The organism is Blastococcus colisei (assembly GCF_006717095.1).
GTDB lineage: Bacteria > Actinomycetota > Actinomycetes > Mycobacteriales > Geodermatophilaceae > Blastococcus_B > Blastococcus_B colisei.
In genome coordinates, this window is the sequence record NZ_VFQE01000001.1 from 1427307 (window position 1) to 1483195 (window position 55889).

Genomic DNA, 55889 nt, shown 5'->3' on the forward strand with positions numbered 1-55889 from the left:
TCGAGCGTCCGGTGGCGTGACCACCCTCCCGCAGCTGAGCGACGAGGCGGCGGCGGACTGGCTCGAGAGGCACCGGTCCGGGGTCGCTCCGGAGGAGGCCCTGGCCTTCTTCGACGGGCTGCCTCCGGTGCCGGCGGCGGACATGCTCGGCCGATGGCGGGGGAGCGGCCTGCCGACCGGCTCGCGACTGGACGGGCTGCTCGAGGCCTACGGCTGGTACGGCAAGGAGGTCCTGGGCGCGGAGGCGGTCCATCCGTTGCTCCTCCGGGGCCCAGGGGGACGGCCGCGGGCGGTCGACCCGGTCTGGATCCCGCTGCCGTTGCTGCGTGACCACGCCGGCCTGGCGCGGTCGTGGCCGGTCCGGACGGCGTTCGGCCGGATCCGCCCGTTGCTCCACACCCACCGGCACAGGGCGCGGCTGCGGACGATCGAGCACCGGGGCGTGAGCACAGCGGCGATGGTCTACGACGCGCTGCCGATCATCGACGTGTTCCGCAGGGTCGGCCCCGACGTCGTCATCGGCGCGATGGACATGCGCGGTCTGCCGGAGCCGTTCTTCTTCCTCCTGGAACGGGACACTGCAGCGGACGTGTAACCGTCAGCGGACCGGGACCTGTAGTTCGCTGAGCAGGCCACGGATGCGGCGCTCGATCTCGTCGCGGATGGGCCGCACCGCCTCGACGCCCTGGCCGGCGGGGTCCTCGAGGTCCCAGTCGAGGTAGCGCTTGCCCGGGAAGATCGGGCAGGCGTCCCCGCAGCCCATGGTGATGACGACGTCGGAGGCCTCCACCGCGTCGGTGGTGAGCACCGTGGGCCGCTGGCCGGAGATGTCGATGCCGACCTCGGCCATCGCGTCGACCGCGGCCGGGTTGACCTGGTCGCCGGGCGCGGAGCCGGCCGAGCGGACCTCGACGCTGTCGCCGGCGAGGTGCCGGAGCCAGCCGGCGGCCATCTGGGAGCGGCCGGCATTGTGGACGCAGACGAACAGCACGCTGGGCGTGCTCACGGGATGCTCCTGACGGTCGCGGGGACGGTGGGATCGCCGGGGAACCAGCGGCGGGCGGCCCACAGGGACACGTAGACCAGGCCGACCAGGACGGGGACCTCGATCAAGGGCCCGACGACGCCGGCGAGCGCCTGCCCGCTGGTGACGCCGAAGGTGCCGATGGCGACGGCGATGGCCAGCTCGAAGTTGTTGCCGGCGGCCGTGAACGCGAGCGTCGCGGTCTTGGCGTACCCCAGGTGAAGCCGCATGCCGAGCAGGAACGAGCCGCCGAACATGAGGACGAAGTAGGCCAGCAGCGGCAGGGCGATACGGGCGACGTCCCAGGGCTGGGAGGTGATCGCCTCGCCCTGCAGCGCGAAGAGCATGACGATCGTGAACAGCAGCCCGTAGAGCGCGACCGGGCCGATCCGCGGCAGCAAGCTCTCCTCGTACCAGGCGCGGCCCTTGCGGCGCTCGCCCAGCGTGCGGGTCAGGAAGCCGGCGACCAGGGGGATGCCGAGGAAGACGAGGACGCTCACCACGATGGCCCAGACGCTGAACTCCGCCGACGTCGTCGACAGGCCCAGCCAGCCGGGGAGGACCTGCAGGTAGAACCAGCCGAGGGCGGCGAAGGCCACGATCTGGAAGACCGAGTTGATCGCGACGAGGACGGCGGCCGCCTCGCGGTCACCGCAGGACAGGTCGTTCCAGATCAGCACCATCGCGATGCAGCGGGCCAGGCCGACGATGATCAGGCCGGTCCGGTACTCGGGGAGGTCGGGGAGCAGGAGCCAGGCGAGCGCGAACATGAGCGCCGGGCCCAGCACCCAGTTGAGCACCAGCGAGGCGCCGAGCAACGTCCGGTCTCCGGTCACCCGGTCGAGCTCGGAGTACCGGACCTTGGCCAGCACCGGGTACATCATCAGCAGCAGCCCGATCGCGATCGGCAGGCTGACGTTGCCGACCTCGACCGCGGACAGCGCGTCGTCCAGACCCGGGACCCACCGGCCCAGGCCGAGGCCGAGCGCCATCGCAGCCACGATCCAGACCGGCAGGAACCGGTCGAGCGTGGAGAGCTTCTGCAGGACCGGCGCCTCGGCCGGGACGCCGGGGCGGGCGTACTCGCCGACGGTGTCGCTCATGCCGGGCTGAGGGTCAGCGCGGTGCGGCCGCTCGTGTCGAAGAGGGTGGCCACCGCGGCGAGGGCGGCCGGCCGCACCGCGTAGTAGACCCACACTCCGCGCTTGTCCCGGTCGAGCAGTCCTGCGGAGTGCAGCACCTTCAGGTGGTGGCTGATGGTGGCCTGGGTGAGGTCGAAGGCGTCGTTGAGGTCGCAGACGCAGGCCTCACCGCCGGCGCTCGCCGCGATCAGGCTGACCAGCCGCAGGCGGACCGGGTCGGCGAGCGCCTTGAGCAGGGGCGCGACCTGCTCGGCCTGCTCGGCGGACATCGGAGTGCCGGTCAGTGGGGTACAGCAGGCCAGTCCGGGCTCGCTCATCGTGGTTCCTCCGTGGCAGACATCGTCACCGATCATAGCGACACCCGTCGTATTGACAAGCATCGATATCTGGTGGTCCCATCCGTTCAGACATCGACGCTCGTCGATGCATGTGAACGGAAGGGTGGACCCCCATGTCCCGTGTCCAGCTCGCGCTCCGGGTCGCCGACCTCGACGCCGCCGTCGACTTCTACTCGCGGCTCTTCGACGCCGTCCCCGCCAAGCGCCGTCCCGGCTACGCCAACTTCGCCGTCGCCGAGCCACCGCTGAAGCTCGTGCTCCTCGAGGGCGAGCCCGGCGAGGCGACCCGCATGGACCACCTCGGCGTCGAGGTGCCGTCGCAGGACGAGGTCACCGCCGCCACGACCCGGCTCGCCGAGGCGGGGCTGGCGACGCGGGTGGAGGACAACACCACCTGCTGCTACGCCGTTCAGGACAAGGTCTGGGTGACCGGCCCCGGCGGGGAACCGTGGGAGGTCTACACCGTCACCGGCGACGCCCGCCCCGACCTCGAGGGCCGCACCGAGGCCGAACTCTCGGCCGTCGCCGGCGACGGCACCTGCTGCAAGCCGGAGGGCTCCGACTCCGACGCCCGTCTGGCTGCCTCCTGCTGCTGATCGCCGACGAAGGGCGCTGATGCGCAGTTCCGGGCAACGGAACTGCGCATCGGCGCGCACTGTGTGGCCCTCTGGCATCGTTTCAACCCGTGGACCTGGACGAGGTGGCCGACGAGCTCTACGCGGTGCCGCCGGAGGAGTTCATCGAACTCCGGAAGGCCCGCCAGGACGAGGCCAAGGCAGACGGCGACAAGGCCCTGGCCAAGGAGATCGGCGCGCTGCCCAAGCCGTCGGCCGCCGCATGGGCGTGCAACCTGCTGGTGCGGGAACAGCGCGCCGAGACCGAGGGCCTGGTCGAACTGGGTGACCTGCTCCGCGAGGCGCAGGAGAACCTTGCGGGCGAGCAGTTGCGGGCTCTCGACGTCCAGCGCCGGCAGCTGCTCACCGCCCTCACCCGGCAGGCACGCTCCCTGGCCAACGGGGAGGGGCACCCGGTCAGCACCTCGGTGGCCACCCAGATCGAGGAGACCCTGCGTGCGGCGATGTCCGATCCGGAGGCCGGCCGGGCGCTGCTGACCGGACGACTGACCTCCCCGATGAACTACAGCGGCATGGGGACGACGGTCGCGAAACCGGACCTCCGGCTGGTCCACCCAGCGCGTCCCGAACCCACCGCGAAGCCGGCGAAGGCGCCCGCGGCGACGAAGAAGCCGGCCGGCGAGTCGGCCGCCGACCGCCGGGCGCGCGAGCAGGAGGAGCGGCGGCGGGCCGCGGAAGCGAAGCGGCAGCGGGAGCTGGCGGCGGCGCAGGAAACGGCCGATGCCGCGGCCGCCGCCGCCGAGGAGGCCGAGTCCGCGCTCGAGGAACACCGGCGCGCCACGGAGGAGCTGACCGCCCGACGCGAGGAGCTGCAGGCCCGCGTGGAGGAGCTCGCCGATCAGCTGGCCGAGGCCGAGCGTGAGGCCGCCGAGGCGGCCACGGCGCTCAAGCGCGAGGAACGGCGCCTGGTGGCGGCCGAGCGTGAGGCGGCCGAGGCGGCCGAGGCCCGTGATCACGCCATCGCGCGGGTCACCAAGCTGTCGGAGGCCGGACCCGGCTGAACCGGCCCCTTGCCCGGCCGGTTCGGAGGGCGACCTGGAGCAGGTGGTCGCCGCCGTCCGCGAACCCTGACCTGTCCTTCATCGCGATAGAGCACAGGTCGGGTCAGCCCATCGTCTTCTGGCCGTCGAGCGATTCGCGCAGGATGTCGGCGTGCCCGGCGTGCTGGGCGGTCTCGGCGACGACGTGCAGGAAGACCCGCCGGGCCGAGCGGACCGCACCCGGCTGGAACCACGGGGCCTCGGGCAGCGGGTGGGAGGCGTCGAGGTCGGGAATCATCCTCACGAGCTCGTCGGTGCGCTCCGCGATCTCCGCGTACTCGGCGAGGACGCCCTCGAGCGTCTCCCCGGGCAGCAGGACGAACTCGTCGGCCCAGTTCTGGAAGCCGGCGTCATCGGTGGGTGTGGCGATCGCCTCCGGACCCTCGAGGACGAACCGCACCCAGCCCGCCTCCTGGTGCGCGACGTGCTTGAGCAACCCGCCGAGGGTCAGCTCGCTGGCGGTCGGCCGTCGCCGTGCCTGGTCGTCGGTCAGCCCTCGGACGGTGTACCGCAGGAAGTGGCGGTGCGCCGCCAGGGTCTCGAGCAGGTCGGCCCGCTCGGCGGTGAGGGTGGGAGTCGCGGTGGTCATGAGAGTCGCCTTCCGTCGTCGTCGATCGGTTCCGCATCACGCTAGGCACCTTTGGCGCCAGTTCTTGGCACCGATCGACGAGAATCTGGCGGCATGGCCGACACCGGGAACCGCACGCTGCGCCTCCTGTCCCTCATGCAGACCCGCCGCAACTGGGCCGGCGCCGAGCTCGCCCGCCGGCTCGGGGTCTCGGTCCGCACCCTGCGCCGGGACGTCGGACGGCTGCGCGACCTCGGCTATCCGGTCGAGGCGCAGCCCGGCGTCGACGGCGGCTACCGGCTGGCGCCGGGCGCCTCCCTGCCGCCGCTCGTCCTGGACGACGACGAGGCGGTCGCGCTCGTCGTCGGGCTGCAGGCGGCCGCGCAGACCGCGGTCGCGGGCATGGCGGAGGCGTCGGTGCGCGCCCTCACCAAGGTCGTGCAGGTGCTTCCGGTCCGGCTGCGCCGTCGCGCGGACGCGCTGCGGGTGGTGACCGTGTCAGCCGGCTGGCGCAGCGAGGCGGACGTCGACCCGCACGCGCTCACCACCGTCGCGCAGGCGTGCCGCGACACCGAGCGGCTGGAGTTCGGTTACACCGCCGCGAACGGCGAGCGCACGGAGCGGCTCGTCGAGCCCTTCCGCCTCGTCGCGCTCGGCCGGCGCTGGTACCTGGTCGCCTACGACGTCTCCCGCGGGGACTGGCGCAGCTTCCGGCTCGACCGCGTCGGTGCACCCAGCAGCACCGGGGCACGCTTCGCTCCCCGCCGGCTGCCGGTCGACGATCCGGCCGAGTTCGTCCGCGCCGGCATCGGTTCGCGCATCCCGACCCATGACGTGCAGGTGCTCGTCGAGGCGCCGGCGGACGGCGTCCGCCGGCGGATCGGTCAGTGGGCGACGGTGGAGGAGGTGGGCGAGGACGCCTGCCGCGTCCGGATGGAGCCCGACGACCTGAGCTGGCCGGCCCTGGCCCTCGGGATGGTGGGCGCGGAGTTCACCGTGGTGACCCCACCGGAGCTGCGCCAGCTCCTGGCGGAGTGGGGCGGGCGGTTCTCCCGGGCTGCGGCGGAGGCCCGCTCTGCCTAGCGTCCAGGCATGGAGCCGCGCATCGCCATCATCACCGGGTCGGAGTCGGGCATCGGGCGTGCGGTCGCCGTCGCGCTCGCCGAGCAGGGTTGCGACGTCGGCATCACCTGGTTCCGCGACGAGGCAGCGGGGGAGGCGACCGCCGAGGAGGTGCGGGCGCTGGGCCGGCGGGCGGAGGTGCGCCACCTCGACCTGACCCGGCTGCCCGAGGCGGCCGACGTCGTCGACGACCTGGCCGATGCCCTCGGCGGCGTCGACGTCCTGGTCAACGACGCCGGCACCGGCCACACGACCCCGCTGCTGGACCTCGACCTCGGCACCTGGCGCGAGGTGCTGGCCACCGACCTGGACGGCGCCTTCGTCTGCCTGCAGCGAGCCGCTCGGCGGATGGTGGCGGGCGGGCGCGGCGGGCGGATCGTGAACATCACCAGCGTCCACGAGCACCAGCCCCGCGTGGGCGCCGCCGCCTACTGCGCCGCGAAGGGCGGATTGGGGCTCCTCACCCAGGTGGCGGCGCTCGAGCTCGCCGAGCACGGCATCACCGTGAACGCCGTGGCGCCCGGCGAGATCGCGACGGCGATGACCGGCCAGGAGGACGAGGACCCGACATCTCCCGGCCACGACCGCCCCGGGATCCCGCTCGGCCGTCCGGGGAACGCCCACGAGGTGGCGGCCGCAGTCGCCTTCCTGGCCTCGCCCGCGGCCGGCTACGTCACCGGAGCGTCCTGGGCCGTGGACGGCGGCATGCTCCGGATGGGCCCCATGGCCGGCTCCCATCTGACGGAGGGCGACTGGCGGCGTCCCTGACCGTCAGCCGGCGGTCCGGCGGCTGCGCTTGTGCAGGTACAGGTCGGCGTCGGCGCGGCCGAGCACGGCGCTCAACGTGTCACCGCGCTGTGCGGTCGCGGTCCCGACCGTCCAGGCGAACGGGTGGGTGGCGTCCAGCTGCTGCAGCACCTGCCGGGCGCCCTCGCCGTCGGTGGCGGGCAGGCAGAGGACGAACTCGTCGCCGCCGTAGCGGCCCAGCAGGTCGGTCTGGCGCAGCCGGGCCGACCATCCGGCCGCCAGCTCCTGGAGGAGGGCGTCGCCGGCGCCGTGCCCCTCCCGGTCGTTGACCTCCTTGAAGTCGTCGAGGTCGAGGAGCGCGAAGCTCAGCGGCTCACCGGTGCGCGCCGCGTGCGCGAGATACCGGGCGGCCTCGGCCTCCCACGCGCGCCGGTTGGCCACCCCGGTGAGCGGATCGGTGGTCGCGGCCGTGCGCAGCGTGCGGGCGAGGCGGCCCTGCACCTCGGTGAACGCGATGATCGAGACCATGATCGCCGTCCAGGCGACGGCGAACTCGTCCGGCACCGCGGCGATGGCCCCCGCCGTGCTCAGCACCACGAGCAGGGCGGCGTGCAGCCGGGCGGCCGTCAGGTCGAAGAAATGGGCGGCGTACAGGCCGATGGCGATCAGGGCGGGACCGAGTCCGACGATGCCGACCCGCGTCGCCGACTGCCAGGCGAGGAGGGAGACGAGCACGCTGGCCAGAGCCACCGCGACGTGCATGGCGCGGCCGCTCAGCCGCCGGCGCAGCAGCCAGATCGCGGCACCGCCGCCTCCGCCGACCAGGCCGAGCGACCAGAGCAGGGCGGTAGGCGTGTCGGGGTGCAGAGGCCAGATCGCCGTCGCCACGCACAGCGCCCCGCAGATGGCGTACAGCACCGCCAGCAGCAGGGCCGGCGTGCGCCGATCGACGAGCATGGTGGTCATCCTGCACGGGAAACGACCGGTCCCGTGCGGGATTGCCCCATGGGATGGCGCGGGTCGGCCTCCCGCCGTCTCCGCCGGCACCGGAACCACGTCACCACCGCGCCGCGGCGGTGCACGGTCGTGGGCAGCGGCTGTGGGACGGCGCCTCGATACTGGGCCGATGACGTCGGGAGGTCTGCGGTGATCGTCTCCGACGCCGGTCGGCGCCGGACGGCCGAGGCGGCCTGGCAGTCCCTCCGGCCGGTGCTGGCCGACGAGGCGGTCGCCGCCCTCGGTCCCGACGGTGCCGACGCCTTCCTCACCCGCGTGGACGTGGCGCTCGTCGACATCCACGAGCCACTGGCGGTCCTGTACGGCGCGGACGCCGACGTCGACGAGTTCTTCGCCCGCGCGCTGCGGACCGCACTCGCCGCGGCGGCCGACCGTCCCGCCGACCTGCGCCGGCTCGACCGGCGGCGGGAGATCGACCCGGCCTGGTTCCAGCGGGCCCGGGTGCAGGGCTACGTCTGCTACGTCGACCGGTTCTGCGGCACGCTGGACGCCGTCCCCGGAAAGCTGGACTACCTCGGCGAGCTCGGCGTCACCTACCTGCACCTCATGCCGCTGCTGCGACCCCGGCCCGGGGAGAACGACGGCGGGTACGCCGTCGCCGACTACCGCGCGGTGGACCCGCGACTGGGCACGATGGCCGACCTCGAGGCCGCCGCGCGGGCCCTGCACGGGCGGGACATGAGCCTGTGCATCGACCTGGTGCTCAACCACACCGCGCGGGAGCACGCGTGGGCGCAGGGCTGGCTGGCCGGCGACCCCGCCTACGCCGGCTTCTACACGGCCTTCCCCGACCGCCGGATGCCCGACGCCTACGACGCGACCATCCCGGAGGTCTTCCCCGACCGTGCCCCCGGGTCCTTCACCTGGGTCCCGGAGGCCTGTGGTGGTGCCGGCGGCTGGGTGTGGACGACGTTCTGGCCCTACCAGTGGGACCTCGACTACACCAATCCCGCGGTGACGCTGGCGATGCTCGGCGAGATCACCTGGCTGGCCAACCGCGGCGTCGACGTCTTCCGCATGGACGCCGTCCCGTTCATGTGGAAGCGGCTGGGCACCACCTGCCAGAACCAGCCCGAGGGGCATACCCTGCTGCAGCTGCTGCACTCCCTGACCCGGCTGGCCGCTCCCGGGGTGATCTTCAAGGCCGAGGCGATCGTCTCGCCGGAGGACCTCGTGCCCTATCTCGGCGGCCACGACCGGTACCGGCCCGAGTGCGAGCTGGCCTACCACAACCAGCTGATGGTGCTGCTCTGGAGCAGCCTGGCCACCGGCGACGCCCGGCTGGCCAGGCACGCCCTGCGCCGGATGAGGCCGATCCCGCCGAGCGCCTCCTGGGTGACCTACGTACGGGGCCACGACGACATCGGCTGGGCGGTCAGCGACGTGGACGCCGCCGCCATTGGTGCGAGCGGGTTCGGCCACCGGCGCTTCCTCAACGACTTCTTCAGCGGCCGCTTCCCGGGCTCATCCGCCCGCGGGGCGCTCTTCCAGGAGAACGAGGCCACCGGTGACGCGCGGATCTCGGGGTCGGCAGCGTCGTTGTGCGGCATCGAGGACGCCCTGGCGCGGGCCGACGCGGCCGCTCTGGAGACCGGCATCCGGCGACTGGTCCTCCTGTACTCGGTGGCCTACGGGTTCGGCGGCATCCCGCTGCTCTACATGGGCGACGAGCTGGCCCTGCGCAACGATCCCGGGTACCTGTCCGACCCCGAGCGGGCGCCGGACAACCGCTGGCTGCACCGCCCCCCGATGGATTGGGCGGCGGCCGCCCGGCGGTCGGACGCCGCCACGCTCGAGGGGCGGGTGTTCGGGTGGTTCCAGCGGCTCGGAGCGGCCCGGCGGTCGCTGGTCGCGCTGCGCGGTGGCGGCGAGTCCGAGGTCCTGGACGTGGGCGCCGATCCGGTGCTTGCCTGGCGGCGCCGACACCCCAGAGGCGGGGCGTTCGTCGCCGTCGCGAACTTCGGGGCGACGGCGGCGCAGGTGAACGCGGACACGGTGACCGGCTTCGGCACCTTCCGCGAGGTGATCAGCAGCGATGGTCCGCTCGGCGTGCAGGACGGCCGGCTGCTGCTGCCCGCGCACGGCTTCGCCTGGTTCGCCGAGCCATGAGCCATTCGCCGGCGCCCGCCGGTGCCACGTTCGGCGTCGAGGAGGAGTTCCACCTCGTCGACCCGGCGACCTACCGGTTGACCCGCAGCCCCGCGCTCGCCACGGCCGTGCTGCGCGGCGAGTCGGGTCCGCACCTGCACGCCGAGATCACCACGACGCAGCTGGAGTCGGCGACCGGGATCTGCCGCGGCCTCGCGGAGCTGCGCGCCGAGCTGGTCACCACCCGGGCCGAGGCGGCCGGTGCCGCCGCGCGGGCCGGGGTGCGGATCCTGGCGTCCTCCACCCACCCGTTCGACAGCTGGCAGCAGCAGGACATCACCCCGGCGCCGCGGTACGAGGCGATGGTCACCCGCTGGGCCGGCCTGGCGCAGCAGCAGGACATCGTCGGCTGCCACGTGCACGTCGGCGTGCCGGACCTGGAGACGGCGGTCGCGGTGATGGACCGGGCGCGTCCCTACCTGCCGGTGCTGCTGGCCATGACCGGCAGCTCGCCCTTCCACGACGGCGTCGACACCGGGCACGAGAGCTACCGGACGATGTGGTGGTCGCGCTGGCCGAACACCGGGCCACCGGAGTACCTGGGCAGCGCGGAGCGCTTCACCGACGTCGTCGACGGGCTCGTGGCGTCGGGGGTGATCGCCGACTCCTCGCACCTCTACTGGGACCTGCGCCCCTCCTCCCACCTGCCCACGCTGGAGTTCCGGCTGGCCGACGTGTGCACCGAGGTCGACGACGTCGTGCTGCACGCGGCGCTCGTGCGGTCGCTGGTGCGGGTGCTGGCCGGGCGGGCCGCGCGGGAGGAGCCCTGCCCCCGCCCGCGCGCCGAGCTGCTGCGGGCGGCGCGGTGGCGGGCCGCCCGGTACGGCCTCGAGGACCTGCTGTTCGACCCGCTGCGCTGCGAGCTCGTCCCGGCGCGGGTGGCCGTCCGCCGGCTGCTGGCCGAGCTCCGGGACGACCTCAGCGGGCACGACGAGTGGGCCGTCGTCGTCGACATGGTGGAACGTCTCTTCGAGCGGGGTACGTCGGCGTCGCGGCAGCGGAGGACCTGGCTGCGCACCGGGGACTGGCGGGAGGTCGCCGCCCGGATCGTCCGGGAGGGCACCGCGCTGGAGAACCGCTGACACGAGGGCAGGAGGAACCCATGAGCACCCATGACGAGGTGCGCGAGCTGGCCGGACCGCTGCGGAGCGAGGCCGACCTCGACCCGCTGATCGAGCGGATCGGCGACGCTCGGATCGTCGCCGTGGGCGAGGCGAGTCACGGCACCCACGAGTACTACTCCTGGCGGGCGGCACTCACCCGGCGGCTGATCGAGGAGCGAGGCTTCCACGTCGTGGCGGTCGAGGGCGACTGGCCCGACTGCTACCGCGTCAACCGCAGCGTGCGGCTCCGGCCGGGCGCCGACGAGGACCCGCGCGACGCCCTCGACTCCTTCGCGCGGTGGCCGACGTGGATGTGGGCCAACGACGACGTCGTGGACTTCTGCCGGTGGCTGCGCGGAGTCAACGCGGCCCGTCCGGAGGAGCAGCGGGTCGGGTTCTACGGCATCGACGTCTACAGCCTCTGGGAGTCGATGCACGGCCTGGTCGAGTGGCTGCGCCAGCACGAGCCGGAGCACGTCGACACCGCCGTCCAGGCGCTGGCCTGCTTCGAACCCTTCGGTGAGGACGGTGCCGAGTACGCGTTCGCCAGCCGCCTCGCGCCCACCTCCTGCGAGCAGGCGGCCGTCGACCTGCTGCGGTCCCTCTGCGAGGAACGCGGCCTGCAGGAGGCGGATGGCTCCCCACCCGCCCATGATCCCGAGGCCCGGTTCGCCGCGGAGCAGAACGCCGCGGTCGTCGTCGACGCGGAGCGCTACTACCGCGCGATGATCCGCGGGTCGGCCGAGTCGTGGAACGTCCGGGACGTGCACATGGCCGACACGCTGGACCGCCTGCTGGCTCACAGCGACGACGGGACCCGCCCGCCCAAGGCCGTCGTCTGGGAGCACAACACCCACATCGGCGACGCCCGCGCCACCGACATGGCCGATGCGGGGATGACCAACGTCGGTCAGCTGCTGCGTGAGCGGCACGGCGCGGACGACGTCGTCCTGGTCGGCCTCGGCGGCTACCGGGGTGGCGTGATCGCCGGGGAGAGCTGGGGTGCGCAGATGGCGCGGATGCCCGTTCCCCCGGCCCGGCCGGGGAGCCTGGAGGCGCTGCTGCACGAGGCGGTGGGGGAGGACGCACTGTTCGTCGTCCCCCGGCAGGACCGGCCGGACTGGCTGGCCCGGCGGCTGGACCACCGGGCGATCGGTGTCGTCTACCGCCCGGAGCGGGAGAAATGGGGCAACTACGTGCCGACGGTGCTCGGAGAGCGCTACGACGCGTTCCTCTACCTCGAGGACACCGCGCCCCTGCAGCCGTTGCACCTCGAGCGGGCCGACGAGCACGTGCCGGCGCCGGCCCACGCGGTCTGAGCGGTTTCCTGACCTCTCGGCCGGATCAGGCGGATTCGCGCCCGGTCATGTCCTCGTCCTCCGGGGGCGCGTTCTTGGGGCCGCCGGTCTTGCTGGCCTCCCAGCCCGGGCCGAGGTGCTCGAGCGCCAGCCGACCGTAGACCTGCTGCTGGGTGGCCACCCGCTGCGAGCGGCCCCGGCCCAGGAAGCTGACCAGCCAGTGCAGGACCGTCGTGACCCGGCTCTTGAAGCCGACGATGTAGAAGAGGTGGAGAGCCAGCCAGGCGAGCCAGGCGATGAAGCCCTCGAACTTCAGCTTCCCGAGGTCGACGACGGCGTGGAACCGGGAGATCGTCGCCATCGAGCCCTTGTCGTGGTACTCGAACGGCGGCTTCGCGGGCTTGCCGGCCAGCCGGCGCGTGATCTGGTCGGCCGAGTAGCGCGCTCCCTGGATGGCGACCTGGGCGACGCCGGGGAGCTTGTCCAGCGCCATCATGTCGCCGACGACGTGCACCTCGGGATGTCCGGGCAGCGTCAGGTCCGGCTGCACCGAGACGCGGCCGGCGCGGTCGACCTCGGCGCCGGACTGCTCCCCGAGGAGCCGGCCCAGCGGGCTGGCCTGCACGCCGGCGGCCCAGATCTTGGTGGCGGCGTTGATCCGGCGGACCTGCCCGTCGGCGTCCTTGATCTCCAGGCCGTTGGCGTCGACGTCGGTCACCATCGCCCCCAGCTGCACCTCCACGCCGGTGAGGTTGAGCTGCCGGCGGGCGCGGTCGCCGAGCTTCTCGCCGAAGGAGGGCAGCACCGCGGGGGCGGCGTCCAGCAGGACGACGCGGGCGGTGGTCGGGTCGATGCGGCGGAAGTCGCGGCGCAGGGTGCGGTGGGCCAGCTCGGCGATCTGCCCGGCCATCTCCACGCCGGTGGGACCGGCGCCTACGACGACGAACGTCAGGAGCCGGTCGATCTCGGCCTGGTCCTCGGCCAGCTCGGCGAGCTCGAAGGCCCCGAAGATCCGGCCGCGCAGCTCGAGGGCGTCGTCGATGCTCTTCATGCCGGGGGCGAACTCGGCGAACCGGTCGTTGCCGAAGTAGGACTGCCCGGCGCCCGCGGCGACGATCAGCTCGTCGTAGGGGTGCACGGTGGTGCGGCCCAGCACCGTGGAGGTGACGGTGCGGGCGGCGAGGTCGATGTCGACGACCTCACCGAGGACGACGCGGGCGTTCTCCTGGCGGCGCAGGACCTCGCGGGTGGAGGGGGCGATCTCGCCCTCGGACAGGATCCCGGTCGCGACCTGGTAGAGCAGCGGCTGGAACAGGTGGTGGCTGGTCTTGCCGATCAGCGTGATGTCCACGTCGGCGTTGCGCAGCCGGCGCGCGGCGAAAAGGCCGCCGAAGCCGGACCCGATGATGACGACACGCGGACGGCCCCCGCGGGGGTCGCCGGGAGCGGGTGCACGCGCTGGTGAAGTCGTCATGATGATTCATCCTCCCACTTCGGGGCCGGTGCCCCGGGCGCGGCCCGGGGCAGTCCGGTGCGATCCGGGCCACACTCTGCCCGGTCCGCCGTCGGCTCGCGGCTCGTGTGCCGTACGGGTAGACCCCTGCAGATGGCCGCGTCCTCCGATCGGACCTCCGGGCAGATCCCTGTCCAGTGCGTCCTCGTACCCGGCCTCGGCCTGGACGAACGCTCCTCGCGCCGGCTCCGGGCGCGCGTTCCCGCGACGGTCGTGACTCTGCCCGGCATGGGTCTGGCGGGACCGGTGCCGTCACTGGACGAGCTGGCCGACCGGCTGCTGGACAGGCTGGGGGAGGGGCCCGTCGTGCTGGTGGGGCACTCGCAGAGCTGTCAGGTGGTCGCGGTGGCCGCCGCCCGGGACGCCCGGGTGGCGGCCGTGGTGCTGCTCGGCCCCACCACCGATCCGCGGCTGCGGTCCGCGTGGGGGCTGGCCCGGCAGTGGCTGCGGACGGCGCTGGCCGAGCCGTGGTGGCAGATGCCGCTGGTGCTGGCCCAGTGGTGGCGCACCGGGCCCCGGGCGATGGCCGCGCTGTGGCGGGCCGCCGCTCCCGACGACACCGACCGGCGGCTGCGCGACATCGTCGTCCCGGTCACGGTGGTCCGCGGGACGCGGGACCGGCTCTGCCCGCACGACTGGGCGGCCCGGCTCGCCGCGGCCGCCCCTCGGGGGCGGCTGACCGAGCTGCCCGGCGCGGCGCACCTGACGCCGATGTCCCGTCCCGACGAGGTGGCCGCCCTTCTGTGGTGAGACCAAGAACCCCGTCCCTCTCACCGCTCGCAAGCTCGCGGCGAGCCTCCGGACGGGGCCGCTACTGGCCGTCGGTGCGGCCGCGCACCTCCGCGTACCGCTCGCGCACGCCGGTCGCCGGAGCGGCCTCGAACTGCCGCATTCCCGGCTGGGCCCACTCGGAGGGTTCCGCGGCGCCGGACAGCGCCCACGCCGCCTGTCGGGCCGCGCCGTCGGCGACGTACTCGCCGGGCGGCGGGACGAGGACGGGGCGGCCGAAGATGCCGGGCGCCAGCTGCTGGACGGCGGGGGAGCGCGCGGCGCCGCCGATCAGCAGCACGCGCTCGACGGCGACACCCCGCGCCACGACCGCCTCGATCCCGTCGGCGAGCCCGCACAGCAGGCCCTCCACCGCGGCCCGCGCGACGTGCGCGGGGGTGGCGGTCCGGAGGGTCAGGCCGTGGACGGCGCCCGTCGCGTGCGGGAGGTTCGGCGTCCGCTCGCCCTCGAGGTAGGGCACCAGCACCAGGCCGTCGGCGCCGGACGGGGCCGAGAGCGCGAGGTCCGAGAGCGTCGCGTGGTCGACCCCCAGCATGGCGGCGGCCGCGTCGAGCACCCGCGCGGCGTTCATCGTCGCGACCAGGGGCAGATGGTTGCCGGTGGCGTCGGCGAAGCCGGCGACGGTCCCCGTGGCGTCCGCTACGGCGGTGGTCGTGACCGCCGAGACCACGCCGGAGGTGCCGATCGAGACGATGACGTCGCCGGGGCGGGCCGCCAGGCCGAGGGCGGCGGCGGCGTTGTCGCCGGTGCCCGGCCCGAGCACCGCCGACGTACCGGCGAGGACGCCCACCTGCTCGGCCGGTCCGGCGACCCGGGGGACGGCGGGACGGCGGCCGCGCATGGCCAGTTCCAGGAGGTCGAACCGGTAGTCGCCGGTGCGGGCCGACCAGTAGGCGGTGCCGCTCGCGTCGCCGCGGTCGGTGACCAGGGTGTCCGGACCGCGGTGGGCCGAGAGCCGCCAGGTGAGCCAGTCGTGCGGGAGGCAGACGGCGGCGGTGCGGTCGGCGTTCTCCGGTTCGGCGTCGGCCAACCAGCGGAGCTTGGTCGCGGTGAACGACGCCACGGGCACCACCCCCACGGCGTCGGCCCAGGCCCGGCGGCCGGTGGCCTCGTCCCCGCCGCCGAGCTCGGTGATCAGGTCGGCCGCCGCGCCGGCCGAGCGGACGTCGTTCCACAGCAGGGCGTCGCGGACGACGGCCCCGTGCTCGTCGAGGCAGACCATGCCGTGCTGCTGGCCACCCACCGACAGGGCTGCCACGTCGTCCAGCCCGCCGGCGGCCTCCGCCGCGGCGGTGAAGGCGTCCTCCCATGCGCCCGGGGCCACCGCGGTGCCCTCCGGGTGGGCCGCGCGGCCGGAGCGCACGAGTTGGCCTGTCGCGGCGTCGCGGATCACCACCTTGCAGGCCTGGGTGGACGTGTCGACGCCGGCCACGAGTGGGCGGGCCGCGGTCATCGGGGCCCGCCGGGGACGGTGGTCACGGCCGGGACTGTAACCACGACCGCAGCATTTCGGCGGGTCAGGCAACTTAATGCTGCCGACCTGGTACCCGTCCCGATCGGACGACGGTGACCTGCGGCCTTGACCGCAGCACCTGCCCGTCACTAATTTGTTGATGCGACCGACAAATAGGTCGACGAGGTGCTCGGAGGGGTGGCGGGCTCGTGTTCGAGGAGCGTCGGCTGTACGGCAGCACGACCCGCCGGGAGGCGCCCGCCGACCAGGCGTCCGTCCGGCGCAGCAACCTGGGGCTCGTCCTGCGGCACCTCCGGGACGCCGGCCCGCGGTCACGCGCCCGCATCGCCCAGGACACCGGGCTCAACAAGGCCACCGTGTCCAGCCTGGTGGCCGAGCTCGCCGACCGCCGGCTGATCAGCGCCGGCGACGTCGACCGCGCCGGCTCGGTGGGGCGTCCGGGGCTGATCGTGCACCTGGACGGCCGGGGCGTCTGCGGCGTCGGCGTGGAGCTCAACGTCGACTACGTCGCGATCCTCGTCCTCGACCTGCAGGGAACCGTGCTCGTCGAGCACCGGGTGGCGCTCGACGTCCCCGAGCTCGGTGCCGAGCGCACGCTGGACGAGGTGGCCCGCCTCGTCCGTGAGGCGATGGCCGCGGCGGAGGCCCGCGGCGCGGTTCCCGTGGGGCTCACCGTCGCCGTTCCTGGGCTGGTCCGGAGCGTCGACGGCGTCGCCACCTATGCCCCGAACCTCGGCTGGCGCGACGTGGCCGTGCTCGATGGGCTCCGCGCCCGCGTCGACCTCGACTGCCCGGTCCGCGTGGAGAACGACGCGAACCTCTCCGCCATCGCGGAGTGGGCGATGGGCCCGGAGGCGCGCACGCCCGACCTCGTCTACCTGACCGGTGAGGTCGGCGTCGGCGGAGGACTGATCGTCGACGGGCGGTTGCTGCGCGGCGCCGGCGGACTCTCCGGCGAGGTCGGCCACACGTCACTCGGCGACCCCGAGCTGGTCTGCGGCTGCGGCCGGCGCGGCTGCTGGGAGACCGTCGTCGGCCTGACCGCGCTGCTGCGGGCCGCAGCCGACCCCGACGACCCGGTGCACGACCACGGCCGCGATCTCGAGACCCGGCTCGCCGAGCTGGCCGCGCGGGCCGATGCCGGCGACGAGCGCACGCTGGCCGCCCTGACCCAGGTCGGCACGGCGCTGGGCACCGGCGCCGCCGTCCTGATCAACGTGTTCAATCCGCAGGTCGTGCTCCTGGGCGGCTACTTCGCCGTCCTCGGCCGTTTCCTCACCGAGCCGATGGCCGCCGAGCTCCGGCAACGGGTGTTCGGTCCCGACCTCGCGGGGGCGCGCATCGTCCTCTCCACGCTGGGTTTCACCGCTGCCGTCCGCGGGGGCGCCCACGTCGCCCTGGAGTCGGTCTTCGACGACCCCACCCTCGTCCCCGCGACCGGCGACGACGGCGCGAGCCCGGCCGTCGGCTCCTGATCCCGCACTGCCCATCGACCCATCCGGACGGAGATCCACCGCATGACCGACTACACCCCGACCACGGACGACAAGTTCAGCTTCGGCCTCTGGACGGTGGGCTGGCAGGGCGTCGACGTCTTCGGCGGACCGGTGCGCCCGGCGCTGGACCCGGTCGAGGCCGTGCACCGGCTCGCCGAGCTGGGCGCTGCGGCCGTCACCTTCCACGACGACGACCTGGTGCCCGACGACGCGACCCGCGACGCGACCCTCGAGCGGTTCAGGAAGGCCCTCGCCGAGACCGGCATGGGCGTGGAGATGGCGACGACGAACCTCTTCGGCGCGCCGGTGTTCAAGGACGGCGGCTTCACCGCCAACGACCGCGCCGTCCGCCGCTACGCGATCGCCAAGGTGCTGCGCAACATCGACCTCGCCGCGGAGCTGGGTGCTGCGACCTACGTGCTGTGGGGCGGCCGGGAGGGTGCGGAGTCCGGCGGGAGCAAGGACGTCGCTGCCGCGCTGGACCGTTACAAGGAGGGCCTGGACATCCTCTGCGGCTACGTCCGCGACAAGGGCTACGGCATCCGGTTCGCCCTGGAACCCAAACCGAACGAGCCGCGCGGTGACATCCTGCTGCCCACGATCGGGCATGCGCTCGCCTTCATCAACTCCCTCGAGGAGCCTGACCGCGTCGGCCTCAACCCCGAGGTCGGGCACGAGGAGATGGCCGGGCTGAACTTCGCCCAGGGCATCGCGCAGGCGCTGTGGCACGGCAAGCTCTTCCACGTCGACCTCAACGGCCAGCACGGCCCCCGCTTCGACCAGGACCTGCGCTTCGGCGCGGGCAACCTGCGCGGCGCCTTCTGGACCGTCGACACGCTCCTGGGCTCCGGCACGGGCACGGCCTACGACGGCTACCTGCACTTCGACTACAAGCCGCCGCGGACCGAGGACATCGACGGCGTCTGGGACACCGCGCGGGCCTGTATGCGCAACTACCTGATCCTCAGGGAGAAGGCGCAGGCCTTCCGGGCCGACCCGGAGGTCGCCGAGGCGCTCGAGGCAGCCCGGGTCGCCGAGCTCGCCGTCCCGACCCTGGGTGCGGGGGAGTCGCTGGAGGACCTGCGCGCCGAGACGTTCGACCCGCAGGCGCTGGGGGAGCGGGGCCTGCAGTTCGAGCGGCTCGACCAGCTGGCGATGGAGCACCTGCTCGGCGTCCGCTGAGTGTCCTGACCGGGGTGGGCGGGCGGGGTCACGGCCCTCCTGCTCCGGTCAGGTGCGCCGTCGGCGCGCGAGCACGGCGAGGACGGCGAGGACGACGACGGCGGCGGTCTCCACCCAGAACGACTCCCACCACAGCGCGGCGGCGGTCGACTCGGTGAAGCCGAAGAGGCCGACCGTGGTGGACAGCAGCAGGCCGGCCAGCGTCCCGGCGGCGGTCAGAGCACCCAGGGCCGCCACCCAGCCCACCAGCGGGCCGGGCGTGACCAGGAGCAGAGCGGCCAGGCCGAAGCCGGCGACGGCGTTGAGCAGGAACGCCGGGCCGATGACGTCGATCGTCCGGTAGCCGTCCTGCCACAGGTCGAGATGGATCCAGCTCATCGCGGCGAGCAGCACCGCGCCGGCGATCCGCAGCAGCCACGTGAGCGCGCCGGCCCGCCGGCCGACCGAGATGGTGGTCATCAGGTGATCCCGATCTCGGTCTCCATGCCCATCGCACGGTGATCGGCGATGGAGCAGTAGAAGACGTACTCGCCCGGTTCCAGGGTCACCGTGACGGTGGTGGACTGGCCGGGATCGATGCCGTCCGCGGCGGCGACCACCTCGCCGTCGCGCTCGATCACGAGATCGTGGGTGGAGCCACCCTCGTTGACCAGCGTGACCTCGTAGCTGCCGGCGGAGAAGCTGTCCTCGTCGACCTGGAGCTCGAAGTCGACAGCGGTCACGGTGACCGACTCGGACTCGGACTCGGCCGGGGCGGGCTCCGCCGCTGTACTGGCCGAGGCCGGGACGCTGGTCGCAGCGCTCGCTGAGGCGGTGGCCGCGGCGCTCGTCGAGCCGGCGGCCGGCTCCTCGCCGACGCCGTCGGGCTCGTCCTCCCCGCAGGCGGTCAGCGCCACGAGCGCGAGACCCGCCACCAGGACGCCGCGGACCGCCCGCGCGGACCGGGGAGCGGGGTGGTTCCGTCGGGACAACGGGGCCTCCTCTGGGCGTGGTCGCTGCCGGCCGCGCTCGGTGCAGATACTGCAAGATTGCAGTACCTGGGGGAAGCCTTTCGCCCCCGGCCGTCAGCCGAGTCCGGTGACCTCCCGACACCACCTGACCACGGTGGCGAGCGCCTCAGGGTTCACCGGTTCGCGACGTTCCTTCCTGTAGGCGCTCGACGAGGCGGACCCGGGCTGGCGCCGCAGGGTGTGGGTCACGTCGGGCAGCGCGACGGTGGTCGCGTGGCCCGGGACGGTCGCCGCGACGACCGCCAGATCCGCCGGGTCGACCTGCAGGTCCTCGTCGCCGGTGACGGCCGGGACGGGGACGGCGACCCGGCGGAGGTCCTCCCGCGGGTCGTGAGCCAGTTCCACGTCGCGAAGCAATGACGGCCGAGGACCACCGGCGGGCGTTCACGACCTTCGCCGCGGCGCCGGTGGCCGACTCCGACCGCTACGCCACCCGTGCGGCGGCCGACGGGGGAGCGCCCGACCTCGCTGGCGACCGGGTCGGTTACCGGCAGGCGGCCGTCTGGGTCACCGACGAGGAGTTCGACGCGATGGTGGCCGACCTCGCCGCCGTCCGGCAGGCGCGCGTCGCGCACCGGCCGGACGGAACCCGCCGCCGCCGGCTGGTGACCACCGTGCACTTTCCGGCGGACTGACCCGCTGTCACCTCGCGCTGCGGCGCACCTCGCGGGCGGCCTGCTTCGCCTGCTTCTTCGCCAGCTTGTTGGCCTTCTTGACCGTGACCCGCGGCCTGCGCTCGATCAGCCCACGGGTCATGAGGCCGATGCCGATGCCGACCAGCCAGCTGTCCTTGGCGATGGACAGGCCCTGGTCGGTCGGGGCCAGGCTGCCCGGCTTCCGCATGCCCGGGGTCTTCAGGTAGAGCCCGAGGAGGCCGCCGGAGAAGGCGGTCAGCGCGGCCCCTGCGACGAAGGTCGGCACGAAGGGCGTCAGCAGCGCGGCGCCCAGCACGATCTCCGCCGTCGCCAGCCCCTGCACGAACTGCTGCGGCGGGATGGACTTGAGGAACGGATAGGTGCCGGCGGCGAAGCCGTGCATGCCGGCCGCGGCTTCCTCGTCCGCGCCGCGCTTGCCGAGCCCGCTGTTGAGGATGAATGCGCCGGCGGAGATCCGGGGGGCGATCTCGGACAGTGTGATGGGCAGACCCATGGCAGTACCTCGCAGTGTGTTCGGGGCGCGACCAGGTGGCCGGTCGCCCGGACAGTGCCCACCGGTCCGTCCGTCAACCGTCGGCTCCCCGCCCACCTCGTCGAGGTGACCGACCCCTGCGACGGACCGGTGTGGCGCCTGCCGCGTGCCACTATGACGCCGTGGCGTCCACCTCTGCCTCGGCCGGCGCGCTGCTGCGGCACGTGCGGACCGGCCGTGCGCGCAGCCGCGCCGAGCTCGTCGCCCTGACCGGTGCGTCCCGGAACACGGTGAGCGCGCGCGTGGACCAGCTCATCGCGGCCAAGCTCCTGGAGGAGGGGGGGCGCGGCTGGAGCACCGGCGGCCGGCCGCCCACGTTGCTGCGCTTCAACAGCGAGGCCGGCTGTGCGCTCGCCGTGGACCTGGGCGTGACGAGCGTCGACGTCGCGGTCACCGACCTCTCGGCCCGGATCCTCGCCACGGTCGGCCATCCGATCGACATCGCCGACGGGCCGGGCGTGGTCCTGGCCGAGGTGGACCGCCTGGCCCAGCTGGTGCTCGCCGAGGCCGGACTCGCCCCGGCCGACGTGTGCGCGGTCGGTGTCGGGCTGCCCGGGCCGGTGGAGTTCTCGACCGGGCGGCCGTCCCACCCGCCGATCATGCCGGGCTGGCACGACTACCCGATCCCCAGTGCGTTCGGTCGCTACGACTGCCCGGTCTACGTCGACAACGACGTGAACGTCATGGCGCTGGGCGAGATGGGTATCGCCGGTTCGGTCCAGGACGTCCTCGTGGTCAAGGTCGGGACCGGTATCGGCTGCGGGGTGATCGTCGACGGGCGGGTGTACCGCGGGGCACAGGGCAGTGCCGGCGACATCGGGCACATCTACGTCCAGCCCGCCGACGGGCGCACGGTGCTCTGCCGGTGCGGCAACGAGAACTGCCTCGAGGCGATAGCCGGCGGAGGGGCGCTGCTGCGCGACGCGATCGCCGCGGGCCTGCCCGTCAGCACGACGCGGGAGGTGGTCGAGCTGGCCGCACAGGGGGACGGGTCCGCGCTGGAGCTGGTCCGCAACGCCGGCCGGACGATCGGCACCGTGCTGGCCGCCCTGGTGAACTTCTTCAACCCGCACCGCATCGTGATGACCGGTGGCGTCGCCCAGGCCGGCGCCCCGCTGCTGGCCGGCATCCGCGAGGCGGTCTACGGCCGCTCCATGCCGCTGGCCGCCCGGGCGCTGGAGATCACCGTCAGCGACGCCCCCGACCTGTCCGGCCGGGTGGGTGCGGCCCTGATGGCCATCGAGGAGTTCCTCGACGAGGACTCCGTCGTGGAGACCCTCGCGCGATAACTCTGCGGTCCTCCGGACCGCACTGCGGCCACGTGCCGTCCCTGGCCGCGCTGAGCCGCTGCGTCCCGCCTGCGCGGACCCCTCCGGTGCCCATCGGCGCGACCGCGCACATCCGATGGCCTGTCTCAGTTCGGTAACCCTGCTGGCGGACCTTGACCGGCGTGTGACACCGGACATATGTTCTCGCCTCAGCAGACTAATGATCAGTGGTGGGCAAAAGTCTCCGAGGAGTGCGGTATGCCGAGTGCGTCGGTCACTGCAGGCGCTGCTGCGCCGTTGCTGGAGATGCACGGCATCGTCAAGAACTTTCCCGGGGTCCGGGCACTCGCCGGCGTCGACCTGGACGTGCGCGCCGGCGAGGTGCACTGCCTCCTCGGACAGAACGGCGCCGGCAAGTCGACGCTGATCAAGGTGCTGGCCGGGGCGCACCAGCCCGACGCCGGCATGATCACCTGGCGCGGCGAGCCGGTGCAGTTCAGGAACCCGCAGGTCGCGATGTCGCTGGGCATCGCCACCATCTACCAGGAGCTCGACCTGGTCGCCGGTCTCACCGTGGCCGACAACATCTTCCTGGGCCGCGAGCGCTCGCGGTTCGGCATCGCGCGACCGGCACCGGCGAACGAGGCCGCCGGCGAGCTGCTCGCCCGCCTGGGCCACCCGGAGATCCGGCCCACCGCCGAGGTCGGCTCGCTGCCCGCGGCGGCGCAGCAGATGGTCAGCATCGCCCGCGCGCTGTCCCAGGACGCGAAGTTGATCATCATGGACGAGCCCTCGGCGGTGCTCGACAACGAAGAGGTCCAGCACCTGTTCGAGGTCATCCGGGACCTGACCGGCGACGGCGTCGCGGTCGTCTACATCTCTCACCGGCTGGAGGAGATCCGCCAGGTCGGCGACCGGATCACCGTGCTCAAGGACGGGCGCACCGTGGCCACCGGGCTGCCGGCCCGTGACACCTCGACCCGGCAGGTGATCGAGCTGATGACCGGCCGCGACATCGAGTACGTCTTTCCGGATCGCCGGGCCGTCGCTGCCGCGGAACCGCTGCTCTCCGTGCGGGACCTGGGTCTGCGCGGCACGTTCCGGGGCGTCTCCTTCGACGTGGCCCCGGGCGAGGTGGTCGGTCTCGCCGGCCTCGTCGGATCGGGCCGGTCGGAGATCCTCGAGACCGTCTACGGCGCGCGCAAGGCCACCACCGGCACCGTCACCGTGGCCGGACGGCGGCTGCGCCCGGGCAGCGTCGCGGCCGCGGTGTCGGCCGGGGTGGGCCTGGCGCCCGAGGAGCGCAAGAGCCAGGCGCTGCTGCTGGGCGACGCCGTCTACCGCAACATCAGCATCGCCAGCCTGGCCCGGTTCGCCCGCGGCGGTTTCCTGACCGGCGGCTCCGAGAAGGACGCCGCGCGCGAGCAGGTGCGCGCACTCGACGTCCGCCCGGCCGACGTGACCCGCGAGGTCCGGACGCTGTCGGGTGGCAACCAGCAGAAGGTCGTCCTCGCCCGCTGGCTGCTGCGCGACTGCCGCGTGCTGCTCCTCGACGAGCCGACCCGCGGTGTGGACGTCGGGGCGCGCTCGGAGATCTACGCGCTGATCCGCGACCTGGCCGACCGGGGGGTCGCCGTCGTCGTCGTCTCCAGCGAGATCCCGGAGGTGCTGGGTCTCGCCGACCGGGTGCTGGTGATCTCGGACGGATCCGTCGTCGCCGAGGAACCGGCCGACGCGCTCGACGAGCACGCCGTGCTCGACCTGGTCATGGAGGGAACGGTCGGATCGCGCCAGCGGGACGGCCGGCAACAGGCCACCGCAGCACCGCACGAAGGGGACGTGGCATGACCGGCAGCACCGCGACGACCGGGGGAGCGGACGCACCCGCGCCGGCGAAGGACCGCGCGCCCGACGGGAACGGCCAGGGACCCGGCTTCATGGCCGGGCCGGCCGGGCGCCTGCTCGGCCTCGTGGTGGCTCTGGGCCTCCTGTGCGTCGTCGGCGCGGTCACCGCGCCGGAACGTTTCGTCGACATCGACAACGTCCTCACGATCCTGCGGCTGGCCGCCGTCGTCGGCGTCGTCAGCATCGGCATGACGTTCGTGATCATCGGTGGCGGCATCGACCTGTCGGTCGGCGCGCTCGTCGCACTGTCGTCGGTGTGGGCCACCACCCTGGCCACCCAGGCGATGGCCGAGGACTTCCACTGGATCGTCATGGTGTTCACGGCGATCGCGGTGGGCGCCGGTGCGGGGCTGGTCAACGGGATCGTGATCGCGTACGGCCGGCTGGTGGCCTTCATCGCCACCCTCGCCATGCTCGTCTCCGCCCGCGGCCTGGCCGAGATCATCGCCAACCGCCGCACTCAGATCGTGCAGGACCGGGGCTTCCTGGACTTCTTCACGGGCGACCCATTCGGCATCCCCACCCTGGTGATCATCTGGGCGCTGGTGTCGGTCGGGGGCTGGATCCTCCTCAACCGCACCACGTTCGGCCGGCACACCTTCGCCGTCGGTGGCAACGCCGAGGCCGCGCGGCTGGCCGGCATCCGCGTGCAGTGGCACACCCTCAAGCTCTACGTCCTGTCCGGCGTCACCTGCGGCATCGCGGCGGTGATGCTGATGGCGCGGACGACGACCGGCAGCTCGACCCACGGCACGCTGATGGAGCTCGAGGCGATCGCCGCGGTCGTCATCGGGGGCACCCTGCTCGTCGGTGGCCGCGGCACGATCGTCGGCACCGTCCTGGGCGTGCTGATCTTCATCACGCTCGAGAACGTCTTCGTGCTCAACAACCTGTCCAGCTCCGTCCAGGCCGTCGCGCAGGGCGTGATCATCGTGCTCGCCGTCCTGCTGCAGATGCGGCTGGCCGAGGGGCGCGGTGGCTTCGGCTGGTTGTCCCGTTCCGGATCCGGGTCCGGCGAGTCGTCGTCCGGCGGGCCGGTCGCCGCAGGAACCCCGGCCGGCTCCGTGTCCGGCGGCTCGAGCGTGCCCGGCGCGCCGGCCGGCGACCGGCCGGGCGCAGGCCCCACGCCCTGATCCCCACTCCCTGATCCCCACCCACCTAGAACCTGCCGGCGACCCGCCGGGAAGTTGGACACCGAGGAGAGATACATGTCTGCAGCGAGGCAGCGCCCCTACCGCCGCCTGATGTCCACCGCGGTCGCCCTGGCCGGCGCCGGCGCGCTCGTCGCCGGCTGCACCAGCAACGAGCCGGAGAGCTCCGGCTCCGACGGTGGCGGCGACACCGTGGCCAGCTCCAACGACGAGACCGGCGAGACCGTCCGGATCGGCTTCTCCGCCCCGGCCGCCGATCACGGCTGGATGGCGGGGATCACCGAGGCCGCCCGGGCCGAGGCCGAGAACTACGAGGACGTGGACCTGATCGTCGCCGAGGGCACCAACGACGTCAGCACGCAGATCAGCCAGGTGGAGACCTTCATCAACGAGGGTGTCGATGCGATCGTGCTGCTGCCCTTCGACGGCGCGGCGATGACGCCGGTCGCCCTGCAGGCGATGGAGGCCGGCATCCCGGTCATCAACGTCGACCGCGAGTTCAACAGCCCGTTCGCCGCCCGTGCCACCATCCTGGGCGACAACTACGGCATGGGCGTCTCCGCCGGCACCTACATCTGCCAGCAGGTGGGCGACAACCCCGACGCCGTCGTCGCCGAAATTGCCGGCATCGACTCGCTGCCGCTGACCCAGGACCGCAGCCAGGGCTTCGCCGACGCGCTCGCCGACTGCGGGCTCGACGTCGACAACCGGGTGGCGGCGGACTTCACGGTCGAGGGCGGTGAGGAGGCCGCGGCCAACCTGCTCCAGGCCGCACCGCAGCTCGACGCCCTGTGGAACCACGACGACGACCAGGGCGTCGGTGTGCTGGCCGCCATCGAGAACGCCGGCCGCGACGAGTTCATCATGGTCGGGGGCGCCGGGTCGGCGAACGCGATGCGGGCGATCCAGTCCGGCGACTCCGTGCTGCAGGCGACGGTCATCTACCCGCACACCCAGGCCGCCGACGGCATCGCGCTCGCGCGGCTGATCGCGCAGGACAAGTCGCTGTCGGACCTGGTCTCGCCCGAGGTGCCGCGGGAGATCGTGCTCAACGCCCCGGTCATCACGGCCGAGAACGTCGAGGACTACATCGACCGCGCGTTCGAGTCCTGATCCGTCGACGGAGCAGCAGGGGAACGCGCGCCGTTCCCCTGCTGCTCCACCCCGCTGGGAGAGCCGCATGACCCCCACCCTCGGCATCGGGCTGATCGGCTACGCCTTCATGGGCGCGGCGCACTCGCAGGCCTGGCGTACCGCCCCCCACTTCTTCGACCTCCCGCTGCGGCCGGACCTGGCCGTGCTGGCCGGCCGGGACCGCACGCGGCTCACCGCGGCCGCCGACAGGCTCGGCTGGCGGGAGACCGAGACCGACTGGCGCCGCCTGCTGGAGCGCGACGACGTCGACCTGGTCGACGTCTGCACACCCGGGAACACGCACGCCGAGATCGCCATCGCGGCCCTGGAGGCCGGCAAGCACGTGCTGTGCGAGAAGCCCCTGGCCAACAGCGTCGCGGAGGCCGAGGCGATGGCGGAGGCCGCGGCCAAGGCGGCCGCTCGGGGCGTCCGCTCGATGGTCGGCTTCACCTACCGGCGCGTCCCCGCCATCGGTCTGGCCCGGCAGCTGGTGGCCGAGGGGCGGCTGGGCGAGATCCGGCACGTGCGGGCCCAGTACCTGCAGGACTGGATCGCCGACCCGGCCGCGCCGATGTCGTGGCGGCTGGAGAAGGAGAAGGCCGGGTCGGGCGCGCTCGGTGACATCGGCGCGCACATCGTCGACCTCACCCAGTACATCACCGGCCAGTCCCTGACCGGGGTGAGCGCGATGCTGGAGACCTTCGTGACCGAGCGGCCGCTGCCGGCGTCAGCCGGCTCGCTGTCCGGCGTGGGTGGCGAGGGGACCGGCACGGTGTCCGTCGACGACGCGGCGGTCTTCCTCGGCCGGTTCACCGGCGGTGCGCTGGGCACCTTCGAGGCGACCCGGTTCGCCCTGGGCCGCAAGAACGCCATCCGCATCGAGGTCAACGGTTCGGCCGGCAGCTTGTCGTTCGACTTCGAGGACATGAACGTCCTGCAGTTCTTCGACGGCTCGGAGCCGGCCCGGGAGGCGGGTTTCCGCCGGATCGTCGTCACCGAGCCCGAGCACCCCTACGTCGCCGCGTGGTGGCCGGCCGGGCACGGGCTGGGCTACGAGCACGGCTTCACCCACCAGGTCGTGGACCTGGTGACCGCGATCGGCGAGGGCACGGACCCGGCGCCGTCGTTCGCCGACGGGCTGCAGGTCCAGCGGGTGCTCGACGCCGTCGAACGCAGTGCCGCCGCCAACTCCGCCTTTACCGAGATCTGAGGAGCACAGATGCCGCGTCCCGTCACGCTGTTCACCGGCCAGTGGGCCGACCTGCCGTTCGAGGAGATGTGCCGGCTGGCCTCCGGTTGGGGCTACGACGGCCTGGAGATCGCCTGCTGGGGCGACCACCTCGACGTCGAGCGCGCCGCGAACGATGACTCCTACGTGCAGGAGCGCCTCGAGATCCTGAAGCGGCACGACCTGCAGGTCTTCGCGATCTCCAACCACCTCAACGGCCAGGCAGTCTGCGACGACCCGATCGACGAGCGGCACCGGGGCATGGTGCACCCGCGAGTCTGGGGTGACGGTGACCCCGAGGGCGTGCGGCAGCGGGCGGCCGAGGAGATGAAGCTGACCGCCCGGGCGGCGCGGAAGCTGGGCGTCGACGTCGTCGTCGGCTTCACGGGGTCGAAGATCTGGAAGACCGTGGCGATGTTCCCGCCGGTGCCCGAGTCGATGATCGAGGACGGCTACGCCGACTTCGCCGCGCGGTGGAACCCGATCCTCGACGTCTTCGACGAGGTCGGCGTGCGGTTCGCCCACGAGGTGCACCCGTCGGAGATCGCCTACGACTACTGGACGACGGTCCGCACCCTGGAGGCGATCGGGCACCGCGAGGCGTTCGGGCTGAACTGGGACCCGTCGCACTTCGTCTGGCAGGACCTCGACCCGGTCGGGTTCCTCTGGGACTTCAAGGACCGCATCTACCACGTCGACTGCAAGGATGCGAAGAAGCAGGTCGGCAACGGCCGAAACGGCCGGATGGGCTCGCACCTGCCGTGGGCGGACCCCCGGCGAGGCTGGGACTTCGTCTCCACCGGCCACGGCGACGTCCCGTGGGAAGCCTGCTTCCGGATGCTCAACACCATCGGCTACGACGGCCCCATCTCGGTCGAGTGGGAGGACGCCGGCATGGACCGCCTCGTCGGGGCCCCCGAGGCGCTGGAGTTCGTACGGCGGCTGGCGTTCGACCCGCCGTCCGCGGCATTCGACGCCGCCTTCGCCAGCGGGAATTGATCCGCCGCTCCCCATCGTGATCAGGTTCCCTGATCGTCGGGGGACCTCCCTCACCGTCGACGGTGAGGGAGGACCCCATGCGGTGAGGGAGGAGGGGTGGGGCGGTCAGTGCCGCCGTCCGCGCCACGCCAGGACGGCGAGGGCGGTGAGGACGACGGTGGCCGCCACCTCGACCCAGAACGACTCCCACCACAGCTGAGCCTGCACGGACTCCACGAAGCCGAAGAGCCCGACGGTGGTGGACAGCACGAGCGCGCCCAGGGTGCCCAGGGCGAGCGCCGCGCCGGCCGCGGCGGCCCAGGGCAGCAGCCGGCGCGGCGCCAGCAGGACGGCCAGCGCGCCCAGGATCCCGAGCACCGTGTCGAGCAGGAACGCCGGCCCGATCACGTCGATGCCGCGGTAACCCGCCTGCCAGAGGTAGCCGTGGATGACCGCGATGCCGATCAGGAGCGCGGCGCCCACGATGCGCAGCACGGTGGTCGCTGTCCCGGACCGGGGGACGAGCGTGGCGGCGGCCATCAGCTGACCGTCACGGGAAGCTCCATGCCCATTCCCCGGTGGTTGGCGATCGAGCAGTAGAAGACGTACTCACCGGGCTCGAGGGTCACGGTGAGGGTCTCCGAAGCGCCGGGGGCGATCACCGCGGTGCGGGCGATGTCCTCGCCGTCCTGCTCGATCACGAGGTCGTGGGAGGCGCCGCCCTCGTTGCGGACCTCGATCTCGTACTCGCCGGCGGACAGCGTCTCCTCGTCCAGGGAGATGCTGAAGTCCTTCTCGACGGCGGTGAGGGTCTGCACGTCACCCTCGGCCGCCGGTGCGGAGGAGGCCGCCGGCGCGGCCTCGCTCGGCTGGGCCTGCGTGGTCGGGGCGGTCGCGGCCTCGGTGTCCGGGCTGTCGCTGCTCCCGCACGCGGTCAGCGAACCGAGTGCGACGGCGAGGAGGACGGCCGGCAGCCGGCGCCGGAGGCCGGGACGGATGGAACGGTTCGGAACGTTCACGGGGGCTCCCTGGAGGTCGATGGCGGGGGTTCCCGCTCATCGGTCTTCGTTCGCCGACCGTCTTCCGGCTTCATCCACGGACCGGAGTCCCCGCCGGGGGAGCCGCTGCCCGGGTGTGGCTCCGTGATCAGGTCTCCTGATCGTCGGGGGTTCTCCCTCACCGTCGACGGCGAGGGAGGACCCGCGACGGTGAGGGAGGAGGGGCCGGGCGGGTCAGCGACCCCGGCGCGAGCGGGCGCTGAAGGAGGCCGCCGACGACGACCCCGCGCGGGCGGCGAGCTCGGCCCGGGTGCGCGCCGGGCCGGAGGTACGCCCGGAGCCGCCTGACTTCGCCGCGCCACCGCGACCGCCCGAGGACGACGCGTTCGCCGACGCGCTGCCGCGGCCCGAACCACCACCACTGCGGCGACGTCCGCCGCCGTTGCCCTGCGGCTGCTCCACGATGGGCGCGGGCTCGACATAGGGGGCGGCCGGGCCGGTGAGCGCCTCGATCTCGGGCGCACCGGGGCGGACGACGCTGACCTTCGGCGTGATGCCGGCCTGACGGGCCAGCGTGCGAACCTCGCCGGCCTGGTCGGGAGTGGACACGGTGACGACCGCACCTTCGGCACCGGCGCGGGCCGTGCGGCCCGAGCGGTGCAGGTAGGCCTTGTGCTCGGCCGGCGGCTCGACGTGGACCACGAGCGCGACGTCGTCGACGTGGATCCCGCGCGCGGCGATGTCGGTCGCGCACAGCACCCGGCTGGCTCCGGTGGTGAACGCCTCGAGGTTCCGCTCGCGGGCGTTCTGGCTGAGGTTGCCGTGCAGGTCGACCGCCGGGATGCCCTGGGCCGTGAGCTGCTTGGCGAGCTTCTTGGCCTGGTGCTTGGTCCGAGTGAACAGCACGCTGCGGCCGAGGCCGGAGGCGAGCTGGCGCACGACGTCGGCCTTGTCGGCGTTCTGCACCTGCAGCACGTGGTGGGTCATCGTGCTGACCGGCGCCACGGCCGGGTCGACGGAGTGCGTGATCGGGTTGGACAGGTAGCGCTTGACGAGGACGTCGACGCCGTTGTCCAACGTGGCCGAGAAGAGCAGCCGCTGGCCGACCTTGGGCGTGCGGTCCATCAGGCGCTTGACGCCGGGCAGGAAGCCCAGGTCGGCCATGTGGTCGGCCTCGTCCAGGATCGTGATCTCGACGGCGCCGAGGTCGCAGTGCCCCTGGCCGATGAGGTCCTCGAGCCGGCCCGGGCAGGCGATGAGCACGTCGATGCCGCCGGCGAGGGCCTGCACCTGCGGGTTCTGGCCGACGCCGCCGAAGATCGTGGTCGTCTTCATGCCGAGCGCGCGGGCCATCGGGTCGACGACGGCGGCGACCTGGTTGGCCAGTTCGCGGGTCGGCACCAGGATCAGAGAGCGGGGGCGCTTGGGCTGCCGGCGGCTGTCCGACGCGGCGAGGCGGGCGACCAGCGGGAGGCTGAAGGCGAGGGTCTTGCCGGAGCCGGTGCGACCGCGGCCGAGCACGTCGCGGCCGCTCAGGCTGTCGGGCAGCGTCGCGACCTGGATCGGGAACGGTGCGGTGATGCCGCTGCCGGTGAGCACCTCGACGAGCGGTGCCGGGACCCCGAGGGCCTCGAAGGTGGTGTCGGTCGGCAGGACGGTGGCGTCCGCGCCGACGGGGACGACTGCGGGAGCCGGCGCGGGGGCAGCCGCCGGGCGGTTCTGGTTCTGGCCCTGCTGCTCGCCGGCCGGGCGGGTGCCGCGACCACGTCCGCCGCGACGGCGACGCGTGCCGCTCTCGGAGGAGGCGGGGGAGTTGCTGATGGAGGTCAATGGAGTCCTTCGACGCTCGAGTGGCCGCACGACCACCTCGGCGAGCGCGAGCGCCGGCGCGTCTGCACAGGGGCAGGGCGGGCTCGCATCGTCGGCGAGACGTCGGTCAGCCGGGCGCACCAAGGTGGCGCAGCCTCAGCCCGACGTCGATTCCTGCCGCTCCGGATGAGCGAGGGCGGCGCCGGTACGTAGTACTCAACCAGAGATGCGCCGCGTCCGGTCCCACCTCGGGGGAGTCTCCGGTCACATCGGGTGACCACCGGCTCTGGCAGAAATGGCCATAACTGCCGTCCGAGGGCGGGGATCTGGCGAGATTCCGGTCCATTCCGGCCGGATGGTTCGCACGGACCGCGGCCCGGACCGGTCATGCTGTCCGGCGTGACCGTGACCGCCCCCCGGCCGACGCACCGCACGCATCGCATCCACCCCGCATGGTGGGTCGCCGCCGTGACGTTCCTGGCGCTGGTCGGTGCCGCTGCATTCCGCGCGGTCCCGGGCGTGCTGATCGACCCGCTGCGCGCGGAGTTCGGCTGGTCGGTGTCCACGATCTCGGCCGCGGTCGCGATCAACATGGCGCTGTACGGGCTGACCGCGCCGTTCGCGGCCGCCCTCATGGAGCGCTTCGGCATCCGGCGTGTGGTGATGGCCGCGCTCGTCGTGGTCGCCCTCGGCAGCGGGCTGACCGTCTTCATGACCGCGAGCTGGCAGCTGATCCTGCTGTGGGGGGTCCTCGTCGGCCTGGGCTCCGGCTCCATGGCGCTGTCGCTGGTGGCCACGGTGACCGGCCGCTGGTTCGTCGCCCGCCGCGGGCTCGTCTCGGGAATCCTCACCGCCGGCGGCGCGGCCGGGCAGCTGGTCTTCCTCCCGCTGGTGGCCTGGATCGACTCCGAGTGGGGCTGGCGGGCGGCCTCCCTGGGGACGACGGCCGCCGCGCTCGCCGTCCTCCCGCTGGTCGCCTGGCTGCTGCGCGACCGGCCCCGCGACGTCGGCGTCACCCCGTACGGAGGAACGGCGGCCGACGACGTCGACCCGGTGCGCACGGGTGCCGCCCGCGCGGCGGTCCAGGGGCTGGTACTCGCCGCGAGGTCGCGGCCGTTCTGGCTGCTGGCGGCCGGCTTCTTCATCTGCGGGATGTCGACCAACGGGCTGGTGCAACCGCACTTCATCCCGGCTGCGCACGACCACGGCATGCCGGTGACGACGGCGGCGGGCCTGCTCGCGGTGGTCGGCCTCTTCGACATCGCCGGCACGATCTTCTCCGGCTGGCTCACCGACCGCGTCGACCCGCGGGTGCTCCTGCTGGCCTACTACGGCCTGCGCGGACTCTCGCTGTTCGCGCTACCGACCCTCTTCGGGCCGGAATTGCACGTCAGCATGATCGCGTTCATCGTCTTCTACGGCCTGGACTGGGTGGCCACGGTGCCGCCCACGCTGGCGCTGTGCCGCGAGCACTTCGGCGCCCGCGCGCCCGTCGTCTTCGGCTGGGTGTTCGCCTCGCACCAGCTCGGCTCGGCGGTGGCGGCGTTCGGCGGCGGGGTGATCCGCGACGTCACCGGCTCCTACGACCTGGCCTGGTTCCTCGCCGGCGGGCTGTGCATGGTCGCCGCAGCGGCGTCCATCTCGATCCGCCGCAACCTCCCGCCGCGACCGGAGACGCTGCTGTCGACGAACCCGCAGGAAGCCGCGGCCGCCCAGGCCCACGGCTGAGCCCCCCAGGGGCAGAAATGGCCATTTCCGCCCTTGGGCATGGGTCAGCCGGCGGCGGCCAGGGCGGGGTCGACCGAGCGGCCCAGGATCAGGTCCGCGGCCCGCTCGGCGATCATGATCGTCGGCGCGTTCGTGTTGCCCCGGACCAGCGTCGGCATGACCGAGGCGTCGACGACCCGCAGGCCCTCGATGCCGCGCACCCGGAGCTGGGAGTCGACGACCGCCTGCTCGTCGGTGCCCATCCGGCACGACGACACCGGGTGGTACAGCGACTCGAGGGTGTTCTTCACCGACACGCGGAGCGCCTCCCGTCCCTGCACCGCGCGGCCGGGTGACCACTCCTCGGCGAGCACCGAGGTGAGCGGCCCGACCGACGCGATCTCCCGCGCCTTCTCGACGCCGGACACCAGCGCGTCCAGGTCACGCTCGTCGGTGAGGTAGCCGGCGTCGATGGCCGGCGACCACGACGGGTCGGCCGAGCGCAGGCGCACCGTGCCGCGCGAGTGCACGCGCACCAGCACGACCAGGGTGCTGAAGGCCTCGACGTCCGGGTCGATCTCCGCCTGCTTCCAGAACTTCACCGGCAGGAAGTGGAACTGCAGGTCCGGCTCGGTCAGCTCGGGGGTCGACCGGGTGAACAACCCGGCCTCGGCCAGGTTGGAGGTCAGCGGGCCGCGCCCCATGGCCTTCCACCTGGCGAGGTTGACCGGCGTCTCGGCCAGCCGCAGCGACGTCCCGGACCGGACGGTCGAGACGACCGGCACCAGCGGGTGGTCCTGCAGCCCGCCACCGACACCCGGCAGATCGTGGACGACGTCGACGCCGACCTCGCGCAGGTGGTCGGCGGGGCCGATCCCCGACAGCATCAGCAGCTGCGGGCTGTTGATCGCGCCGCCGGAGAGCACCACCTCGCGGGTGCCCCGCACGGTGTGCACGCGCCCGCCGGCGCGGTACTCGACGCCGGTCGCCCGTCCATCCGAGACCAGCACGCGGGTGGTGAGGGCGCCGGTCCGGACGGTCAGGTTCGGCCGGTTCTCGGCGGGGTGCAGGTAGGCGGCGGCCGACGACCAGCGACGGCCCCGCTTCTGCGTCACCTGGTACTGGCCGACGCCCTCGAGGGTGGCGCCGTTGAAGTCGTCGTTGCGCGGGTGGCCGGCGGCCACCGCGGACCGGACGACGGCGCGGGTCCACGGGTGCGGCGAGCGGAGGTCCTCCACCCGCAGCGGCCCGCCGACACCGTGGAAGCGGTCGGCCCCGCGGGCGTTGTCCTCCATGCGGCGGAACAGCGGGAGGACGTGGTCGTAGGACCAGGACGGGTCGCCGGTGAGCTCTGCCCACTCGTCGTAGTCCGCTGCCGCACCGCGCATGTAGATCATCGCGTTGATCGACGACGACCCGCCGAGCAGCTTGCCGCGGGGCCAGAACAGCCTGCGGCCGTCGAGGCCCGGCTGCGGCTCGGTCGTGTAGTTCCAGTCCAGCCGGGTGCGCCAGGTCTTGTAGAGCCCGGCCGGGATCTGCACCTCGAGGACGTCGTCGGAGCCGCCGGCCTCGAGCAGCAGCACCCGCAGCGTCGGGTCCTCCGACAGCCGGCCGGCGACCGCGCAGCCGGCGGATCCCGCACCGACGACGACGACGTCGAACTCCTCAGGGCCGTCCTCCGAGGGGCGTTCATGGCCATGAACGCCGCTCACCGGTGGCGCCCGTGGACCATGCCCATGACGCGGGTCAGCGCGTCGGTGGCCGAGGCGGGGCGGCTGAAGCTCATCAGGTTCACCGGCAGCGCGACCCGCTGGCGGGTGATCGCCTTGGCGCGGGTGAACTCCTTGAGCCCGTCCTCGCCGTGGATCCGGCCGAAGCCGCTCTCGCCGACGCCGCCGAAGGGCAGCGCCGGAACCGAGGCGAAGGCCAGCACCGAGTTCACCGATGTCATGCCGCTGCGCATCCGGCGGGCCAGCTCGAGCCCCCGGGCCTTCGACTTCGTGAAGACCGAGCCGGCCAACCCGTAGGAGGTGGCGTTGGCGCGCTCCAGCGCCTCCTCGGCGTCCCGCACCTTGGTGATGGTCAGTGTCGGGCCGAAGGTCTCCTCGCAGATGGCGGGGGAGGAGTCGGGGACGTCGAGCAGCACGGCGGGCGCGAGGTAGTTCTCGTTCGGGAACAGGCTCGGGTCGGCCTCGCCCCGGACCACCCGACCGGTCGCGGCGGCGTCGGAGACGTGCCGGCGGACGACGTCGCCCTGCGAGGCCATGGTCATCGGGCCGTACGTCGCCTCGTCGTCCGAGCCGGGCCGCAGCGTGCGCACCTGGGCGGTGACCTCGGCGACGAACCGGTCGTAGACGGCGCTGGTCGCATACACCCGCTCGATGCCGATGCAGGTCTGCCCGGCGTTGCTCATCGCGCCCCACACAGCGGCGTCGGCGGCAGCGACCACGTCGGCGTCGTCGTCGACGATCATGGCGTCCTTGCCGCCGAGCTCCATGAGCACCGGCGTGAGGGTCTCCGCGCAGGTGGCCATCACCTTCCGGCCGGTCGGGGCCGATCCGGTGAAGGCCAGCTTGCCGACGCCCGCGCGGCACAGCGCGGCGCCGGTCTCGCCGTAGCCGGTGACGACCTGGAAGGCGTCCTCGCTGTCGGGGACGGCGGCGCGCCACGCGGCGGCCATCCAGGCGCCGACGGCCGGGGTGTGCTCCGAGGGCTTGAAGACGACGGCGTTGCCCGCGGCCAGCGCGTAGGCGATGGAGCCCATCGGCGTGAAGACCGGGTAGTTCCACGGGCCGATGACCCCGATGACGCCGAGCGGCTGGTACTCGAGGTACGCGGCGTGGTTGGCCGCGAGCATGCCGGCCTTCACCTTGCGCAGGCCGAGCGCCTTGCGCGCGTGCGCCCCGGCCCAGGCCAGGTGATCGATGGTCAGGGTGATCTCGAGGATCGCGTCGGCGTGCGGCTTGCCGTTCTCGCGGTGGACGAGGTCGGCGAGCTCGTTCATCCGCCGGGCGACGTAGCCGCGGTAGGCGGCCAGCCGCTCCTTGCGCCCGTCGAACCCCAGCTCGGCCCACTGCACGGCCGCTGCGCGGGCGCGCTCGACGGTCTCGGTGACGGCATCGGCGTCGTGCACCGGGAAGACGCCGACGACCGCGCCCGAGGCGGGGTTCGTGGACTCGAAGGTCTGCGTGGTGGCGTGGCGGTCGACGCTGCCGGCGGAGGCGCCGGTGACCGTGTCCATCTGCTCGACGAGCGACATGTGGCGCAGGTTACCCGCGAGTCACATGGCCCGTACGAGGGTGACCCGACCGGGCGACGTCCGCTGTCAGTCGTCGGCCTCGATGACGGCCCAGACGGTCTTGGTGCCGCGTTCCCGGAACCAGCCGTGCCGGGCCGAGAGGTCGGCGATCAGGTAGAGCCCGAAGCCGCCGAGGCTCGGGTCGCGGCCCTGCGCGGGCGTCGGCGGCACCTCGGTGGAGGAGTCGCTGACGGCGAGCAGCCACTGGCCGCCGGTCCGGCTGAGGGCCGTGGCCACCGGGGCACCGCCGTGCCGCAGGGCGTTCGAGGTGAGTTCGTCCGCGACCAGCACCAGCCGCTCCGACCAGTGCTCCCGCTCCGGGTGCACGACCGTCGAACTACCCGTGAGCGTGGACCGCAGGCGGGCCCGCAGCTTCGCCAGTTCGGACAGCGAGTGCAGCTCCTGGCACCACAGCTCGCGGAACCCGAACGGGGACGGCGCGGGATGCCAGAGCGCCACTGCCACCGCCTCGCTGCCGGGCCGGGTCCTCCGGGCCACCTGCCACGCCGTGGTTTCCGGTCGTGGTCGTTCACCGCAGCGGTGCCCGCTGCCGGCGGTGACGAACCGTCCTATCACCCGCAGGGTGGAGATGGCAGGCCGACCCGCCGAACTAGGGTCTCCTCCCATCGGGCTCACCGGCCCGCGCACGGGGAGGCCGGAGCATGCAGACCGCCAGCGACGGCGACCCCTTCGGCACCGCCGGGATTCGGCAGCGGGCGCTGGCGGCGTGGACCGCCGACCCGGCGCGCTTCCGCGAGGACGCCAACGCCGAGGAGGACCTCGTCCGCGGTGGCTATCGCGACCGGCTGCTCGTCGAGCTGGCCCAGAACGCGGCCGACGCGGCCGTCCGGGCGGGGGTGCCGGGGCACCTGCGGCTGGAACTCTGCGGAGCGACGCTCCGGGCGGCCAACACCGGCGCGCCCCTGGACGCCGCCGGGGTGCAGGGGCTGGCGACGCTGCGCGCCTCGGCCAAGCGCGACGAGCCGGCCAGCGTCGGGCGCTTCGGCGTCGGCTTCGCGGCGGTGCTGGCGGTCAGCGACGAGCCGGCCGTGCTGTCGGCGACGGGCGGGGTGCGGTTCGGCGCCGAGCTGACGCGCACCGTGGTGACCGCGGTGCCGGGGCTGGCCGCCGAGGTCGTCCGCCGGGACGGCGCGGTGCCGGTGCTGCGGTTGCCGTGGCCCTCCGGCGGCACGCCCCCGGAGGGTTTCGCGACCGAGGCCGTGCTGCCGCTCCGGGACGGCGCCGGCCCGGTCGTCGCGGCGGCCCTGGCGGACCTCCGCGCCGAGCTGCTGCTCGCCCTGCCGGGCCTGAGCGTCATCGACGTCGTGGTGGACGGCGCCGAGCGCACCCTGCGGATCGAGCGCGCGCCGGGCTCGGCCCGGATCACCGACGGTGCCCGGACGACGGCGTGGGCGGTGGCCGAGCGCTCGGGGGAGCTGGCCGCCGAGCTGGTGGCCGACCGCCCGGTCGAGGAGCGGTCCCGCCGCGGATGGACGGTGACCGCGGCGGTGCCCCTGGACGACGACGGCCGGCCGGTTCCGCTGCCGCCGGGCCAGGTACTCCACGCACCCACGCCGAGCGACGAGCCCCTGTCCCTGCCGCTGCGGCTGATCGCGCCGTTCCCGCTCGGCCCCGACCGCCGGCACGTGGCGCCCGGCCCGGTCACCGACGCGCTGGTCGAGGCCGCCGCCGGCACCTGCGCCGATCTCGTGACCGGCCTGCCCGCCGATCCGGCGGTGCTCGCGCTGGTGCCGCGGGTGGGGCTGGCCGGTGGCGAGCTGGACGCCGCGCTGTGCGGCGCCGTCCTCGACCGGCTGCGGGCGCTGGCCTGGCTGCCGGCGGCGGCCGACCCGGACGTCCGGCAGGCGCCGGAGCGCGCAGCAGCGCTGGACGACCCGACCGAGGAACGGGTGGCCGCGTTCCGGGACGTCGTCCCCGGCCTGTTGCCCGCCGGCTGGTCCCGGCGATCGGACGCCCGCACGCTCACCGCGCTGGGGGTGCGGCGGATCGGGATCGCCGAGGCGGTGGAGGCGGTCCGGGGCGTGGACCGGCCGCCGTCGTGGTGGGCCGCGCTGTACGCCGCCATGGACGGCGCGGACCGCGAGGAGCTCGCCGCCCTGCCGGTGCCGCTCGCCGACGGCCGGACCGCGCACGGTCCTGCCGGGGTACTCGTGCCCGACGCGGGGCTGCCCGTCCATCGGCTGGGCGCGCTCGGCCTGCGGCTGGCCGAGCCGGAGGCGGTCGCCCCACCTGCGGCCCGGCGGCTGCTCGAGCGGCTGGGGGCGCGGCCGGCGACGGCGCAGGCCGTCCTCGGCGACCCGGCGGTGCGGGCCGCGGTCGAGACCTCGATGGACGCCGTGGACGACGCCCTCGAGGGGGCACCGGAGCCGGAGGAGCTGGCCGAGGCCGTGCTCGCCCTGGTTGCGGCGGCACGCCCGGCGGCGGGGGAGCTGCCCTGGCTGGCGGAGCTCGCGCTGCCCGACGCCGAGGGCGGCTGGGCGCCGGCGGGGGAGCTGGTGCTGCCGGGATCGACGCTGGCCGCCGTCCTGGAGGCAGGGTCGCTCGGGGTGCTGGACGCGGACCTGGCCGCGACCGCCGACCCGGACGCCCTGCGGGCCGTCGGCGTGCTCGACACGTTCGCGCTGGTGCGGGTCGACGACCCCGACGAGCTCGACGTCGACGGCGTGGACCGCTGGGTGGATGGCGCGCTCGACCGGCTGGCCCCCGACGGGCCGCTCCCGGGATGGCCGCCGCTGACCGCCGTCCGTGACCTGGAACTGGTCGTCGACTGGCCCGGCGCGCTGCCGCTGCTGGTGGCGCTCCCGGCCGAGGCGTGGGCGGACGTCGTCCTCCACGGCGTGCCGGTGCCGGGCTACCTGCGCTGGTGGCTGTCGACCCATCCGGTGCTGGACGGCCGGCGTCCCGACCGCCTCCGGCATCCGGAGAGCACGGAGTTACAGGGACTGTACGAACCGGCGTCGGCCGCCCCGGAGGTCCTCGCGCGGCTCCGGCCGCCGGCGACCGTGGCCGACGTCCTGGCCGACGTCGACGGGGCGATCGACCTGCTCCACCGGCTCGGCGACCCGGCGCGGACGGTGCGTCCGGACGTGCTGCCGACGGTCTACGCCCGCCTCTCCGAGGCCCTCGACGGGATCGACGTCGACCCGCCGGAGCGGGTACGGGTGGCGCCGGACCGGGTCGCGGCCGACGCGGTGGTGCTCGATGCGCCGTACCTACAGCCACTGGTCGGATCGGCGGTGGTGCCCGCCGGCGGTGCGCCCGGCGCGGTGGCGGACCTGCTCGATCTGCCGCTGGCCGGCGAGCGGGTCCGCGGCACGGTGACCGGTGACGGGCAACGGCGTCCGTGGGCAGGGCTCCCCGGCGCAGCGCTGGCGGCGGCCCGGCTCGGCCTCGAGGTGCTGGCCGGTGACGTCGTCGTCCACGAGGGCCTCGCCGTCGACGGGTGTGCGGTTCGCTGGTGGCCCGGCGAGGACGTGGACCACGTCGACGGCAGCCCGGAGGCCCTCGGGCGCGCACTGGCCTGGCGGGCCGGGGTGTGGTCGCGCCGGCAGGCGCTGGCCGAGGCGTTCGCCCACCCCGACCACGCCCTCGAGCTGGCTGCCGAGGACGCGGTCGCGGACCAGGCATAGGAACCTTTACCCCCTCCCAGGGCGCCTGAAATGGGGGTAAAGGTTCCTATGCCTCCTTCACTGGCCCCAGCGGGGGATGGCCGCCGCACCGGGCGCGTGCCCGTGGGTGGACGGCCGGCCACCCCGCCGCCCACCGGGTGTACCGGGCCGGGGTGCGCTGGGCGTGCGTCGCGCACTCGTGGAGCGAGAGCCACCGGGCCGGGGTGAGTGACGTGGGCCGCATGGTCGGCGGCAGCCCTCCTGGCGGAGCCAGCGGACGCCGGCGGTACCGGGCAGCTACTGCCCCGGTGCGGCCTTCTTCGACTCCTGGCGGGCGCGGTGGGCCTCCCACTTGGCGCGGTCGCGCGCACGGGCCGCGGCACCGCGCTCCCACTTCTCCTTGCGCCTGCGGGCGCGCTCGAGCTCGCGCTCCTCGAACGTGGAGTGGCTGTCCCAGTCGCCGGCGAACACGGCGATGACCGCGAGGGTGACCAGCATGATCGCCACGAACGCGGCGACGACCGGATCGAGGAGCAGGAAGGCCGCGACCGACCCGAGGACCGCCACCGCGCTGCCCAGCACCCACCGAACCGACACGTGGACCAGTATCCGCGTCGTCCCCGGCTGACGGGGGCGGCTCCCCGTGTGACGAGTGGGACACGCGTGATCGACAGGGGCTTGCGGTGCGTGGATCGGATCCCTACGGTCGGGGCAGCGGTTCAACAGTCAGCCGTCGCGCCGGCGTCGAGTTCCGACCCGACTCACCGGCCCGGTTTTCTGCTTCGGGAGGCTCCAATGACCGCATCCTCGATCGATCCTCCCCTCACGGACCTGGTCTCGGTCGACGTCAGCGGCTCCGGTCCCGTCGTCTGCGTCGCCGCCTCCGGCGAGGTCGACTCGACCTCCGCCTCCGTCCTGCGCCACGAACTCGACGTCCTGCTCGACGGCGACGTCCGCGAGCTCACCGTCGACCTCGGTCAGGTCACGTTCCTCGACTCCGCCGGCCTCTGCGTCCTCGCCGCGGCCCACCGCCGCGCCGTCCGCCAGGACGTGACCATGCGGGTTCTCGCCTCCTCCCGTGCGGTCATCCGCCCGCTGCAGATCACCGGCCTCTGGGACCTGCTGAAGGCCGAGCGGGTCGACGACGACCCCACCGTGCCCGCGCGGCAGGGCGTTGCTTGATCTGCACGGCCTGACCGACAGGTCCTGACCCCTCTCCCCGGTCGTCGGCCGGGGCGCCTGCGCAGCTCGAGCCGCCTGGGTGGAGACTCGGTCCCGCCCTCCCAACTGACGGGGCGGGTTCGGTCGTGGAGGAACAGGGAGGACCATCGTGCGAGATGCGGTCATCTGCGAGCCGCTGCGGACCCCGGTCGGGGGTTTCGGCGGATCGCTGCGGGACGTGCCGGTCCAGGAGCTCGCCTCGACGGTGATCCGTGCACTGGTGGAGCGCACCGGTCTGCCGCCGGAGTCGGTGGAGGACGTCCTGCTGGGCCACTGCTACCCGACGATGGAGGCCCCGGCGATCGGCCGCGTGGCGGCGCTGGACGCCGGACTCCCCGTCACCGCCTCGGGCATCCAGCTCGACCGGCGCTGCGGCTCGGGTCTGCAGGCGGTCCTCTACGCCGCCATGCAGGTGCAGTCGGGCGCCTCCGACCTCGTGCTCGCCGGGGGCGCGGAGTCGATGAGCAACGCGCCGTTCTACTCGACGGCGATGCGCTGGGGCGTCAAGGCGGGCCCGGGGGTGCTGCTGCAGGACGGCCTGGCCCGCGGCCGGGTCACCGCGGGCGGCCAGGACCACCCGGTGCCCGGCGGCATGTTGGAGACGGCGGAGAACCTGCGCCGCGAGTACAAGATCTCCCGCGAGGAGCAGGACGAGTACGCGGTCCGCAGCCATCAGCGCGCGGCCGCGGCCACCGAGGCCGGCCGGTTCGCCGACGAGATCGTCCCGGTCACCGTGAAGGGCCGGAAGGGTGACACCGTCGTCGACCGGGACGAGCACATCCGACCCGACTCGAACATCGAGACCCTCGCCAAGCTCCGCCCGATCATGGGCAAGAACGACCCCGAGGCGACCGTCACCGCCGGCAACGCCAGCGGCCAGAACGACGGCGCCGCGGTCGCGATCGTCACGACCCCGGAGAAGGCCGCCGAGCTGGGGCTGCGGCCGCTGGCCCGGCTGGTCTCCTGGGGCGTGGCCGGCGTGCCGCCCGCGACCATGGGCATCGGCCCTGTCCCGGCCACGGCCAAGGCGCTCGCGCTGGCCGACGTCAAGCTCTCCGACGTCGACCTGATCGAGCTCAACGAGGCGTTCGCCAGCCAGGTGCTCGCGGTGACCCGCGAGTGGGGCTTCACCGACAGCGACTTCGAGCGGACCAACGTCAACGGCTCCGGCATCTCCCTCGGCCACCCGGTCGGCGCGACGGGTGGGCGGATCCTCGCCACGCTGCTGCGCGAGATGGAGCGGCGCGACGCCCGCTACGGCCTCGAGACGATGTGCATCGGCGGCGGGCAGGGGCTCGCCGCGCTCTTCGAGCGGGTCTCGTCGTGAGCGAGCTCGCGAGCTCAGGAGTGGGCACCAGCAGCGCCCGCGTCGCGATCGTCACCGGGGCGGCCCGCGGGATCGGCGCGGCCACCGCGCTACGGCTGGCGTCCGACGGCTTCGCCGTCGCGGTGATCGACCTGAAGGAGGACGACGCCCGCGGCACGGTGGAGGCGGTCGAGGCGGCCGGTGGCCGGGCGCTGGCCGTGGGTGCCGACGTCGGTGACGCCGACCAGGTGCAGGCCGCCGTCGACCGGATCGCCGCGGAGCTCGGCCCGCCGGTCGTGCTGGTGAACAACGCCGGGGTCACCCGGGACAACATGCTGTTCAAGATGAGCGACGCCGACTGGGACCTGGTCATGCACGTCCACCTGCGGGGATCGTTCCTCATGACCCGGGCCGCCCAGAAGCACATGATCGACGCGGGGTGGGGCCGGGTCGTCAACCTGTCGAGCACCTCGGCGCTGGGCAACCGCGGTCAGGCCAACTACGCCACCGCGAAGGCCGGGCTGCAGGGGTTCACCAAGACCGTCGCCATCGAGCTGGGCAAGTTCGGCGTGACGGCCAACGCCATCGCGCCGGGGTTCATCGTCACCGACATGACGAAGGCGACCGCCGAGCGGATCGGCGAGGAGTGGGAGCCCTACGTGGCCAAGCGCGCCGCGGCCATCCCCGTCGCGCGCGCCGGGCAGCCGGAGGACATCGCGCACACCGTGTCGTTCCTGGTCAGCGAGGGAGCCGGGTTCGTCTCCGGACAGGTCATCTACGTCGCCGGCGGCCCACGAAACTAAGAGGATGGGTCGCGGTCGGGGTACCGGGCGCGCGCCAGCGCGTAGACGCCGAAGGCGGCGAAGCCGATCGCGATCGCGGTGAGCAGCCACGGCCCGGCGCGCACCCCCGCGATGGCGGTCATGGCGCCGTCCAGGCCGGTCGCCGTCGTGACGTCGGACGAGGCGGCCGCCCGCCACAGCAGCACGCCGACGAGCCCGAACGCGACGCCCTTGGCGACGTAGCCGACCCGGCCCATGCCCTCGATCAGCGGCTCCCAGCGGTCGGGGGCGGCGGGCAGGTCGATGTCGCGCATGAACCCCCCGGTGAACCCGCGCACCAACGTGTAGACCCCGACGGCGATCACCCCGAAGGCGACGGCGACGACCAGCGCCGCGCCGCCCGGGATCAGCAGCGTCTCGTCGGTGAGCTCCTGCAACCGCTCGTCGGCCTCGTACTCCAGCCCGACGGCGAACAGCAGGGCGGTGACGCCGAGGACGCCGTAGACGGCCGCCTTCGCCAGGCACTTGGTGCAGACGACGGCGGTGCGGAGCCGGTGCGCCCGGTCGAGCAGTCCGCGCCACCACAGCAGCACCTCACCGGCCTGCCAGACCGCCAGCGAGAGCATGCCCAGGCCGATCGCCCAGAGCAGCACCCGGCCGCCCGGGCCGTCGGCGACCAGCTGCAGCGCGCCGGTCTGGTCGGCGTCGGCGCCGCGCAGCCGCCACGCCATCCGCACCGCCAGGTAGCCGATGAGCAGGTGCATCGCGCCGTAGGCGACCAGCCCCGCACGCGCCAGGTGGGTGAGCACGGGATGGTCGGTGACCGTCCGGGCCCGCTCGACGACGTCGTGCACCCGGTCGAGGAGAGCGCGAGCGGAGGGCACGGAGGAATCGTGCGGGACGGGCCTGCGGAGGGCGACAGGAGGGGTGGGGAAGCTTGTGCTCTGCTTACAGAGCGAAGCAGAGCACGACTGTCCGGGGAACTAGGTGCGCTCGGGGTACCGGGCCCGCACGAGGCAGAAGGCCCCGAACGCGGCGATGCCGACGGCGACCAGGGTCAGCAGGATCTGGCCGAACGGCAGCCCCAGGATCGTGTGCATCGCCCCGTCGAGGCCCTGCGCCTTCGCCGGGTCGAAGGTGATCGCGGCGTAGGTGAACAAGCCGCCGACCACCGCCAGCGCGATGCCCTTGCCCGGGAAGCCCACCTGGCCGAGCCGCGTCACGAGCCGCAGGGCGGAGCGCGAGCAGTCGGTGGTGTCGATCTCCTTGAGGAAGCGCTTCGTCACGCCCTTGTAGACGTGGTACGCGCCCACCCCGACGAGGACCAGCCCGGCGACACCGACCAGCCACCGGCCGGCCGGCCAGCCGAAGACACCGGCTGTCGTCTGCTGCTGTTGCTGCGAGCTGTTCTGCCCACCGCCGGTGGCGAAGCGGATGGCGAGGACGGCGAGCGCGGCGTAGACGACCGTCCTGGCGATCGCCTTGCCGGACTTCTCGACCGCCCTGGTGCGGGTCTTTCCCGATGCGGACCAGCCGTGCCGCCAGCGCAACACCTCGGCGGCCTGCCAGGCGGCCAGGGCGATCATCCCGACGGCGACGACCCACAGGAGCGGCTTCCCGATCGGCGACTCGGCGAGGGTCTGCATGGCCCCGGACTGGTCGGCCGATTCCCCACCACCGCCCCACGCCAGCTGCAGGGCCAACCAGGCGACGAGCAGGTGGACCACGCCGTAGGCGAGCAGGCCGACCCGGGCCAGGTGCTCGAGGGCATCGCTGTCGCCGGCCTGGCGGGCGGTTCCGAGGGCGGAACCGGCCGTTCTCTGCGCGCTCATGACCGGCTCCTTCGACGGGCGGAGTCCAACGGCTCAGCGTGGCACACGGCACGGTCGCGGTGCCTGCCGGAGCGTGGCCCGTCGTGAGGGACACTGGGTCCGTGGCGAGCGCAACCGGCATCCTGGCGAGCAGCACCGAGTCGATGGCTCCCGAGGTGGCCCGGCGAACCTGGCCCCGCTGGGTCGGGCTCGCGGTGCTCATGCTCGCCGTCGCGGTCACCGCCGTCCTCTGGGACGACGCGGGCGCCCGCCTGATCCTGGGGGCCGCGGGGCTCTTCCTCGCCGTGCGCGGCGCGCTGCTGCTGCGCGGCGCCGGGGCCGGGGCCATGAGCACCGCGGTCGCCGGGCAGGCCCGTGGACTCGGCACCGTGGCCGTCGCCGGGGGAGTCGTGGCTCTCGGGGCCGCGCTGGTGTCGGAGTCGGTCGCCGCCACCGTCCTCCTGGTCGCCGTCCCGCTGCTGCTCCTGGCCGGTGGGGCCGCGTTGCTCGGCCACGGCGGCGTGGCCCGGCGCGGCGGACAGGCGCTGCTGGTCTGGGCGATGCTCGCCACCGGGCTGCTGGTGGCGACGGGACTCGGGCAGAGCTGGGAGCGGGCCTCGGACGCGGCCACCGTGATCGCCGCCCTGGCGGTCGCCGTCCTCGCCGTCCCCGTGCTGGTGGGTGCCTCGGTTCTGCGCACGGTGGCGGCCCGGCCGGCGCCCGCCCCCGCCCGGACCGTCCCGGCCGCGTGCGCCGGGTGCGCCTGCGGCGCCGGCGGCTGCGGGACCTGACCTCGGCCGGCCGTGATCCGGCCGGCACCTGGGTAGGACCGGCCCATGAACGGTCACGTGTTCGTCGTCGGGGCGGACCTGACGCGGCTGTCGTGCGACGACGTCCTGGTGCCCACCGACCGGACGCTGCGGGTGGCTCCGGGCTGGTGCCCGCTGCTGCCGCCGCAGCTGATCTCCGGGCACGTCGACGACGACGCCTGCGTCGCCCTGGAGTGGGCCGGGGGCGAGCGTGTCCTCGAGGTCCCGGGCGAGGGCGACCGCCGGGCGTGGCTGGTCGACACCGTGGACGACGCCGACCGGGGTCTCGACTGGCTGCTCGACGGCGCCCGCGAGGCGCTGGCCGCCGTCGCCCGGCGGGAGGTGACCCGGCCCGCGCACGGCCGCGCGCGGCGGCTGGTCGGTCTGCCGGCACTCGGCACCGGGTGGGGTGGTGCCGCGGGGCAGCGTGGTGCGCTCCTCCAGCAGCTGCTGCCGGTGCTGCGGGAGGCGGCGCACGAGCACGGTTTCGACGTCGCGCTGGTGCTGCGCGGCCCCAGCGACCTGGCCGCGGCCCAGCGCGTCCGCCGGGGCGAGGGCGTCGGCTGGGACCTGCCCGACGACCTGCGGGCACTGGCCGAGCAGCTGGGCGAGAAGGCGCGTCGCGGGCAGCTGGCGATCTTCTTCGGGGCCGGGCTGAGCGCGGCGGCCGGGCTGCCGACCTGGGAGCAGCTGGTCGCCGAGCTGGCCGAGGCATCCGGGCTGGAGGACGCACTGCGGAAGGGACTGTCCGCGCTCCCCCCGCAGGACTCCGCGGCGCTGCTGGCCCGCGAGCTCGGCCGGGAACGGCTCGAGGCCTTCGTCAAGGAGCGGTTCGGCCCCGGCTCGTACGCGCTCGCGCACGCGCTGATCGCCGACCTGCCGGTGCAGGAGTTCGTCACCACCAACTATGACCCGCTGGTCGAGCAGGCCGCCACCGACATCGGCCGGGACGTGCGCGTGCTGCCGTTCGAGGAGGCGGCGCCGGGGTCGCCCTGGCTGCTGAAGCTGCACGGGGACGCGTCGCACCCCGAGAGCGTCGTCCTGACCCGCGAGGAGTACCTGCAGCTCGGCGACACCCGGGCGGCCCTCGCCGGGGTGCTGCACTCCCTGCTGCTCACGCGGCACGTGCTGTTCGTGGGCACCTCGATGCTCGACGACGACCTCATCCGGATCGCCCACCAGGTGCGCAGCGCGCTGCAGCTGCAGGGGTCGCCGTCCGGACGACGGAACGGCACGGTGCTCGCCCTGCGGGAGGACCCCGCTCGGGCGCGGCTCTGGGAGCGGGACGTCGAGACCGTCGCGATGGGCCCCGCCGACGTCCCGGCCGCCGATGCCGCCCGCCGGCTCGAGGTGCTGCTGGACCTGATCGGCTGCCTGTCGACCCCGCCCACCGGTTACCTGCTCGACCCGGCCTACCGCGGGCTGCTCGACGAGGAGGAGTGCGCGCTGGCGGCGGCGCTCGGCCGGGCCGCCGACGCCGTGCGGGAGGACTCCGGGTCGGCAGCGGCGCAGGAGGTGGTGGCCCTGCTGCGGCGGCTGGGCCACGGCGGAGGCGCCGCCGACGGTGCGGAGCAGGGGCCCGCGGACGCGTCCACGAGCGCGCAGGACGACCGCGCCCAGGAGCAGCGCCCAGGCTGAACGTGGTTGCCCGGGAATCGTGCTGGGCACCGGAGCCGCATGCCTGGACGGAAGCCGCGCCGCCCCGAGAACGCCCTGGACCTGCTCACCCGCGGATACGGGTGGCTGCCCGACCGGCGCCGCGTGTCCGGTGTGCGCACGGTCGGCGCACGGCTCGGCGGCCTGCCGGTGACCGCGATCGAGGGTCCGGACGCGGCGCGCTTCCTCTACGACGAGGACCACGTGCGCCGCGCGCACGCCATCCCCGAGCCCGTGCAGGGCACCTTGTTCGGCAAGGGCGCGGTGCACACGCTCGACGGCGAGGCGCACCGGGTGCGGAAGGCGATGTTCGTCGGCCTGCTCATGCGCGAGGACGGCATCGCCTCGCTCGTGGAGCAGGTGACGACGGCCTGGGACGAGTCCGTGGAGGAGTGGACCCGCCGTCCGCACATCGTGGTGTTCGACGAGGCTGCGCGGGTGATCGCCGGCGCTGTGTGCCGCTGGGCCGGGATCCCGGTTCCCGACGACGAGGTGCCCGCCGTCGCGCGGGACCTGCTCGCGATGGTGGACGGCTTCGCCACCGGCGGACCGCGGCACTTCCGGGCCCGCCGGGCACGTGGTCGGCGCGAGGCCTGGCTCGCGCAGCTCGTGCGCGACGTCCGCAGCGGGGTGGCGACCGTGCCGGCGGACTCCGCCGTCGCCGTGGTCGCCGAGCACCGGGACGCCGGCGGTGAGCAGCTGGACTCGCACCTCGCGGCCGTGGAGCTGATCAACATCATCCGGCCGACGACCGCGGTCGCCTGGTTCATGGCCTTCTCCGGGCACGCGCTGATCCGCTGGCCCGACAACCGGAAGCGCCTCGCCGACGGTGACCCCGCGAACGCCCTGGCCTGGGCCCACGAGGTGCGGCGCTTCTACCCGTTCGCGCCGTTCATCGGTGGACGGGCGCCGCGCGAGGTCGAGTGGGACGGCGTCCGCATCCCGAAGAACTCGATGGTGCTGCTGGACCTGTACGGGCAGAACCATGATCCCGACCTGTGGGGCGACCCCTACGCGTTCCGGCCCGAGCGTTTCCTGGATCCTGAAGGACAGGGCCGCGCCATCGGCGAGTTCGAGCTGGTACCGCAGGGCGCCGGCGATCCGCGGACCAACCATCGCTGCCCGGGGGAGCAGCTCGTCGTCGCGCTGCTGGCGGCGCTGGCCGTCCGGCTGGCACGCCTGGAGTACGACGTCCCGGAGCAGGACCTCTCCATCGCTCTGCACCGCATCCCGGCGCGGCCGAAGAGCGGCGTCGTCCTCCGGGTGCGCGGCAGCGTCAGCTAGGGGAGGGGCCGAGGCCGGCGTCGCGCGCCAGCGCCACCGCTTCGGCGCGGCTGACGGCGTGCAGCTTGGTGAGCACGTCGGAGACCCGGTTGCGCACCGTCTTCTCGCTGAGGAAGAGCCGGGCGGCGATCGCGGCGTTCGGCAGCCCGTGCGCCACCAGGTCGAGCACCTCGCGCTCGCGGTCGGTGAGCTCGGGGAACGGCACCGCGGCCGAGCGCGCCCGGGACGACGCGAAGAAGGCCAGCACCCGGTCGGCGATGCGCGGGCCGAACACCGCCTCCGACCGGGCGGCGGCGCGGACGGCGCGGGCGATGTCGGCGCCCTCGCTCTCCTTGAGCAGGTAGCCGCGGGCGCCGGCCCGCAGCGCGGCGAACACCGAGTCGTCGTCGTCGCTCATGGTGAGGACGACGACGGCGGTGCCCGGTCGCCGTGGCGGGTACCCCGCCCATGCCCGGCATCCGGAGGTCCATGAGGACGACGTCGGGGCTCAGCTCGGTGGCAGCCGTGACGCCGGTCTTGCCGTCGCCGGCGGTGCCCACGACGTCGATGTCGTCGGCGTCGCCGAGGGCGTCGGCCACCCCCTCGCGGTAGAGCGGGTGGTCGTCGACGACGACCACCCGGATCGGTCCGCTCACCGGGTCCATCCGGACGTCGCCCGACGACGACGCCGAGGGCAGCCGGGGGTCGGCGGGCACGATCGCGACCCGCGGCAGCCGGAGGGCGCGGGCGGTCTCGTCCGCCAGCGCCAGGAGCGCCTCGGCGGGGCGGCGGCGGAGTCGAGCATCGTCCCCAGCCGGGTGGCGACGGCGAGCGGATCACGGCGCTCGCCGTAGAGCAGCCGGTCGACCGCGCGCTGTGCCCGCTCCCAGCCGGCTGCCGCGGCCAGCGCGGCGAGCGCGGCGACCGCGACGGCGATCCGACGCTCGCCGGCGGTGAGCTCGCCGACCACCGGGACCAGCACGCCGTAGCCGAGCAGCAGCAGGCCGGACAGCACGGTGAAGACCACGGCGCGGCTGACCACCAGGCCGACGTCGAAGAGCCCGTGCCGCAGGACGGCGACCGCAACGGCCAGCGGCAGGGCGGCGAACCCGACGGCGAACAGCGCGCTGGACACCACCGGCAGGTCGATGACCAACGACGCGATGGCGCAGACGAACAAACACCGACTCGCCGAGCAGCAGCCACTGCAGGTGCTCGCGCTGGGCCCCGAGGCTCGCCGCATCCGCACCAGCTGGGCGGCCACCCCGACCGCGCCGCCGACCACGAAGGCCGTGAACGAGCAGATCAGCAGCACGGCGTTGAGCCACATCCCGGGCAGCGCCCACGGGTTGGCCCAGCTGCGGGGCGTAGTCCAGGGGGCCGTTCCGGAACATCGCCGCCGCCGCGCCGAGGACGACCGCGGCGGCCAGCACCCGCGCGATCGGGCGCCAGCGGGGGGAGGGCAGCGTGCCGTCGGGGAAGTACAGCGGGACCAGCGCGACGATCACGTAGTAGGGCACGAACCCCCACGCGGCCAGCCACCCGGCGGCCGAGGGCAGCAGCCCGTCGGTGCTCCCGCGCAGCAGCACGTACTCGCCGGCCAGCAGGTACGGGGCCGGTGACGACGCTGACCATGAGCAGCCAGCCCACCCGGTTGCCCGGCGCCCGGCTCAGAACGAGTGCGGCCACCAGCGGGTAGAGCAGGCCGAGGGTGGCGTCACCGGCGTCGACCGGGCGGGGGGACGGCGTATCCCAGTCGGCCCCCAGTGCCCTCCAAGTGGTGACCGAGACAGTGACCTCGAGCCGGCACGCGGCCGCCCACGAGGGGGCAATGACATGGAAGGCGCCCACAGATGACCAGCACCTCGACCCACGGCCAGTTGACGCTGCCCGGCCAGGCGGCGGCACCCGACGGACCGGTCGACCTGACCCCGATGTTCCTGATGCACCACGCGTTCCGGCGCGACCTGACCGCCTTCGCCGACGCCGTGCACCGGACGCCGGCCGCCGACCGCACGACGTGGCAGGCGCTGGACCTGCGGTGGCGGCGGTTCGCCGAGATCCTGCACCACCACCACAGCGGCGAGGACGACCACATCTGGCCGGTGCTGGTCGGGGCCGTCGACACCGGCGGCTCGCCCGAGGACTGCGCGACGCTCGAGGCGATGGCGGCCGAGCACGCCGAGATCGACCCGATGCTGGTGGCGTGCGCACGCGGGTTCGCGATGCTGGCGGAGCGGGAGGACGAGGCGGCCCGGGTGGCGCTCGAGGCGGACGTGACCAGGACCCGCGACCGGCTCGGTGCGCACCTCGGCCACGAGGAACGGGACGCGCTGGTGCTGGTGCAACGCTTCCTCAGCGCCGAGGACTGGGCGCGCATGGACAAGCAGATCGGGTCGGACTACCCGGCGCGGCTGATCCCCTTCAGCCTGGCCTGGGTGATGCACGGGCTGCCCGACCACGGCCGCGCGGCGGCCGTGGGGTTCCTGGGCCGGCCGGCGCTGATGCTGTGGTCGCTGGCCTTCCGGCGGCCCTTCGAGCGCAAGGAGCGGGCGGCGTTCCGGTACGTGGCGGGCTGAGGGAGGGACGGCCGGCGCCCGGGAGTTCGGGACGGCCGTCCCTGGGATCGGGGACGCGGGGCGCACGAGGGTTCTCCCTGACCCCGAGAACCCTCCCGGAAGGACCCGATCCCATGACCGCCACCACCGAGCCGGCTCCGCCGGCGGCCCCGGCCGCCGAGCTCAAGCCGGGAGCCCGGTTCCGCCGCGTCGGCGGCGCCCTCTCGCTGCTGGGCGCCGGCACGCTCATCTGCATCAGCCTGCTGATGATCCCGTACGAGAACGAGACCCACGCCCAGTACCTGCAGACGGGCGTGGAGCACCAGACCGACATCCTGTGGGCCGCCGTGGTGGCTGCACTTCGGCTACCTGCTGCTGGTCCCGGCGGCGTTCACGCTGGTGCGCCTCGCCCGCCGGGGTGCGCCGAAGACGTCGCTGGTCGCGATGGTGCTGGCCGGCCTCGGCTCGGGCCTGTCCGGGATCATCGTCGTCGACTTCTACGACGCAGCCCTGGCCAACTCGCTGCCGGCCGACCAGGCGCTGGAGATCTGGAACCTGGCCGGCAGCTACGGGCAGGGCGCGATCATCGCCGCGACGAGCGTCTCGGCATCGCCCTGGGCATCGACCTGGCCGTCTACGCCGCGTGGCGGGCCCGGGCGATCCCGGTCTACCCGCTGGTGCTGAACGTCGTGGGCTGGCTCCTGTTCACGATGTTCTCCGGCGACCCGTGGCTGCCCTCGCTCGGCACCGGGCTGGTCGCGGTCGGCCTCGGCTGGGCCGGCCTGATCGTGTTCCGCACCCGCGACGAGGTGTGGGACCGGCCCTCAACCGTCCGCACCACTGAGGCATAGGAACCTTTACCCCCCATCTTGAGAAACAGGATGGGGGTAAAGGTTCCTATGCCTGACGGTGTCAGCGGGGCTCGAGTCCGGCGAGCACCGGCGGCAGGTCGCCCGGGTGGACGACGCCGAGCCGCTGGGTGGCCCGGGTGAGAGCGACGTAGAGGTCGTTGTGACCCCGGACGCCGTCGGCGACGATCCCCGCCGGGTCGACGACGAGGACCGAGTCGAACTCCAGCCCCTTCACCGCCTCCGGCGCGAGGACGGCGGGGCCGGTGGTGAGCTCTCCGTCGGTGGCGGTCCCCGGCAGCCGGGCACCGACGGCGCCGGCGACCGCGGCGAGCCGGGACCGGGGGACGACGACGGCGAGCGTGCCGTCCTCCTTGTCGAACTCCGCCGCGGCCTCGGCGACGGCGTCCGCGAGATCGGCGTCGTCGACCCGCTGGGCCCAGGGCCGCACACCCGTGGAGCGCACCGCCTGGGCCGCCGTCCCACCGGAGCCGCCGGCGACCAGCACCTCGTCGGCCACCGCCATGATCTCGGCCGGGGTGCGGTAGTTGACGGTCAGCTCCTCCAACCGCCAGTGGTGCCCGAGGTGCGGGGTGAGCACCTCGGCCCAGCTGGAGGCGCCCGCGGCCGAGCCGGTCTGGGCGACGTCGCCGACCAGGGTCATCGACCGGGTCGGGCACCGGCGCAGCAGCAGCCGCCACGCCATCGCCGACAGCTCCTGCGCCTCGTCGACGATCACGTGCCCGTAGGTCCACGTGCGGTCGGCGGCGGCCCGCTCGGCGACGCTGCGGGTGTCGGCGACCTCGTGCCGCTCGGCCAGGCCCTCGGCGTCGAGCAGGTCGCCGGCGGAGAGCTCCTCGGACTCGTCCTCGGTCTCGCTGTCCTGCGAGCGCGAGCCGTGCAGCTGGTCGAGGGTGTCCTGCGCCCGCCGCAGCCGGCGCTGCTTCTCGCGGCGCGCGTGCGCGCGATGGGCGCTGTCGTCGACGCCGAGCAGCTCGTCGGCCTCCTCGAGCAGCGGGACGTCGGCCACCGTCCACGGCGCCGAGGCCGGCCGGTGCAGCAGGGCGCGCTCGCCGTCGGAGAGGTCCGGGGCGGCGGCCGCGAGCCGGGCGGGGGAGGCGAGCAGGTCGGTGACCACCCGCTCGGCGGTCAGCCGGGGCCAGAGCCGGTCGACCAGCCGGTGGACGGCGGGTTCGGCGGCGACCTCCCGGCGCAGGGCGGCGATGTCGCCCTCGCCGAGCAGGTTGGCGCCCCCGAGCACGTTCGCGCCGAGCGTGTCGGCGTACTTGCGCGCGACCAGCCCGATGACCGCGCGCGCGACGGCCGGGCGGGCCTCGTTGTGCAGCCGCGAGGCGCTGCGGGCACGGGAGCGGACCCGGGCGGCGTCGGCCTTGGTGAACCGCAGCGGCGTGCCGTCGATCTCGAGCTCGACCGGCCGGTCGAGGACGGCCTGCCGGGCGCGGACGGCGGCGGCGATCACCTCGGCCATCGCGAGCCGGCCCTTGACCTCGGCGGCCTCCGGCAACTCGACCGCGTCCGCCCGCAGCCCGGGGCGCAGCCCGCCGAGGTCGGCGAGGACCACGCCGGTCTCGCCGAGGGAGGGCAGGACGTCGGCGATGTAGCGCAGGAAGGTGGGGGTCGGCCCGACGACGAGCAGGCCGCTGCGCGCCAGCCGCTCGCGGTGCGTGTAGAGCAAATAGGCCGCGCGGTGCAGCGCGACGGCGGTCTTGCCGGTGCCGGGACCGCCCTGCACGACCACCACCCCGCCGGCGTCGGCCCGGATGATCCGGTCCTGCTCGGCCTGGATGGTGCGGACGATGTCGCTCATCCGGCCGGTGCGGGAGGCGTTCAGCTCGGCCAGCAGCACCGCCTCACCGGTCAGCCCGGAGGCACCCGAGGCGTCGTCGAGGTCGAGGGTCTCGTCGGAGACGGACACGACGGTGCGGCCGCGCGTCCGGATGTGCCGGCGGCGCCGGACGCCGAGGTCGTGCAGCGGCGTGGCGGTGTAGAAGGGCTGGGCGGCAGGAGCACGCCAGTCGACCAGCAGGGGCTCCTCGTCGCCGTCCTCGGCCGACAGCCCGATCCGGCCGATGTAGCGCGGCGCGTCGGCGTCGCGGCGGTCCAGCCGCCCGAAGCACAGCCCGCTCTCGGCGGCGTCGAGGGCGACGATGCGCTGGGTGTGCAGCTCGACCTGGGCCTCCCGCTCGCCGATGGCCTGCGGGTTGTGCGGCACCGTCGCCAGCTGCTCGTCCAGCCGGCGCACGGTGCGGGCCCGGACCTCGTCCAGCCGCGTGTACAGGCCGCTCACGTAGTGCTGTTCCGTCGCCAGGTCGGCCGCGTGGGCAGCCTCGGGCCGTACCGTCGACAAGCTGGTCTCTTCCTGCTGAGAGGGCCGCACGTGCGGACGTCGCCGTGGGCGGAACCGTCCATTGTGCCCGGCGGCCCGGTGCGCCGCCCCGGAAGAGATCGACGACGGCGTGGCCTGCAGCGACCGCAGGTGGTCCTCCAGCCGGTCGACCGGCCGGCTCAGCGAGACGGAGTGACCGCCGGCTCAGGATGCGGGCGGGGCCCCGCGGAGGCGCACGACCGCGGAGCGGTAGCGGCGGGCGCCGTACACCCGCCACGCCGTCCGCGCCGACCACGGCAGACCACCGAGCAGGCGGGCGCGGTCGCCCGCGCAGGAGTCCTCGAGCGCCAGGCCGAGCACGAACAGCTGCTCGGGGCCGGACAGCCGGCAGTGCGACGAGGCGGTGATGGCGGCCCAGTCCTCCGTGGCGAGGTGCTCGGCGAGGAGCGGGAGCAGCGTGCGCTCCTCCTCGCCGGTCTGGGCGTCGACGGCATCGGCCAGTGCCCGGCAGGCCGACGCGAAAGCCGACCGTGCGGGATCGGTGCCGGCGACCTGCCACTGCCGGGCGGCGGTCGAGAGGTCGCGCAGCATGTGGTCGATGCGCGCGCAGCGCGCGGTCCAGTCCTCGACGGCGTCGCGTGCCGGCGCGGGAGCGGCGCGCAGCAGCGCCGGCCACACCGCCTCCCGCTCGACGGCGTGGTGGTGCAGGAGGACGCGGCTGACCAGGTCCGCGTGCCGGGTGAGTGCGGCGGTGCGCTGGTCCTCGCCGGGCGGCGCCCAGGTGGCGAGGTCGGCGAGCAGCCGCAGCTCGCGCCGGACCAGTTGGTGCAGCACGCGCTGGTAGGCCACCGCGCGGCAGGCTGCGGGTTCCGGCCGGGCGACCTGCGTGGTGGCGTCGTCCGCGGCGGCGCGGGGGGCGGGGATCAGGCCGGTCGGCCGGACCGCGGTTGCGGTCATGCAGCACCTCGTTGGGCGGTCGTGCAGTGCACCGGCGGTCCTGCCGGGGCGATGCGGGGAGGTTAGGCCGACGCGGGCGGGGCCGACAGGGCTTTTCGGATACGGACGGTGGTGTCCCGGACCGGCCTCCCGGCGCGTCGTCCCGCCGCGTAGCGGAGCGGGTCCGCAGGGGGCTCGCGAACCCGCGACACCCGGGCCGGGCGTCGCCTAGGGTCGGATGGTGGCCACCGTCCTGGAACGCAACTGCGTACGCGTCACCGGTGTGGCCGACGCGCGGCCCGTCGTCTTCGTCCACGGGTTCGGCTGCGACCAGGAGATGTGGCGGTTCGTGGCGCCGGACTTCGAGGTCGACCATCGCGTCGTCCTGCTGGACCTGGTCGGGTCGGGCAACT

General features: G+C 74.0%; 55 protein-coding genes and 1 pseudogene (2 of these 56 cut by a window edge). 31 read left to right on the forward strand and 25 right to left on the reverse strand.

Annotated elements, in window-relative coordinates:
• Both FHU33_RS06795 and FHU33_RS06800 read left to right on the forward strand, forming a co-directional pair.
• Positions 1-20 carry the end of a DUF4177 domain-containing protein gene (locus tag FHU33_RS06795; RefSeq protein ID WP_142024652.1) on the forward strand. The gene continues 190 nt to the left of window position 1, outside the view, so only the last 20 of its 210 coding nucleotides appear in the window; its start codon lies off the left edge, out of view; its stop codon occupies positions 18-20.
• A complete protein-coding gene (locus tag FHU33_RS06800; RefSeq protein ID WP_246063359.1) occupies positions 17-595 on the forward strand; it encodes a DUF4334 domain-containing protein in 579 nt (192 codons plus the stop codon). The genes FHU33_RS06795 and FHU33_RS06800 overlap by 4 nt, the downstream gene beginning before the upstream one ends.
• A 3-nt stretch (positions 596-598) precedes the next feature.
• Here FHU33_RS06800 and FHU33_RS06805 read toward each other — a convergent pair whose 3' ends face one another.
• The 3 genes from FHU33_RS06805 to FHU33_RS06815 are packed head-to-tail and all read right to left on the reverse strand — an operon-like array spanning position 599 to position 2483.
• Complete coding sequence (locus tag FHU33_RS06805; protein ID WP_142024653.1) at positions 599-1006, reverse strand: arsenate reductase ArsC; 408 nt, start codon at positions 1004-1006, stop codon at positions 599-601.
• Positions 1003-2127: an ACR3 family arsenite efflux transporter gene (arsB, locus tag FHU33_RS06810; RefSeq protein WP_142024654.1), complete on the reverse strand. Its 1125-nt coding sequence runs from the start codon at positions 2125-2127 to the stop codon at positions 1003-1005. Before arsB ends, FHU33_RS06805 begins: the two co-directional genes overlap by 4 nt.
• Positions 2124-2483: an ArsR/SmtB family transcription factor gene (locus tag FHU33_RS06815; RefSeq protein ID WP_142024655.1), complete on the reverse strand. Its 360-nt coding sequence runs from the start codon at positions 2481-2483 to the stop codon at positions 2124-2126. Before FHU33_RS06815 ends, arsB begins: the two co-directional genes overlap by 4 nt.
• 134 nt (positions 2484-2617) lie before the next feature.
• Here FHU33_RS06815 and FHU33_RS06820 point away from each other — a divergent pair, with 134 nt between their 5' ends.
• Both FHU33_RS06820 and FHU33_RS06825 read left to right on the forward strand, forming a co-directional pair.
• Entirely contained in the window at positions 2618-3100 is a 483-nt protein-coding gene (locus FHU33_RS06820) for an ArsI/CadI family heavy metal resistance metalloenzyme (protein WP_142024656.1), read from the forward strand.
• Positions 3101-3189: 89 nt separating this feature from the next.
• Positions 3190-4140, forward strand: a complete 951-nt coding sequence (locus tag FHU33_RS06825; protein ID WP_142024657.1) for a hypothetical protein — start codon at positions 3190-3192, stop codon at positions 4138-4140.
• A 103-nt stretch (positions 4141-4243) separates the two neighbouring features.
• Here FHU33_RS06825 and FHU33_RS06830 read toward each other — a convergent pair whose 3' ends face one another.
• Positions 4244-4768 (reverse strand): DinB family protein, encoded by a 525-nt coding sequence (locus FHU33_RS06830; protein ID WP_142024658.1) that lies wholly within the window; start codon positions 4766-4768, stop codon positions 4244-4246.
• Between the two features lie 93 nt (positions 4769-4861).
• Here FHU33_RS06830 and FHU33_RS06835 point away from each other — a divergent pair, with 93 nt between their 5' ends.
• Together FHU33_RS06835 and FHU33_RS06840 are read left to right on the forward strand one after the other, a co-directional pair.
• Positions 4862-5830 (forward strand): helix-turn-helix transcriptional regulator, encoded by a 969-nt coding sequence (locus FHU33_RS06835; RefSeq protein WP_142024659.1) that lies wholly within the window; start codon positions 4862-4864, stop codon positions 5828-5830.
• Positions 5831-5839: 9 nt separating this feature from the next.
• Positions 5840-6637, forward strand: a complete 798-nt coding sequence (locus FHU33_RS06840) for an SDR family oxidoreductase (RefSeq protein WP_142024660.1) — start codon at positions 5840-5842, stop codon at positions 6635-6637.
• A gap of 3 nt (positions 6638-6640) precedes the next feature.
• Here the strand turns inward: FHU33_RS06840 and FHU33_RS06845 are convergent, their stop codons facing one another.
• The gene (locus FHU33_RS06845; RefSeq protein WP_170182346.1) at positions 6641-7573 is read right to left on the reverse strand and encodes a GGDEF domain-containing protein; all 933 of its coding nucleotides are present in this window, start codon (positions 7571-7573) and stop codon (positions 6641-6643) included.
• A gap of 189 nt (positions 7574-7762) precedes the next feature.
• Between FHU33_RS06845 and FHU33_RS06850 the strand changes: the two genes are divergently transcribed.
• The 3 genes from FHU33_RS06850 to FHU33_RS06860 are packed head-to-tail and all read left to right on the forward strand — an operon-like array spanning position 7763 to position 12203.
• Positions 7763-9742, forward strand: coding sequence for an amylosucrase (locus FHU33_RS06850; protein WP_246063361.1), 1980 nt, complete (start codon positions 7763-7765; stop codon positions 9740-9742).
• Positions 9739-10863: a carboxylate-amine ligase gene (locus FHU33_RS06855; protein WP_142024663.1), complete on the forward strand. Its 1125-nt coding sequence runs from the start codon at positions 9739-9741 to the stop codon at positions 10861-10863. The genes FHU33_RS06850 and FHU33_RS06855 overlap by 4 nt, the downstream gene beginning before the upstream one ends.
• Before the next feature lie 20 nt (positions 10864-10883).
• Positions 10884-12203: an erythromycin esterase family protein gene (locus FHU33_RS06860; protein ID WP_142024664.1), complete on the forward strand. Its 1320-nt coding sequence runs from the start codon at positions 10884-10886 to the stop codon at positions 12201-12203.
• 25 nt (positions 12204-12228) lie between these two features.
• Here FHU33_RS06860 and FHU33_RS06865 read toward each other — a convergent pair whose 3' ends face one another.
• Complete coding sequence (locus FHU33_RS06865) at positions 12229-13656, reverse strand: NAD(P)/FAD-dependent oxidoreductase (RefSeq protein ID WP_142024665.1); 1428 nt, start codon at positions 13654-13656, stop codon at positions 12229-12231.
• 132 nt (positions 13657-13788) lie between these two features.
• Here FHU33_RS06865 and FHU33_RS06870 point away from each other — a divergent pair, with 132 nt between their 5' ends.
• The gene (locus FHU33_RS06870) at positions 13789-14445 is read left to right on the forward strand and encodes an alpha/beta fold hydrolase (protein ID WP_142024666.1); all 657 of its coding nucleotides are present in this window, start codon (positions 13789-13791) and stop codon (positions 14443-14445) included.
• 61 nt (positions 14446-14506) lie between these two features.
• Here the strand turns inward: FHU33_RS06870 and FHU33_RS06875 are convergent, their stop codons facing one another.
• On the reverse strand, positions 14507-15937 hold the full coding sequence (locus FHU33_RS06875) for a xylulokinase (protein WP_142024667.1): 1431 nt from the start codon (positions 15935-15937) through the stop codon (positions 14507-14509).
• Between the two features lie 209 nt (positions 15938-16146).
• Here FHU33_RS06875 and FHU33_RS06880 point away from each other — a divergent pair, with 209 nt between their 5' ends.
• Together FHU33_RS06880 and xylA are read left to right on the forward strand one after the other, a co-directional pair.
• Positions 16147-17433, forward strand: a complete 1287-nt coding sequence (locus tag FHU33_RS06880; RefSeq protein WP_142024668.1) for an ROK family transcriptional regulator — start codon at positions 16147-16149, stop codon at positions 17431-17433.
• A gap of 42 nt (positions 17434-17475) precedes the next feature.
• A complete protein-coding gene (gene xylA, locus FHU33_RS06885; RefSeq protein ID WP_142024669.1) occupies positions 17476-18636 on the forward strand; it encodes a xylose isomerase in 1161 nt (386 codons plus the stop codon).
• Positions 18637-18684: 48 nt separating this feature from the next.
• Here the strand turns inward: xylA and FHU33_RS06890 are convergent, their stop codons facing one another.
• The 3 genes from FHU33_RS06890 to FHU33_RS06900 form a co-directional block, all read right to left on the reverse strand.
• Positions 18685-19095, reverse strand: a complete 411-nt coding sequence (locus FHU33_RS06890; RefSeq protein ID WP_142024670.1) for a hypothetical protein — start codon at positions 19093-19095, stop codon at positions 18685-18687.
• Positions 19095-19607 carry a cupredoxin domain-containing protein gene (locus FHU33_RS06895; RefSeq protein ID WP_170182347.1) on the reverse strand — a complete coding sequence of 171 codons (513 nt, stop codon included), beginning with the start codon at positions 19605-19607 and terminating at the stop codon, positions 19095-19097. The genes FHU33_RS06890 and FHU33_RS06895 overlap by 1 nt, the downstream gene beginning before the upstream one ends.
• Before the next feature lie 93 nt (positions 19608-19700).
• Entirely contained in the window at positions 19701-19991 is a 291-nt protein-coding gene (locus FHU33_RS06900; RefSeq protein ID WP_142024672.1) for an alpha/beta fold hydrolase, read from the reverse strand.
• A gap of 11 nt (positions 19992-20002) precedes the next feature.
• Here FHU33_RS06900 and FHU33_RS06905 point away from each other — a divergent pair, with 11 nt between their 5' ends.
• Positions 20003-20281: a hypothetical protein gene (locus tag FHU33_RS06905; protein ID WP_142024673.1), complete on the forward strand. Its 279-nt coding sequence runs from the start codon at positions 20003-20005 to the stop codon at positions 20279-20281.
• A gap of 7 nt (positions 20282-20288) precedes the next feature.
• On the opposite strand, the gene FHU33_RS06910 is transcribed toward FHU33_RS06905, so the two are convergent.
• Positions 20289-20795, reverse strand: a complete 507-nt coding sequence (locus FHU33_RS06910) for a hypothetical protein (RefSeq protein ID WP_142024674.1) — start codon at positions 20793-20795, stop codon at positions 20289-20291.
• 161 nt (positions 20796-20956) lie between these two features.
• On the opposite strand from FHU33_RS06910, the gene FHU33_RS06915 reads away from it, so the two are divergent.
• The 6 genes from FHU33_RS06915 to FHU33_RS06940 all read left to right on the forward strand — a co-directional run bounded on the left by FHU33_RS06915 (position 20957) and on the right by FHU33_RS06940 (position 28519).
• Positions 20957-22123: an ROK family protein gene (locus FHU33_RS06915; RefSeq protein WP_142024675.1), complete on the forward strand. Its 1167-nt coding sequence runs from the start codon at positions 20957-20959 to the stop codon at positions 22121-22123.
• Between the two features lie 237 nt (positions 22124-22360).
• Positions 22361-23950 carry a sugar ABC transporter ATP-binding protein gene (locus FHU33_RS06920; RefSeq protein WP_246063363.1) on the forward strand — a complete coding sequence of 530 codons (1590 nt, stop codon included), beginning with the start codon at positions 22361-22363 and terminating at the stop codon, positions 23948-23950.
• Positions 23947-25140 carry an ABC transporter permease gene (locus tag FHU33_RS06925; protein ID WP_142024676.1) on the forward strand — a complete coding sequence of 398 codons (1194 nt, stop codon included), beginning with the start codon at positions 23947-23949 and terminating at the stop codon, positions 25138-25140. The genes FHU33_RS06920 and FHU33_RS06925 overlap by 4 nt, the downstream gene beginning before the upstream one ends.
• A gap of 75 nt (positions 25141-25215) precedes the next feature.
• Positions 25216-26271, forward strand: coding sequence for a substrate-binding domain-containing protein (locus FHU33_RS06930; RefSeq protein ID WP_142024677.1), 1056 nt, complete (start codon positions 25216-25218; stop codon positions 26269-26271).
• 67 nt (positions 26272-26338) lie between these two features.
• Positions 26339-27502 (forward strand): Gfo/Idh/MocA family protein, encoded by a 1164-nt coding sequence (locus tag FHU33_RS06935; RefSeq protein ID WP_142024678.1) that lies wholly within the window; start codon positions 26339-26341, stop codon positions 27500-27502.
• A gap of 9 nt (positions 27503-27511) precedes the next feature.
• Positions 27512-28519, forward strand: a complete 1008-nt coding sequence (locus FHU33_RS06940; protein ID WP_142024679.1) for a sugar phosphate isomerase/epimerase family protein — start codon at positions 27512-27514, stop codon at positions 28517-28519.
• 105 nt (positions 28520-28624) lie between these two features.
• Here the strand turns inward: FHU33_RS06940 and FHU33_RS06945 are convergent, their stop codons facing one another.
• The 3 genes from FHU33_RS06945 to FHU33_RS06955 all read right to left on the reverse strand — a co-directional run bounded on the left by FHU33_RS06945 (position 28625) and on the right by FHU33_RS06955 (position 31326).
• Positions 28625-29038: a hypothetical protein gene (locus tag FHU33_RS06945; RefSeq protein WP_142024680.1), complete on the reverse strand. Its 414-nt coding sequence runs from the start codon at positions 29036-29038 to the stop codon at positions 28625-28627.
• Positions 29038-29517, reverse strand: a complete 480-nt coding sequence (locus FHU33_RS06950; protein WP_170182348.1) for a cupredoxin domain-containing protein — start codon at positions 29515-29517, stop codon at positions 29038-29040. The genes FHU33_RS06945 and FHU33_RS06950 overlap by 1 nt, the downstream gene beginning before the upstream one ends.
• Positions 29518-29730: 213 nt before the next feature.
• Positions 29731-31326 (reverse strand): DEAD/DEAH box helicase, encoded by a 1596-nt coding sequence (locus FHU33_RS06955; RefSeq protein ID WP_246063365.1) that lies wholly within the window; start codon positions 31324-31326, stop codon positions 29731-29733.
• Positions 31327-31704: 378 nt separating this feature from the next.
• Between FHU33_RS06955 and FHU33_RS06960 the strand changes: the two genes are divergently transcribed.
• Positions 31705-33033 carry an MFS transporter gene (locus FHU33_RS06960; protein WP_246063367.1) on the forward strand — a complete coding sequence of 443 codons (1329 nt, stop codon included), beginning with the start codon at positions 31705-31707 and terminating at the stop codon, positions 33031-33033.
• A gap of 44 nt (positions 33034-33077) precedes the next feature.
• Here FHU33_RS06960 and FHU33_RS06965 read toward each other — a convergent pair whose 3' ends face one another.
• The 3 genes from FHU33_RS06965 to FHU33_RS06975 all read right to left on the reverse strand — a co-directional run bounded on the left by FHU33_RS06965 (position 33078) and on the right by FHU33_RS06975 (position 36769).
• The gene (locus tag FHU33_RS06965) at positions 33078-34724 is read right to left on the reverse strand and encodes a GMC family oxidoreductase (RefSeq protein ID WP_142024684.1); all 1647 of its coding nucleotides are present in this window, start codon (positions 34722-34724) and stop codon (positions 33078-33080) included.
• On the reverse strand, positions 34721-36271 hold the full coding sequence (locus tag FHU33_RS06970) for an aldehyde dehydrogenase family protein (RefSeq protein WP_142024685.1): 1551 nt from the start codon (positions 36269-36271) through the stop codon (positions 34721-34723). Before FHU33_RS06970 ends, FHU33_RS06965 begins: the two co-directional genes overlap by 4 nt.
• A gap of 66 nt (positions 36272-36337) precedes the next feature.
• The gene (locus FHU33_RS06975) at positions 36338-36769 is read right to left on the reverse strand and encodes an ATP-binding protein (RefSeq protein ID WP_142024686.1); all 432 of its coding nucleotides are present in this window, start codon (positions 36767-36769) and stop codon (positions 36338-36340) included.
• A 203-nt stretch (positions 36770-36972) separates the two neighbouring features.
• On the opposite strand from FHU33_RS06975, the gene FHU33_RS06980 reads away from it, so the two are divergent.
• Complete coding sequence (locus FHU33_RS06980) at positions 36973-39960, forward strand: sacsin N-terminal ATP-binding-like domain-containing protein (RefSeq protein ID WP_142024687.1); 2988 nt, start codon at positions 36973-36975, stop codon at positions 39958-39960.
• 276 nt (positions 39961-40236) lie between these two features.
• On the opposite strand, the gene FHU33_RS06990 is transcribed toward FHU33_RS06980, so the two are convergent.
• Positions 40237-40536, reverse strand: a complete 300-nt coding sequence (locus tag FHU33_RS06990; RefSeq protein ID WP_142024689.1) for a hypothetical protein — start codon at positions 40534-40536, stop codon at positions 40237-40239.
• 198 nt (positions 40537-40734) lie between these two features.
• Between FHU33_RS06990 and FHU33_RS06995 the strand changes: the two genes are divergently transcribed.
• The 3 genes from FHU33_RS06995 to fabG all read left to right on the forward strand — a co-directional run bounded on the left by FHU33_RS06995 (position 40735) and on the right by fabG (position 43269).
• On the forward strand, positions 40735-41121 hold the full coding sequence (locus FHU33_RS06995) for an STAS domain-containing protein (protein WP_142024690.1): 387 nt from the start codon (positions 40735-40737) through the stop codon (positions 41119-41121).
• Positions 41122-41269: 148 nt separating this feature from the next.
• A complete protein-coding gene (locus FHU33_RS07000; RefSeq protein ID WP_142024691.1) occupies positions 41270-42487 on the forward strand; it encodes an acetyl-CoA C-acetyltransferase in 1218 nt (405 codons plus the stop codon).
• A complete protein-coding gene (fabG, locus tag FHU33_RS07005; protein ID WP_246063369.1) occupies positions 42484-43269 on the forward strand; it encodes a 3-oxoacyl-ACP reductase FabG in 786 nt (261 codons plus the stop codon). Before FHU33_RS07000 ends, fabG begins: the two co-directional genes overlap by 4 nt.
• Here the strand turns inward: fabG and FHU33_RS07010 are convergent.
• A complete protein-coding gene (locus FHU33_RS07010) occupies positions 43266-44132 on the reverse strand; it encodes a DUF1206 domain-containing protein (RefSeq protein ID WP_142024692.1) in 867 nt (288 codons plus the stop codon). The two genes, fabG and FHU33_RS07010, sit on opposite strands and share 4 nt — an antisense overlap.
• A gap of 99 nt (positions 44133-44231) precedes the next feature.
• Positions 44232-45080, reverse strand: coding sequence for a DUF1206 domain-containing protein (locus FHU33_RS07015; RefSeq protein ID WP_142024693.1), 849 nt, complete (start codon positions 45078-45080; stop codon positions 44232-44234).
• A 101-nt stretch (positions 45081-45181) separates the two neighbouring features.
• On the opposite strand from FHU33_RS07015, the gene FHU33_RS07020 reads away from it, so the two are divergent.
• Genes FHU33_RS07020 through FHU33_RS07030 form a run of 3 tightly spaced genes read left to right on the forward strand, consistent with a single transcriptional unit; the run spans position 45182 to position 48808 of the window.
• Complete coding sequence (locus tag FHU33_RS07020; protein WP_142024694.1) at positions 45182-45850, forward strand: hypothetical protein; 669 nt, start codon at positions 45182-45184, stop codon at positions 45848-45850.
• A 45-nt stretch (positions 45851-45895) separates the two neighbouring features.
• Complete coding sequence (locus FHU33_RS07025) at positions 45896-47506, forward strand: SIR2 family NAD-dependent protein deacylase (RefSeq protein ID WP_142024695.1); 1611 nt, start codon at positions 45896-45898, stop codon at positions 47504-47506.
• A 39-nt stretch (positions 47507-47545) separates the two neighbouring features.
• The gene (locus FHU33_RS07030; RefSeq protein ID WP_142024696.1) at positions 47546-48808 is read left to right on the forward strand and encodes a cytochrome P450; all 1263 of its coding nucleotides are present in this window, start codon (positions 47546-47548) and stop codon (positions 48806-48808) included.
• Here the strand turns inward: FHU33_RS07030 and FHU33_RS25705 are convergent.
• The 3 genes and pseudogenes from FHU33_RS25705 to FHU33_RS07040 all read right to left on the reverse strand — a co-directional run bounded on the left by FHU33_RS25705 (position 48801) and on the right by FHU33_RS07040 (position 50117).
• Entirely contained in the window at positions 48801-49205 is a 405-nt protein-coding gene (locus tag FHU33_RS25705; RefSeq protein ID WP_246063371.1) for a response regulator transcription factor, read from the reverse strand. The two genes, FHU33_RS07030 and FHU33_RS25705, sit on opposite strands and share 8 nt — an antisense overlap.
• Positions 49206-49293: 88 nt before the next feature.
• Positions 49294-49452 (reverse strand): annotated as a pseudogene (locus tag FHU33_RS25710) (response regulator transcription factor); the annotation flags it as partial.
• Positions 49440-50117 carry a hypothetical protein gene (locus tag FHU33_RS07040; protein ID WP_142024697.1) on the reverse strand — a complete coding sequence of 226 codons (678 nt, stop codon included), beginning with the start codon at positions 50115-50117 and terminating at the stop codon, positions 49440-49442. The pseudogene FHU33_RS25710 and the gene FHU33_RS07040, both read right to left, overlap by 13 nt.
• A gap of 523 nt (positions 50118-50640) precedes the next feature.
• On the opposite strand from FHU33_RS07040, the gene FHU33_RS07045 reads away from it, so the two are divergent.
• The 3 genes from FHU33_RS07045 to FHU33_RS24875 all read left to right on the forward strand — a co-directional run bounded on the left by FHU33_RS07045 (position 50641) and on the right by FHU33_RS24875 (position 52196).
• Positions 50641-51366, forward strand: coding sequence for a hemerythrin domain-containing protein (locus tag FHU33_RS07045; protein ID WP_142024698.1), 726 nt, complete (start codon positions 50641-50643; stop codon positions 51364-51366).
• Between the two features lie 378 nt (positions 51367-51744).
• A complete protein-coding gene (locus tag FHU33_RS07050) occupies positions 51745-52029 on the forward strand; it encodes a hypothetical protein (protein ID WP_142024699.1) in 285 nt (94 codons plus the stop codon).
• On the forward strand, positions 52023-52196 hold the full coding sequence (locus FHU33_RS24875; RefSeq protein ID WP_170182349.1) for a hypothetical protein: 174 nt from the start codon (positions 52023-52025) through the stop codon (positions 52194-52196). Before FHU33_RS07050 ends, FHU33_RS24875 begins: the two co-directional genes overlap by 7 nt.
• 61 nt (positions 52197-52257) lie before the next feature.
• Here the strand turns inward: FHU33_RS24875 and FHU33_RS07055 are convergent, their stop codons facing one another.
• Positions 52258-54561: a helicase domain-containing protein gene (locus FHU33_RS07055; RefSeq protein WP_246063373.1), complete on the reverse strand. Its 2304-nt coding sequence runs from the start codon at positions 54559-54561 to the stop codon at positions 52258-52260.
• A 183-nt stretch (positions 54562-54744) separates the two neighbouring features.
• The gene (locus FHU33_RS07060; RefSeq protein ID WP_142024700.1) at positions 54745-55497 is read right to left on the reverse strand and encodes a hemerythrin domain-containing protein; all 753 of its coding nucleotides are present in this window, start codon (positions 55495-55497) and stop codon (positions 54745-54747) included.
• A gap of 220 nt (positions 55498-55717) precedes the next feature.
• Here FHU33_RS07060 and FHU33_RS07065 point away from each other — a divergent pair, with 220 nt between their 5' ends.
• Positions 55718-55889: the beginning of an alpha/beta fold hydrolase gene (locus FHU33_RS07065; RefSeq protein ID WP_281281623.1), read on the forward strand. The gene runs 629 nt beyond the window's last position; 172 of the gene's 801 nt are visible here — the first part of the coding sequence; its start codon is at positions 55718-55720; the stop codon falls past the right edge of the window.

Coding starts and splice junctions, on each gene's coding strand:
- FHU33_RS06935 (WP_142024678.1), top strand. CDS start 26,339: ATGACCCCCACCCTCGGCATCGGGCTGATCGGCTACGCCTTCATGGGC.
- FHU33_RS06920 (WP_246063363.1), top strand. CDS start 22,361: ATGCCGAGTGCGTCGGTCACTGCAGGCGCTGCTGCGCCGTTGCTGGAG.
- FHU33_RS06930 (WP_142024677.1), top strand. CDS start 25,216: ATGTCTGCAGCGAGGCAGCGCCCCTACCGCCGCCTGATGTCCACCGCG.
- FHU33_RS25705 (WP_246063371.1), bottom strand. CDS start 49,205: ATGAGCGACGACGACGACTCGGTGTTCGCCGCGCTGCGGGCCGGCGCC.
- xylA (WP_142024669.1), top strand. CDS start 17,476: ATGACCGACTACACCCCGACCACGGACGACAAGTTCAGCTTCGGCCTC.
- FHU33_RS06925 (WP_142024676.1), top strand. CDS start 23,947: ATGACCGGCAGCACCGCGACGACCGGGGGAGCGGACGCACCCGCGCCG.
- FHU33_RS06875 (WP_142024667.1), bottom strand. CDS start 15,937: ATGACCGCGGCCCGCCCACTCGTGGCCGGCGTCGACACGTCCACCCAG.
- FHU33_RS06815 (WP_142024655.1), bottom strand. CDS start 2,483: ATGAGCGAGCCCGGACTGGCCTGCTGTACCCCACTGACCGGCACTCCG.
- FHU33_RS07045 (WP_142024698.1), top strand. CDS start 50,641: ATGACCAGCACCTCGACCCACGGCCAGTTGACGCTGCCCGGCCAGGCG.
- FHU33_RS07025 (WP_142024695.1), top strand. CDS start 45,896: ATGAACGGTCACGTGTTCGTCGTCGGGGCGGACCTGACGCGGCTGTCG.
- FHU33_RS06865 (WP_142024665.1), bottom strand. CDS start 13,656: ATGACGACTTCACCAGCGCGTGCACCCGCTCCCGGCGACCCCCGCGGG.
- FHU33_RS07015 (WP_142024693.1), bottom strand. CDS start 45,080: ATGAGCGCGCAGAGAACGGCCGGTTCCGCCCTCGGAACCGCCCGCCAG.
- FHU33_RS06845 (WP_170182346.1), bottom strand. CDS start 7,573: ATGCTCGTCGATCGGCGCACGCCGGCCCTGCTGCTGGCGGTGCTGTAC.
- FHU33_RS06890 (WP_142024670.1), bottom strand. CDS start 19,095: ATGACCACCATCTCGGTCGGCCGGCGGGCCGGCGCGCTCACGTGGCTG.
- arsB (WP_142024654.1), bottom strand. CDS start 2,127: ATGAGCGACACCGTCGGCGAGTACGCCCGCCCCGGCGTCCCGGCCGAG.
- FHU33_RS07060 (WP_142024700.1), bottom strand. CDS start 55,497: ATGACCGCAACCGCGGTCCGGCCGACCGGCCTGATCCCCGCCCCCCGC.
- FHU33_RS06945 (WP_142024680.1), bottom strand. CDS start 29,038: ATGGCCGCCGCCACGCTCGTCCCCCGGTCCGGGACAGCGACCACCGTG.
- FHU33_RS06910 (WP_142024674.1), bottom strand. CDS start 20,795: ATGGGTCTGCCCATCACACTGTCCGAGATCGCCCCCCGGATCTCCGCC.
- FHU33_RS06820 (WP_142024656.1), top strand. CDS start 2,618: ATGTCCCGTGTCCAGCTCGCGCTCCGGGTCGCCGACCTCGACGCCGCC.
- FHU33_RS06855 (WP_142024663.1), top strand. CDS start 9,739: ATGAGCCATTCGCCGGCGCCCGCCGGTGCCACGTTCGGCGTCGAGGAG.
- FHU33_RS06840 (WP_142024660.1), top strand. CDS start 5,840: ATGGAGCCGCGCATCGCCATCATCACCGGGTCGGAGTCGGGCATCGGG.
- FHU33_RS06995 (WP_142024690.1), top strand. CDS start 40,735: ATGACCGCATCCTCGATCGATCCTCCCCTCACGGACCTGGTCTCGGTC.
- FHU33_RS06980 (WP_142024687.1), top strand. CDS start 36,973: ATGCAGACCGCCAGCGACGGCGACCCCTTCGGCACCGCCGGGATTCGG.
- FHU33_RS06905 (WP_142024673.1), top strand. CDS start 20,003: ATGACGGCCGAGGACCACCGGCGGGCGTTCACGACCTTCGCCGCGGCG.
- FHU33_RS06860 (WP_142024664.1), top strand. CDS start 10,884: ATGAGCACCCATGACGAGGTGCGCGAGCTGGCCGGACCGCTGCGGAGC.
- FHU33_RS06940 (WP_142024679.1), top strand. CDS start 27,512: ATGCCGCGTCCCGTCACGCTGTTCACCGGCCAGTGGGCCGACCTGCCG.
- FHU33_RS06970 (WP_142024685.1), bottom strand. CDS start 36,271: ATGTCGCTCGTCGAGCAGATGGACACGGTCACCGGCGCCTCCGCCGGC.
- FHU33_RS06835 (WP_142024659.1), top strand. CDS start 4,862: ATGGCCGACACCGGGAACCGCACGCTGCGCCTCCTGTCCCTCATGCAG.
- FHU33_RS07030 (WP_142024696.1), top strand. CDS start 47,546: ATGCCTGGACGGAAGCCGCGCCGCCCCGAGAACGCCCTGGACCTGCTC.
- FHU33_RS07040 (WP_142024697.1), bottom strand. CDS start 50,117: ATGTGGCTCAACGCCGTGCTGCTGATCTGCTCGTTCACGGCCTTCGTG.
- FHU33_RS06870 (WP_142024666.1), top strand. CDS start 13,789: ATGGCCGCGTCCTCCGATCGGACCTCCGGGCAGATCCCTGTCCAGTGC.
- FHU33_RS06830 (WP_142024658.1), bottom strand. CDS start 4,768: ATGACCACCGCGACTCCCACCCTCACCGCCGAGCGGGCCGACCTGCTC.